Source organism: Streptomyces sp. Y7 (assembly GCF_043195415.1).
GTDB lineage: Bacteria > Actinomycetota > Actinomycetes > Streptomycetales > Streptomycetaceae > Streptomyces.
The window spans coordinates 1190925-1248220 of sequence record NZ_JBIDDQ010000001.1 but is presented as its reverse complement, the minus strand read 5'-3'; the positions used below and the strand labels follow the sequence as shown (position 1 = coordinate 1248220).

General features: G+C 71.7%; 49 protein-coding genes (1 of these 49 only partly in view). 35 read left to right on the top strand and 14 right to left on the bottom strand.

Translation table 11 applies throughout. The annotated features are described in order from the left end of the window. The first annotated feature begins 9 nt into the window (after positions 1 to 9). Positions 10 to 1218: an SGNH/GDSL hydrolase family protein gene (locus tag ACGFW6_RS05420; RefSeq protein ID WP_393504868.1), complete on the top strand. Its 1209-nt coding sequence runs from the start codon at positions 10 to 12 to the stop codon at positions 1216 to 1218. Positions 1219 to 1275: 57 nt separating this feature from the next. Here ACGFW6_RS05420 and ACGFW6_RS05415 read toward each other — a convergent pair whose 3' ends face one another. Beyond that, a complete protein-coding gene (locus ACGFW6_RS05415) occupies positions 1276 to 2619 on the bottom strand; it encodes an amidase (RefSeq protein WP_393504866.1) in 1344 nt (447 codons plus the stop codon). Between the two features lie 250 nt (positions 2620 to 2869). Here ACGFW6_RS05415 and ACGFW6_RS05410 point away from each other — a divergent pair, with 250 nt between their 5' ends. The 3 genes from ACGFW6_RS05410 to ACGFW6_RS05400 are packed head-to-tail and all read left to right on the top strand — an operon-like array spanning position 2870 to position 7447. Beyond that, positions 2870 to 4705: a family 20 glycosylhydrolase gene (locus ACGFW6_RS05410; protein WP_393504864.1), complete on the top strand. Its 1836-nt coding sequence runs from the start codon at positions 2870 to 2872 to the stop codon at positions 4703 to 4705. Positions 4706 to 4753: 48 nt separating this feature from the next. Further along, positions 4754 to 6298: an alpha-L-fucosidase gene (locus tag ACGFW6_RS05405; RefSeq protein ID WP_393504862.1), complete on the top strand. Its 1545-nt coding sequence runs from the start codon at positions 4754 to 4756 to the stop codon at positions 6296 to 6298. A 42-nt stretch (positions 6299 to 6340) separates the two neighbouring features. Then, positions 6341 to 7447, top strand: a complete 1107-nt coding sequence (locus ACGFW6_RS05400) for a serine hydrolase domain-containing protein (RefSeq protein ID WP_393504860.1) — start codon at positions 6341 to 6343, stop codon at positions 7445 to 7447. A 45-nt stretch (positions 7448 to 7492) separates the two neighbouring features. Here the strand turns inward: ACGFW6_RS05400 and ACGFW6_RS05395 are convergent, their stop codons facing one another. Further along, the gene (locus ACGFW6_RS05395) at positions 7493 to 8539 is read right to left on the bottom strand and encodes a LacI family DNA-binding transcriptional regulator (protein ID WP_393504859.1); all 1047 of its coding nucleotides are present in this window, start codon (positions 8537 to 8539) and stop codon (positions 7493 to 7495) included. 209 nt (positions 8540 to 8748) lie between these two features. Between ACGFW6_RS05395 and ACGFW6_RS05390 the strand changes: the two genes are divergently transcribed. The 7 genes from ACGFW6_RS05390 (at position 8749) to ACGFW6_RS05360 (ending at position 19100) form a co-directional block, all read left to right on the top strand. Further along, complete coding sequence (locus ACGFW6_RS05390; protein ID WP_393504857.1) at positions 8749 to 10041, top strand: ABC transporter substrate-binding protein; 1293 nt, start codon at positions 8749 to 8751, stop codon at positions 10039 to 10041. A gap of 6 nt (positions 10042 to 10047) precedes the next feature. Beyond that, positions 10048 to 10941 carry a carbohydrate ABC transporter permease gene (locus tag ACGFW6_RS05385; RefSeq protein WP_393504855.1) on the top strand — a complete coding sequence of 298 codons (894 nt, stop codon included), beginning with the start codon at positions 10048 to 10050 and terminating at the stop codon, positions 10939 to 10941. Next, complete coding sequence (locus tag ACGFW6_RS05380; RefSeq protein WP_393504853.1) at positions 10938 to 11846, top strand: carbohydrate ABC transporter permease; 909 nt, start codon at positions 10938 to 10940, stop codon at positions 11844 to 11846. The genes ACGFW6_RS05385 and ACGFW6_RS05380 overlap by 4 nt, the downstream gene beginning before the upstream one ends. Positions 11847 to 11876: 30 nt before the next feature. Beyond that, positions 11877 to 13133, top strand: a complete 1257-nt coding sequence (locus tag ACGFW6_RS05375) for a glycosyl hydrolase (protein WP_393504851.1) — start codon at positions 11877 to 11879, stop codon at positions 13131 to 13133. Further along, on the top strand, positions 13130 to 15136 hold the full coding sequence (locus ACGFW6_RS05370; protein WP_393504849.1) for an endo-beta-N-acetylglucosaminidase: 2007 nt from the start codon (positions 13130 to 13132) through the stop codon (positions 15134 to 15136). The genes ACGFW6_RS05375 and ACGFW6_RS05370 overlap by 4 nt, the downstream gene beginning before the upstream one ends. 33 nt (positions 15137 to 15169) lie before the next feature. Continuing rightward, positions 15170 to 18184, top strand: coding sequence for an alpha-mannosidase (locus tag ACGFW6_RS05365; protein ID WP_393504847.1), 3015 nt, complete (start codon positions 15170 to 15172; stop codon positions 18182 to 18184). A gap of 100 nt (positions 18185 to 18284) precedes the next feature. Next, positions 18285 to 19100: an N-acetylmuramoyl-L-alanine amidase gene (locus ACGFW6_RS05360; RefSeq protein WP_393504845.1), complete on the top strand. Its 816-nt coding sequence runs from the start codon at positions 18285 to 18287 to the stop codon at positions 19098 to 19100. Positions 19101 to 19117: 17 nt separating this feature from the next. Here the strand turns inward: ACGFW6_RS05360 and ACGFW6_RS05355 are convergent, their stop codons facing one another. Next, a complete protein-coding gene (locus ACGFW6_RS05355) occupies positions 19118 to 19819 on the bottom strand; it encodes a FadR/GntR family transcriptional regulator (RefSeq protein ID WP_393504843.1) in 702 nt (233 codons plus the stop codon). Between the two features lie 163 nt (positions 19820 to 19982). On the opposite strand from ACGFW6_RS05355, the gene ACGFW6_RS05350 reads away from it, so the two are divergent. Genes ACGFW6_RS05350 through ACGFW6_RS05315 form a run of 8 tightly spaced genes read left to right on the top strand, consistent with a single transcriptional unit; the run spans position 19983 to position 27822 of the window. After that, positions 19983 to 21056 carry a sugar ABC transporter substrate-binding protein gene (locus ACGFW6_RS05350; RefSeq protein WP_393504841.1) on the top strand — a complete coding sequence of 358 codons (1074 nt, stop codon included), beginning with the start codon at positions 19983 to 19985 and terminating at the stop codon, positions 21054 to 21056. Continuing rightward, complete coding sequence (locus ACGFW6_RS05345) at positions 21053 to 22555, top strand: sugar ABC transporter ATP-binding protein (protein ID WP_393504839.1); 1503 nt, start codon at positions 21053 to 21055, stop codon at positions 22553 to 22555. Before ACGFW6_RS05350 ends, ACGFW6_RS05345 begins: the two co-directional genes overlap by 4 nt. Then, positions 22548 to 23573, top strand: coding sequence for an ABC transporter permease (locus ACGFW6_RS05340; protein ID WP_393504837.1), 1026 nt, complete (start codon positions 22548 to 22550; stop codon positions 23571 to 23573). Before ACGFW6_RS05345 ends, ACGFW6_RS05340 begins: the two co-directional genes overlap by 8 nt. A gap of 38 nt (positions 23574 to 23611) precedes the next feature. Next, positions 23612 to 24961, top strand: coding sequence for an L-fuconate dehydratase (locus ACGFW6_RS05335; RefSeq protein WP_393504835.1), 1350 nt, complete (start codon positions 23612 to 23614; stop codon positions 24959 to 24961). Then, a complete protein-coding gene (locus tag ACGFW6_RS05330; RefSeq protein ID WP_393504833.1) occupies positions 24958 to 25713 on the top strand; it encodes an SDR family NAD(P)-dependent oxidoreductase in 756 nt (251 codons plus the stop codon). The genes ACGFW6_RS05335 and ACGFW6_RS05330 overlap by 4 nt, the downstream gene beginning before the upstream one ends. Further along, complete coding sequence (locus ACGFW6_RS05325; protein WP_393504831.1) at positions 25710 to 26678, top strand: aldo/keto reductase; 969 nt, start codon at positions 25710 to 25712, stop codon at positions 26676 to 26678. The genes ACGFW6_RS05330 and ACGFW6_RS05325 overlap by 4 nt, the downstream gene beginning before the upstream one ends. Continuing rightward, entirely contained in the window at positions 26678 to 26992 is a 315-nt protein-coding gene (locus ACGFW6_RS05320; RefSeq protein WP_393505105.1) for an L-rhamnose mutarotase, read from the top strand. Before ACGFW6_RS05325 ends, ACGFW6_RS05320 begins: the two co-directional genes overlap by 1 nt. Next, positions 26989 to 27822 (top strand): amidohydrolase family protein, encoded by an 834-nt coding sequence (locus tag ACGFW6_RS05315; RefSeq protein WP_393504829.1) that lies wholly within the window; start codon positions 26989 to 26991, stop codon positions 27820 to 27822. Before ACGFW6_RS05320 ends, ACGFW6_RS05315 begins: the two co-directional genes overlap by 4 nt. On the opposite strand, the gene ACGFW6_RS05310 is transcribed toward ACGFW6_RS05315, so the two are convergent. Then, positions 27810 to 29231 carry a lipase maturation factor family protein gene (locus ACGFW6_RS05310; RefSeq protein WP_393504827.1) on the bottom strand — a complete coding sequence of 474 codons (1422 nt, stop codon included), beginning with the start codon at positions 29229 to 29231 and terminating at the stop codon, positions 27810 to 27812. The two genes, ACGFW6_RS05315 and ACGFW6_RS05310, sit on opposite strands and share 13 nt — an antisense overlap. An 84-nt stretch (positions 29232 to 29315) precedes the next feature. Between ACGFW6_RS05310 and ACGFW6_RS05305 the strand changes: the two genes are divergently transcribed. The 3 genes from ACGFW6_RS05305 to ACGFW6_RS05295 all read left to right on the top strand — a co-directional run bounded on the left by ACGFW6_RS05305 (position 29316) and on the right by ACGFW6_RS05295 (position 33736). Beyond that, positions 29316 to 30656, top strand: coding sequence for a DUF6777 domain-containing protein (locus ACGFW6_RS05305; RefSeq protein ID WP_393504826.1), 1341 nt, complete (start codon positions 29316 to 29318; stop codon positions 30654 to 30656). Between the two features lie 87 nt (positions 30657 to 30743). Further along, positions 30744 to 32819, top strand: coding sequence for a SpoIIE family protein phosphatase (locus tag ACGFW6_RS05300; protein WP_393504824.1), 2076 nt, complete (start codon positions 30744 to 30746; stop codon positions 32817 to 32819). Between the two features lie 53 nt (positions 32820 to 32872). Further along, complete coding sequence (locus tag ACGFW6_RS05295; RefSeq protein ID WP_393504822.1) at positions 32873 to 33736, top strand: Fpg/Nei family DNA glycosylase; 864 nt, start codon at positions 32873 to 32875, stop codon at positions 33734 to 33736. A 103-nt stretch (positions 33737 to 33839) separates the two neighbouring features. On the opposite strand, the gene ACGFW6_RS05290 is transcribed toward ACGFW6_RS05295, so the two are convergent. The 3 genes from ACGFW6_RS05290 to ACGFW6_RS05280 form a co-directional block, all read right to left on the bottom strand. Continuing rightward, positions 33840 to 34493, bottom strand: coding sequence for a zf-HC2 domain-containing protein (locus ACGFW6_RS05290; protein ID WP_393504820.1), 654 nt, complete (start codon positions 34491 to 34493; stop codon positions 33840 to 33842). A 151-nt stretch (positions 34494 to 34644) separates the two neighbouring features. After that, the gene (locus ACGFW6_RS05285; RefSeq protein WP_393504818.1) at positions 34645 to 35160 is read right to left on the bottom strand and encodes a hypothetical protein; all 516 of its coding nucleotides are present in this window, start codon (positions 35158 to 35160) and stop codon (positions 34645 to 34647) included. A gap of 146 nt (positions 35161 to 35306) precedes the next feature. After that, on the bottom strand, positions 35307 to 35852 hold the full coding sequence (locus ACGFW6_RS05280; protein WP_030952315.1) for a sigma-70 family RNA polymerase sigma factor: 546 nt from the start codon (positions 35850 to 35852) through the stop codon (positions 35307 to 35309). A gap of 213 nt (positions 35853 to 36065) precedes the next feature. On the opposite strand from ACGFW6_RS05280, the gene ACGFW6_RS05275 reads away from it, so the two are divergent. Continuing rightward, positions 36066 to 37211 carry a CapA family protein gene (locus ACGFW6_RS05275; protein WP_393504816.1) on the top strand — a complete coding sequence of 382 codons (1146 nt, stop codon included), beginning with the start codon at positions 36066 to 36068 and terminating at the stop codon, positions 37209 to 37211. A gap of 1 nt (position 37212) precedes the next feature. Here the strand turns inward: ACGFW6_RS05275 and ACGFW6_RS05270 are convergent, their stop codons facing one another. After that, positions 37213 to 37686 (bottom strand): MarR family winged helix-turn-helix transcriptional regulator, encoded by a 474-nt coding sequence (locus ACGFW6_RS05270; RefSeq protein WP_393504814.1) that lies wholly within the window; start codon positions 37684 to 37686, stop codon positions 37213 to 37215. Between the two features lie 57 nt (positions 37687 to 37743). Between ACGFW6_RS05270 and ACGFW6_RS05265 the strand changes: the two genes are divergently transcribed. After that, positions 37744 to 38571, top strand: coding sequence for an alpha/beta fold hydrolase (locus ACGFW6_RS05265; protein WP_393504812.1), 828 nt, complete (start codon positions 37744 to 37746; stop codon positions 38569 to 38571). A gap of 28 nt (positions 38572 to 38599) precedes the next feature. Here ACGFW6_RS05265 and ACGFW6_RS05260 read toward each other — a convergent pair whose 3' ends face one another. Next, on the bottom strand, positions 38600 to 39061 hold the full coding sequence (locus tag ACGFW6_RS05260) for a universal stress protein (RefSeq protein ID WP_380845357.1): 462 nt from the start codon (positions 39059 to 39061) through the stop codon (positions 38600 to 38602). An 88-nt stretch (positions 39062 to 39149) separates the two neighbouring features. On the opposite strand from ACGFW6_RS05260, the gene lysX reads away from it, so the two are divergent. Both lysX and ACGFW6_RS05250 read left to right on the top strand, forming a co-directional pair. Continuing rightward, on the top strand, positions 39150 to 42428 hold the full coding sequence (gene lysX / locus ACGFW6_RS05255; RefSeq protein WP_393504810.1) for a bifunctional lysylphosphatidylglycerol synthetase/lysine--tRNA ligase LysX: 3279 nt from the start codon (positions 39150 to 39152) through the stop codon (positions 42426 to 42428). 109 nt (positions 42429 to 42537) lie between these two features. Next, positions 42538 to 43401 carry a polysaccharide deacetylase family protein gene (locus ACGFW6_RS05250; protein WP_393504808.1) on the top strand — a complete coding sequence of 288 codons (864 nt, stop codon included), beginning with the start codon at positions 42538 to 42540 and terminating at the stop codon, positions 43399 to 43401. A gap of 28 nt (positions 43402 to 43429) precedes the next feature. Here ACGFW6_RS05250 and ACGFW6_RS05245 read toward each other — a convergent pair whose 3' ends face one another. After that, positions 43430 to 44092, bottom strand: a complete 663-nt coding sequence (locus ACGFW6_RS05245; RefSeq protein WP_393504806.1) for a class F sortase — start codon at positions 44090 to 44092, stop codon at positions 43430 to 43432. A 332-nt stretch (positions 44093 to 44424) separates the two neighbouring features. Here ACGFW6_RS05245 and ACGFW6_RS05240 point away from each other — a divergent pair, with 332 nt between their 5' ends. Beyond that, positions 44425 to 44925, top strand: a complete 501-nt coding sequence (locus ACGFW6_RS05240; RefSeq protein ID WP_393504804.1) for a hypothetical protein — start codon at positions 44425 to 44427, stop codon at positions 44923 to 44925. Positions 44926 to 45069: 144 nt separating this feature from the next. On the opposite strand, the gene ACGFW6_RS05235 is transcribed toward ACGFW6_RS05240, so the two are convergent. From ACGFW6_RS05235 to ACGFW6_RS05225, 3 genes are all read right to left on the bottom strand, one after another. Then, positions 45070 to 45582: a hypothetical protein gene (locus ACGFW6_RS05235; RefSeq protein WP_393504802.1), complete on the bottom strand. Its 513-nt coding sequence runs from the start codon at positions 45580 to 45582 to the stop codon at positions 45070 to 45072. Positions 45583 to 45809: 227 nt separating this feature from the next. Further along, the gene (locus ACGFW6_RS05230) at positions 45810 to 46574 is read right to left on the bottom strand and encodes a hypothetical protein (protein ID WP_393504800.1); all 765 of its coding nucleotides are present in this window, start codon (positions 46572 to 46574) and stop codon (positions 45810 to 45812) included. Between the two features lie 15 nt (positions 46575 to 46589). Continuing rightward, positions 46590 to 47228, bottom strand: coding sequence for a hypothetical protein (locus tag ACGFW6_RS05225; RefSeq protein WP_393504798.1), 639 nt, complete (start codon positions 47226 to 47228; stop codon positions 46590 to 46592). Between the two features lie 319 nt (positions 47229 to 47547). Here ACGFW6_RS05225 and ACGFW6_RS05220 point away from each other — a divergent pair, with 319 nt between their 5' ends. The 6 genes from ACGFW6_RS05220 (at position 47548) to ACGFW6_RS05195 (ending at position 54964) form a co-directional block, all read left to right on the top strand. Further along, on the top strand, positions 47548 to 48519 hold the full coding sequence (locus ACGFW6_RS05220; protein WP_393504796.1) for an SCO0930 family lipoprotein: 972 nt from the start codon (positions 47548 to 47550) through the stop codon (positions 48517 to 48519). Positions 48520 to 48889: 370 nt separating this feature from the next. Further along, on the top strand, positions 48890 to 49702 hold the full coding sequence (locus ACGFW6_RS05215; protein ID WP_393504795.1) for an SAM-dependent methyltransferase: 813 nt from the start codon (positions 48890 to 48892) through the stop codon (positions 49700 to 49702). Beyond that, positions 49699 to 51834, top strand: coding sequence for a putative bifunctional diguanylate cyclase/phosphodiesterase (locus ACGFW6_RS05210; RefSeq protein WP_393504793.1), 2136 nt, complete (start codon positions 49699 to 49701; stop codon positions 51832 to 51834). The genes ACGFW6_RS05215 and ACGFW6_RS05210 overlap by 4 nt, the downstream gene beginning before the upstream one ends. Before the next feature lie 133 nt (positions 51835 to 51967). Next, the gene (locus tag ACGFW6_RS05205; RefSeq protein WP_393504791.1) at positions 51968 to 52870 is read left to right on the top strand and encodes a LysR family transcriptional regulator; all 903 of its coding nucleotides are present in this window, start codon (positions 51968 to 51970) and stop codon (positions 52868 to 52870) included. Between the two features lie 132 nt (positions 52871 to 53002). Continuing rightward, on the top strand, positions 53003 to 54013 hold the full coding sequence (locus ACGFW6_RS05200) for an alcohol dehydrogenase catalytic domain-containing protein (RefSeq protein WP_393504789.1): 1011 nt from the start codon (positions 53003 to 53005) through the stop codon (positions 54011 to 54013). A 60-nt stretch (positions 54014 to 54073) separates the two neighbouring features. Beyond that, entirely contained in the window at positions 54074 to 54964 is an 891-nt protein-coding gene (locus ACGFW6_RS05195) for an SDR family oxidoreductase (RefSeq protein WP_393504787.1), read from the top strand. A gap of 4 nt (positions 54965 to 54968) precedes the next feature. On the opposite strand, the gene ACGFW6_RS05190 is transcribed toward ACGFW6_RS05195, so the two are convergent. After that, positions 54969 to 55853, bottom strand: a complete 885-nt coding sequence (locus tag ACGFW6_RS05190) for a LysR family transcriptional regulator (RefSeq protein ID WP_393504785.1) — start codon at positions 55851 to 55853, stop codon at positions 54969 to 54971. Between the two features lie 120 nt (positions 55854 to 55973). On the opposite strand from ACGFW6_RS05190, the gene ACGFW6_RS05185 reads away from it, so the two are divergent. Together ACGFW6_RS05185 and ACGFW6_RS05180 are read left to right on the top strand one after the other, a co-directional pair. Further along, entirely contained in the window at positions 55974 to 56645 is a 672-nt protein-coding gene (locus tag ACGFW6_RS05185; RefSeq protein WP_393504783.1) for a succinate dehydrogenase, read from the top strand. Positions 56646 to 56647: 2 nt separating this feature from the next. Continuing rightward, positions 56648 to 57296, top strand: the start of a protein-coding gene (locus tag ACGFW6_RS05180; RefSeq protein ID WP_393504781.1) for a fumarate reductase/succinate dehydrogenase flavoprotein subunit. The gene runs 1298 nt beyond the window's last position; 649 of the gene's 1947 nt are visible here — the first part of the coding sequence; the start codon lies at positions 56648 to 56650; the stop codon falls past the right edge of the window.

Genomic DNA, 57296 nt, shown 5'->3' with positions numbered 1-57296 from the left:
CTGAAGGACATGGACACCGAGCACGACTGGATCACCACGACCGTCACCGCCGACCTGCTGCGCGGCGCCCTCGACGTCGAGCGGACCGAGCACGGCGTACTGCCGCACCGGCTGCCTGCCCGGGCGCGCGCCCAGAACACCGACGGGCAGCTGGCCATGGCCGAGTCCCAGCCCTCCGGTGTCCGCCTCGCCTTCCGCACCCGCGCCACCGCCGTCGAACTGGACACGCTGCCCACCAAGCGCAGCTACGTCGGCGCCCCGCCCCGCCCGGACGGCGTGTACGACCTGATCGTCGACGGCAGCCCCGCCGGGCAGGGCAGCGTGACCGACGGCCACCTCCTGATCATCGACATGACGGCCGGGACCACCGAGCGGCGCCCCGGCCGGCCCGGCACCGTCCGCTTCGCCGGGCTGCCCGCCCGCGAGAAGGACGTCGAGATCTGGCTGCCGCACAACGAGACCACCGAACTGATCGCCCTGCGCACCGACGCCCCCGTCGAGCCGCCCCGCGCCTCGGGCCGCAAGGTGTGGCTGCACCACGGCAGTTCGATCAGCCACGGCTCCGACGCCGCGAGCCCCACCGCGATCTGGCCCGCGCTCGCCGCGTCGCTCGGCGGCGTGGAACTGATCAACCTGGGTCTGGCCGGCAGCGCCCTGCTCGACCCGTTCACCGCCCGCGCCCTGCGGGACACCCCCGCCGACTTCATCAGCGTCAAGATCGGTATCAATCTGGTCAACATGGACCTGATGCGGCTGCGCGCCTTCGGTCCCGCGGTCCACGGCTTCCTCGACACGATCCGGGAAGGTCACCCGACGACCCCGCTGCTCGTCGTGTCGCCCATCCTGTGCCCCATCCACGAGGACACGCCCGGCCCCTGTGCCCCGGACCTCGGCGGCATGCGCGACGGCCGGCTGCGGTTCGTCGCCATGGGCGACCCGGCGGAACGCGCCGGCGGGAAGCTGACGCTCGGCGTCATCCGGGACGAGCTGTCCCGCATCGTGAAACAGCGGGTGGCCGACGACCCCAACCTGCACCACCTCGACGGCCGCGAGCTGTACGGCGAGACCGACTTCGCCGAACTGCCGCTCCCCGACGACCTGCACCCCGCCGCCGCCGCCCACCGCCGCATCGGCGAGCGCTTCGCACGGCTCGCGTTCACCGCCGAAGGGCCGTTCCCGGTACCGGCCCAGGACGGGTCCGGCCGACGCGGGCTGTGAACCCGGCGTCGGCCGTGCCGGGCGCTGGCCCAGTGGCGCCGTCCGCCGTGCCGGGCCCTAGCCCAGTGGCGCCGTCCGCCGCCACGGCCGCAGCTCCTCGATCCGCTCCGCCAGCGCCAGCAGGTCCGCCTCCGATCCGGGACGTCCGACGAGCTGGACGGCGGTGGGGGCACCGGACGGCAGTGTGCCCAGCGGGACCGCCATCGCGGGCCAGCCGGTGAGGTTCCACGGCGGGGTCAGCGGCGAGTAGTTCGTGTTCGCCATGACGTTGCGCAGCCAGCCCCGCTCGTGCCAGGGCTCGGACCTGGGGGAGCGGCGGGCGAGCGCCGGGGTGAGCAGCACGTCGTACTCGGCGAAGAACGGCTCCAGCCTCCGGCGCAGCTGCTCCCGGCTCTCGCCGGCGCGCACCCGGTCGACGAACCGCTTCCCGACCGCGGCGTGGACCCGCGTCCGGCGGGTGAGCCGGCGGGCGTCGAGGCCCCGCGCGTCCACGGACGTGCCCGCGGTCCAGTGCGTGAGGGAGGTGACGCCCAGCGACATCGGGTACGGCGGGTCCGCGCGCCGCACCTGGTGACCGGCCTTCATGAGCAGCGCCGCGGCGTCGCGGGCGGCCGTCGCGTACGGCCTGCTGACGGCGACCCCGGCTATCGGGCTGCGCAGCGAGACCGCTATCCGGTACGTGCCGGGCGTGTCCGTGCGTACGACCTCCGTGCCCGCGAGGACCGACAGCATCAGCCGCGTGTCCTCGACCGTGGTGGCCAGCGGACCGTTCTCCGACATGCCGAACCAGTCGCCGTCGCTGACGCCGGCCGGGACCACGCCGGTGCCGGGCTTGATGGTGACCAGGCCGCAGTTGGCCGCCGGTATGCGCAGCGAGCCCATGCCGTCGTTGCCGAGGGCGATCGGCACCATGCCCGCGGCGACGGCCGCCGCGCTGCCGCCGGACGAACCGCCCGCCGTGCGCGAGGTGTCCCACGGGTTGCGGGCGGTGCCGTGCACGCCCTCCGTGGTGCCGAATACGCACAGCTCCGGCACGTTCGTCAGCCCGACCACGACCGCGCCGGCGGCCCGCAGCCGGGCCACGGTGACATGGTCGTCGTCGGCCGGGGTGTCCGGCGTGGCCGCGGAGCCGATGCGCTTGGACTCGCCGCGTACCGCGAGGTTGTCCTTGACGGCCACCGGCACGCCGGCCAGCGGCAGTTCGGCGAGGTCGCCGCGCGAGGCCACCTCGTCGGCCTCGGCGAGCGCGGCCTCCGCCCGCACCACGCGGAACGCGCCGACGCCGCTGTCGAGGCGCTCGATCCGGGCCAGGTGCTCGGCCACCACCTCCCGGGGAGTGGCCCGCTTCTCGCGTACGGCGGCGGCGATCTCGGCGGCGGTCCGGCCGACCCAGCTGGTCACGGGCGCTCCTCAAGGCTTACTCGCGAGTATGTAGGAGGAACTCTGCCGCTCGGCGGGCCCGGCGTCGAGAGTCCGCCGGCCTTGGATATTCGCGTGGCTGTTGTTGGACTTTTCGCGGCGCCCCGCTTCCGTACCGCAGCGTTGACCTGCGCATCATCCGACGAATGAGTCAACTCGGCTGGTCTCGACTCCCATTGACAGCCCCTGGGGCCCGCTCAATGATCAGACATCCGATGAATGGGGATGTCTTATGAGGAGACGCTGGAGAATCGCCGGGGTCCTCGCGGCACTGACGCTTCTGCTCACGGCGCCGCTGCCCGCGGTCTCCCAGGAGGATCCGCCGGTGCCGGTCACGGTGCCCGCGCTCACCGACTGGGCCCCGGCGACCGGCGGTTACCGCTACGAGCGCTCCACCCGCCTGGTCGCCGACGGCGCGGGCGAACGGCGGGTCGCCGACACCCTCGCCGACGATCTGCGGGACGCGGGACACGGCACGGTCGCGGTGGTGCCCGGTGGCGCGCGGACCGGCGACATCGTCATCGACATCCGGCCCGGCCGGACCTCCCTCGGCGCCGAGGGCTACGAACTGGCCGCCGGAAAGCGGCTGTCGGTGACCGCGGCGACCGAGACCGGCGCCTTCTACGGCACCCGCACCCTGCTCCAGCTCCTCGCCCAGGGCGACCGGGTCCCGGCCGGCCGCACGGTCGACGTGCCGCGTTACGAGGAGCGGGGCGTCGGAGTCTGCGCCTGCTACATCCACGTCTCCCTGCCCTGGCTGGAGAACCTGGTCCGCGAGATGGCGTACCACAAGCTCAACCAGCTGCTGCTCGAACTGAAGGTGAAGAGCGACGCCCATCCCGAGGCCAACACCTGGGGCTACTACACCAAGGACGAGATCCGCGGGCTGGTCGCGCTCGGCAAGCGGTACCACGTCGAGATCATCCCGGAGATCAACTCCCCGGGCCACATGGACCCGTGGATCGAGAACCGCCCCGACCTCCAGCTGACCGACTCCGACGGCAACAAGCAGCCCTCGCGCCTGGACATCACCAAGCCGGAGGCCCTCGCCTACTACACCGGCCTGATCGACGAGTACGCCCAGGTCTTCACCTCCACGTCCTGGCACATGGGAGCCGACGAGTACATGCTCGGCTCCGACTTCGCCAAGTACCCGCAGATCCTGAAGTACGCCCAGGACAGGTACGGCCCCGGTGCCACGCCCCAGGACGCGTTCATCGACTTCGTCAACCGCGTGCACGCGTACGCCGCGGGCAAGGACCGAAAGCTGCGGATCTGGAACGACGGGCTCACCGGCGCCAACACCGTCCCGGTGAGCGCGGGCACCACGGTCGAGCACTGGCTGGACGTGGCGACGAAACCGAGCCGACTGCGGGCCGAGGGCCACCCGTTGATGAACGCGGCCTACGCCCTCTATCTCGTCCGCGGCGGCTTCCACAGCGACACCGAGGGACTGTACGACCAGAGCTGGGACCCGCGCAGCTTCGAGGGCGAGAAGCTGGCCACCTCCGACGGCATCACCGGCGCGAAGATCAGCCTCTGGCCCGACAACGGCCGCGGCGAGACCGAGAACGAGGTCGCCGTCGCCCTGTGGCCCGCACTGCGGCACATCGCCCAGGCCACCTGGGGCGATCCGCACCCCGACAGCACCTACGCCGCCTTCACCGCGCGCGGTGCGGCCGTCGGCCACGCGCCGGGACGGCGGGACCTCACCCGGGTGCCGGTCGCGGACGGCTCGTACACCTTCCGCACCCGGGGCCGCACCTTCGAGGCCGAGGTGGCGCGGACCGCCGACGGCTATGTCACCCTGCGGACCGCGGACGGCTGCCTGGAGATCCGGGGCGGGAAGCTCACGCTCAACGTGCCGCTCCAGCCCGGCGTGGAGGCGGTCCCGCAGGCGTGCGACCCCGCCGGCACCCTGCAGCGCTGGCAGTTGGAGCCGGCCGCGGGAGGCTACCGGCTCGTCAACGCCATCACCCGTATGCCGCTGGGCGTCACGGACGACGGGCGGCTCGCACAGTACCCGCCGGACCGGCGCACCCCCGCCGTATGGCACCTGAGCACCTGAGCACCTGAGCACCTGAGCACCTCAGCACCTGACCCGAGGAGCCTTCCCATGGCCGTTTCCCGACGCGTGTTCCTCGCGACAGCCGCCGTCCTCGCCGCGACCGGCGTGAGCCGACCCGCCCTGGCGGCACCCGCCGGCGCGACGGAGGACCCCCGCTACCGCATCCCCGTCAGCCCCGACGACACCGAGGCCGACCTGGTCCGCAAGGCCGCCCAGGTCCGCCCCACCGCACGGCAGATCGCCTGGCAGCGCCTGGAACGCACCGCGTTCCTGCACTTCGGTGTGAACACCTTCACCGGCCTCGAATGGGGCACCGGCGACGAGGACCCCGACGTCTTCCAGCCGTCCGGCCTCGACACCGACCAGTGGGCCCGCGCCCTGCGGGACGGCGGCTTCAGGCTCGCCATCCTCACCGTCAAGCACCACGACGGCTTCGTGCTCCACCAGTCCCGCTACACCGACCACTCGGTGGCATCGAGCAGTTGGCAGGGCGGCCGGGGAGACGTCCTGCGCTCCTTCGCCGACTCCATGCGCCGCCACGGCATCAAGGTCGGCGTCTACATCTCGCCCGCCGACGAGAACCAGTACCTCCACGGCGTCTACGCCAACGGCAGCGCCCGCACCGACCGCACGATCCCCACCCTCGTACCGGGCGACGACCGCACCCCGCCCCGCTCGTACACCCTCCCGGCCACCGACTACGGCGCCCACATGCTCAACCAGCTCTACGAGGTCCTCACCGAGTACGGCCCGATCGACGAGGTGTGGTTCGACGGCGCGCAGGGCCGCATCCCCCCGGACAAGGTGGAGAAGTACGACTGGGACAGCTGGTACGCCCTCGTCCGTTCCCTCGCGCCCGACGCGGCGATCGCCGTGTCCGGCCCCGACGTGCGCTGGGTCGGCAACGAGGGAGGGCTGGCCCGGGAGGACGAGTGGAGCGTCGTACCGGTCCAGGAGAAGGACTACGGCCGCACCGACTACGCCCTCGCCTACGACGCCCCCGACATGGGCAGCCGCGCCGCTCTGGTCAAGGCCCGGCCGGTGGCCGACCACCTCCAGTGGTGGCCTGCCGAGTGCGATGTGTCCATCCGTGACGGCTGGTTCTACCACGCCGACCAACAACCCAAGACCGTCGAGCAGTTGACGGACATCTACTTCCGGTCGGTGGGCCGCAACTCGGTGCTCCTGCTCAACATCCCGCCCGACACGGACGGCCTGCTGCCCGCCGCCGACGTGGCCCGGCTGCGGGAGTTCCGCGAGCGCGTGGACCGCGAGCTGCCCGAGGACCTGGCCCGCGACGCCCGCACGACCGCCGCGCCCGGCCGTGTGACCGTCGACCTCGGCCGGGAACGGGAGGTGGACCGGATCCGGCTCGCGGAGGACATCCGGCACGGGCAGCAGGTGGAGAGCTTCGTCGTGGAGGCGTGGCAGGGCGGCGCCTGGACGGAGGTGACCGGGGCCGGGACCATCGGCGCGAGCCGGATCGTGCTCCTTGCGGCACCCGTGCGGGCCAGGCGATGGCGGGTGCGGGTCACCGGCTCGCGCGCGGCGGCCCGGCTCGCGGAGTTCGGGCTGTACCGCTCACGGGTCTAATTCGGTTGACCGGGGCCGTGCGGTACGGGCTGGATGGGGTCCATGGCCGACATCCGGGGCACCTACGACCGCCTGTTCATCGCCGTGCCGAACGCGCTGGCCGACCTGCTGGACGCGGGGGACGCCGGCGGCTCCGTCGCGGTCTTCGTGGACGGCGAGCCGGTCGTGGACGTCTGGGGCGGCTTCGCCGACGCGGACCGCACCGTCCCGTGGGAGCGCGACACGATCGTCAACGTCTGGTCCGTGACCAAGACGATGACGGCACTGTGCGCCTTGGTCCTCATCGACCGCGGCGCACTCGATCCGGACGCGCCCGTCGCCCACTACTGGCCCGAGTTCGCGGCGGCGGGCAAGGAGAAGGTGCTCGTACGGCACCTGCTCTCGCACACGGCCGGCCTGCCCGACTGGGACGGGCCGGTCGACGAGCTCTACGACTGGCCGGCCGCCACGTCCCGGCTCGCCGCGCGGGCTCCCCGCTGGGAGCCGGGCACCGCCGCCGGATACCACTCCCTCACCCAGGGATTCCTGGTCGGCGAGGTGGTGCGCCGGGTCACCGGCCGCAGCGTGGGCGACTTCCTCGCCGAGGAGGTGACGGGTCCGCTGGGCGCCGACTTCCACATCGGCCTGGCGCCCGAACACGACCACCGGGTCGGCCTCGCGATCGCGCCGACGGGCCGGGACGAGAACTACGCGGCGAGCGCCCCGGGCAACCCGAAGGGCTCCGAGGCGGGCAACGGTGTCCGCGTCCGCGACGGCAACGGTCTCGCCTGGCGCCGCGCGCAGATCCCGGCGGCCAGCGGCTACGGCAACGCACGCTCGGTCGCGCAGGTGCAGTCGGTCCTGGCCTGCGGGGGAGAGGTGGGCGGGGTGCGGCTGCTGTCCCGGGCGGGCTGCGAACGTGCCTGGGAGGAACAGTTCAACGGCGAGGACCGCGTCCTCGGCATGCCCATGCGCTGGGGCCTGGGCTACGGCCTCTTCGGCACCACCTACGGCTGGGGCGGCTGGGGCGGATCCCTGCTGATGCTGGAACCCGACAGCGGGATGGTCGTGGCCTACGTGACCAACCAGATGCGCGAGCCCGCCGAGGACACCCGGGGGATGGAGATCGTGACGGCGGCCTACGAGGGGCTGCAGGGGCTGCGCCGCTGAGCCGGGCGGCGCTGAGCGACCCGCCTCACGCCGGGGCGGCGGACCTCACACGCCCCGCGCCACCCCCGTGCTCCCCCGCTCGATCAAGGTCGGCACGGGCACCCGCACGGCCCGTGCCGCACCTCCGTCGAGCAGTGCGGTCAGTTCGTGTGCCGCCGTGCGGCCGAACTCCACACTGTCCCGGGACAGGGCCGACAGCCAGGGCTTGACCATGCGGCACAGGGCCGAGTCCTCCCAGGAGACCACCGAGACGTCCGCCGGTACCGAGAAGCCCAGTTCACTCGCGGCGGCGGCGCCGGCCACGGCCATCACGTCGTTGTCGTAGATCAGCGCGGTCGGGGGAGCGGTGTCCTCCAGGACCCGGCGGGTGACCGCCGCACCCTCGGCGTCGGAGTAGTCGGTGGTCACCGACCGCACCTCGGACAGGCCACGGCGTCCGGCCTCGGCGCGCAGGGTGCGGATACGGCGTTCGGTGTGGGCGAGCCCCGGCAGACCGGCGATGTGCACGATCCGCCGGTGGCCGAGCGCGTACAGGCCGTCCACCACGGAGGCCATCGCGCCCGCGTCGTCGGCCCACACGGTCGACAGGCCCGGGTGGCGTTCGTCGGGCGCGCCGCCGATGACCACGGCGGGCAGGCCGAGTTCGTCCAGGAGGTCCGGGCGCGGATCGTCGGTGCGCGGGTCCACGACCAGGACGCCGTCCACCCGGTGCTCGGCCCACCAGCGCCGGTACACCGCGCACTCGTCGGCGATGTCCTCCACCACCTGGAACAGCAGCCCGAGATGGCGCTCCGCCAGCACCTCCTGGATGCCCGAGACGAGCTGGAGGAAGAAGGAGTCCACCCCCAGCTTGTCGGCCGGACGCGCCAGCACGAAGCCGACCGTCGCCGCACCCTCCCCGGACAGTGCGCGCGCCGCCGTGCTCGGCCGCCAGCCGAGCTCCTCGGCGACCTGCCGCACCCGGTCGCGGGTGTCCTCCGAGACGCCGGGCCGGCCGTTCAGCGCGAAGGAGACCGCGCTCTGGGAGACCCCGGCGTGGCGCGCTATGTCCTTCATCGTAGGACGCCGGGCCGGTGACCGCTTGCCTGACATCGTGATCCCCCATTCCGGCGGCACATTCCCTGAGCAGTATGCACTAATGCGGTTCAGTGCCGGGAGGCTAATGCGGTTCAGCTCGGTGATCCTAATGCGCATTAGTCACTAAAGAAATTAGCTGCGCGAGAGCCATTGACGGGCCCCGGGAACGGCGTGCAGGGTCTGCCACGTCGACCAACCCGCCCGTAAAAGGAGGCCGGTTCACGGTGCCCATATCCCGTAGAGCCCTCGCTGCCGCATTCGCCGTCTGTGTCGCGCTGCCGCTCAGCGCCTGCGGTTCGTCAGGCGGTGACAGCGGCAGCACCGACGCTTCCGGCAAGGTCGAGGGCGACATCACCTTCCAGACCTGGAACCTGCGCGCGAACTTCAAGGACTACTTCGAGGGCCTGATCGCCGACTTCGAGAAGAAGTACCCCGGCACGAACGTCAAGTGGATCGACCAGCCCGCCGAGGGCTACGCCGACAAGATCAGCGCCGACGCCGCCGGCGGCACGCTCCCCGACGTCGTCAACGTCTCGCCCGACCTCGTCGCCCCGCTCGCCAAGGCGGGCCTCGCGCTCGACCTCGACAAGGCCGCCGGGAAGTACAAGAAGGAGTACCTGGACGGGGCCTGGGCCAGCCACCAGGTGCCCGGCCTGGAGGGCACGTACGCCTTCCCCTGGTACCTCAACACCGGCCCGCTCTTCTACAACAAGACCCTCTTCAAGGAGGCCGGCCTCGACGCGGAGCAGCCGCCGAAGACGTACGACGAGGTCTTCGACGCCGCGCTGAAGATGGCGAAGGAGACGGACGGCAAGGTCGCCACCCTCGCCAACGTCCCCACCATCGAGGACTTCGGCCGTTACGGCGTCGAGCTCATGAACAAGGAGGGCACCGCCTTCTCCTTCAACGACGCGAAGGGGATCGAGCTCCTCACCAGGTACAAGGAGCTGTACGACGCCAAGGCCCTCGACCCGCAGGCGCTGACCGCCACCCCCGAGTCGTCCGGCAAGAAGTTCCTCACCGGCGCCGTCGCCATGAATCCCGGCAGCGCGCTGGACCTCGGCAACTTCAAGAAGCAGGCGCCCAACCTGTACAAGAACATCGGCATCACCGACCAGATCACCAGCACCGGCCACGTCAACATGTACGTGATGGGCGTGATGGTCAACGCGCAGACCAAGCGGACGCCCGCGGCGGTCGCCTTCGCGCACTACGTCACCGACGCCGAGCACCAGATGTCGTTCGCCAAGCAGGTCGCCATCTTCCCCAGCACCGCCGGCTCGCTCGACGACCCGTACTTCACCAAGGAGGACGGCACCGACGAGACCCGGGTGCGCGTTGCCGCCGCCAAGTCGTTGAAGAGCGCGGTCAACTACACACCCGTGCTGTTCAGCGAGCAGATGAAGACCGAGCTGCGCAACGAGGTCGCCAAGGCGTTGCAGGGCAAGGAGAGCCCGAAGCAAGCTCTCGACAACGCTGTCAAGGCGTGCGACACGCTGCTCCAGCAGCAGGGGTAGTACGTGATGGCTCTCTCCACCGTCTCCCGGGTGCGGCGCCAGCTGCCCACCAGCCCCTGGCTGTTCGCCGCCCCCGGGCTGCTGATCACCGGCGCCTTCATCCTCTATCCGTTCCTCTCCACGCTGGTCAACGCCTTCACCGACCGCCGCACCCTGATCCCCGGCGAGTTCGTCGGCCTCGCCAACTTCCGCGAGCTGCTCGGCGACGACATGTTCTGGATCGGCCTGCGCAACAGCACGCTGTACGTCCTCGGCGTCGTCCCCGCCCTCGTCGTACTGCCCCTGCTGCTCGCGCTCCTGGTGCAGAAGAACATCCCCGGCATCACCTTCTTCCGGTCCGCCTTCTACACCCCGGTCGTCGCCTCGATCGTGGTGGTCGGGCTGATCTGGGTGTGGCTGCTCGACGAGCGCGGTCTGGTGAACTCCCTGCTGGAGACGATCGGCGTCGGCCGGGTCGGCTTCCTGAGCGACCAGTGGCTGCTCCTGCTGAGCGCCATGGCCGTGACGGTCTGGAAGGGCCTCGGCTACTACATGATCATTTATCTGGCCGCGCTCGCCAACGTGCCCCGCGAACTGCACGAGGCGGCTGCCGTGGACGGCGCCGGCGCGATCCGCCGCTTCCTCACGGTCACCGTGCCCGCCGTGCGTTCCACCATGGTCCTGGTCGGCGCGCTCTCCTCGGTCGCCGCCTTCAAGGTGTTCTCCGAGGTGTACCTGATGGCGGGCCCCAGCGGCGGCCCGGCGGGCGAGGACACCACCCTCGTGATGCTCGTCCAGCGCACCGGCACCGGCCTGACCGGCCGTGTCGGCTACGCCTCGGCCATCTCCGTGGTCGTCTTCGTCGTGACCGTCGCCCTCATGCTGCTCGTGCTGCGCGCCGACCGGAGGGAGGAGTCATGAGCGTCACGGAGAAGGTACGGCCCGCCCCCGCCGAGCGGGCCGCCCCGCGCGAGGCCCGCGTCACCGACGAACACGGCCGCCGCGTCCGCGTCTGGGAACTCGCCCTGCGCTATCTGCTGCTGCTGGCCGTCCTCGCCCTCACCGTCGGCCCGTTCCTCTGGCAGCTGTCGACCTCGCTCAAGGGCCCGACCGAGGACATCTTCAGCTCCCCGCCGAAGTTCCTGCCGGGCGACCCGACGCTGCACAACTACGAGCGGGTCTCCGAGACCATCCCCGTCTGGGACTACGCCCTGAACTCGCTGAAGGTCGCCACCGCCAACGTCGTCACCAACTGCGTCGGCGCGGCACTCGCGGGCTACGCCCTCGCCCGGCTGCGCTACCGGGGCCGCAAGGTTGCCACGCTCGTCTTCATCCTGGCGATGCTCGTGCCCGTGGAGGGCATCATCATCGCCCAGTTCACGACCATGCGGGAGCTCGGCCTCAACAACACCCTCATCGGTGTCGTCCTGCCCGGCTGCATCAGCGCCCTGAACGTCCTGCTGATGCGCAACGCCTTCCTCAACCTGCCGTACGAGATCGAGGAGGCGGCCTACGTCGACGGTGCCAACGTCTGGCAGCGGTTCCTGCGGATCGCGGTGCCGTCGGTGAAGGGCACCCTCGCGGTCGTCGCGATCTTCGCCTTCATGGGCGCCTGGGACGACTTCCTGTGGCCCCTGATCGTGCTGAGCGACCCGTCCAAGTTCACGCTGACCATCGGCCTCAACTATCTGCACGGCACCTTCGCCAACGACGAACGCCTGGTCGCCGCCGGCACGATCATCGCCGTCGCCCCGCTGATCGCCCTTTTCGCCTGTCTCCAGCGGTACTTCTTCCGCGGCGTCGGCGAGGGCGCGGTGAAGGGCTGAACCCCCCAACTCGCCCAGCAAGGACACCGCATGCCTCCTGCCGTGCGCTTCGGCGTCAACTACACGCCCAGCGAAGGGTGGTTCCACCACTGGCTCGACTTCGACCTCGACTCCGTACGCGCCGATCTCGACTCCATCGCGGCGCTGGGCCTCGACCACGTCCGGGTCTTCCCGCTGTGGCCGTACTTCCAGCCCAACCGCACCCTGGTCCGGGGCCGGGCCGTCGAGCAGCTGGTCCAGCTCGTCGACGCCGCCGCCGAACGCGGCCTCGACGTCAACGTGGACGGCCTGCAGGGCCACTTGAGCAGCTTCGACTTCCTCCCGGCCTGGACCCGGACCTGGCACCGCCGCAACCTCTTCACCGACCCCGACGTCGTCGACGGCCAGGCCGCCTACCTGCGCACCCTCGCCGCCGCCCTCGCCGGCCGGCCGAACTTCCTCGGCATGACCCTCGGCAACGAGGTCAACCAGTTCTCGGCGGGCCCGCACCCCGACCCCGACCGCGCCACCGAGGACGAGATCGACCGCTGGCTCACCCGTATGCTCGACGCCTGCGAGGAGGGCGCCCCCGGGCGGCTGCATCTGCACGCGGAGTACGACGCCACCTGGTACCAGGACGACCAGCCGTTCACGCCGGCCCAGGCGGCGCGGCACGGGGCCCTGACGGCCGTGCACTCGTGGGTCTTCAACGGCACCGCCCAGCGCCACGGCCGCACCTCCGTCCCGGCCGAGCACCACGCCGCCTACCTCGTCGAGCTGAGCAAGGCGTGGGCCGACGACCCGCGCCGGCCCGTCTGGCTGCAGGAGGTCGGCGCGCCCGCGCCGCTGGTCCCGCCCGAGCACGCCGCCGCCTTCACCGCGGCGACGGTCGCGAACGCCCTGGACTGCCCCGACCTGTGGGGCATCACCTGGTGGTGCTCCCACGACGTCTCCCGAGAGCTGGCCGACTTCCCCGCACTCGAGTACGGGCTGGGCCTGCTGACCAACGACCGCAAGCCGAAGGACACCGCCCGGGTGCTGGAGCGGGCGGCCCAGCAGGCGCCACGGACACCCGAGCCGCGTACGACGGCGCTGGTGGTTCCCTCCGATCCGGGTGCCCGCTCGCTCTGCGCACCCGGCGGCCCGGTATTCGACGCCTACTTCCGGCTGGTCGCCGACGGCGCCCGCCCCACCACCGTCCTCGACGTACGTGCCGCCGACCAGGAACACCTCGCGGCGCGCGGCATCACCGAGGTCGTCGCTCCCGATCAGGTACTCCCCACCCCACAAGGAGGCACCCGCTCGTGAAACCCACCAGACGCACCGTCCTCATCGCCGCCGCCACGGCCGCGATGCTCCCCTCGGCACCGGCGGTCGCCGCACCGAGGCGCGAGGCCGCGGCCCTCCAGCCGTACGCCTCGTACTGGTACCCGGACTCGCTGCCCTCCGGCAGCCCGGGCGCCGGTATCACCTGGCGCAGCCTGAAGTCCTGGCGCCCGGCCGACGATCCGGACCTCGCCTTCAACGCCTCTTCCGTGCCGCTCGCGTCGCGCTTCACCCCGGCCCCGGTCAACACGACCGCCCGCGCGGGCCAGGCCCGCATCCAGTCCCTGGTGTCCTTCGGACCGACCGCGAGCAACCCCTCCCAGGGCTCGGCCACCGCCGACTACTACGCCCTCACGCACTGGGCGTACATCGACGAGCTGGTGTTCTGGGGCGGCTCCTCGGGCGAGGGGCTGATCCTGGCGCCGAACGCGCCGATCGTGGACGCCGCGCACCGGCACGGCGTGCCCGTCCTCGGCAACATCTTCCTGCCGCCCGTCGCCTACGGCGGGCAGCTGCAGTGGACCCGCGACCTGGTGCAGAAGGACGCGGCCGGGCGGTTCCCGCTCGCCGACCGGCTGGTCGCGGTCGCGGCGGTGTACGGCTTCGACGGGTGGTTCGTCAACGCCGAGACCAGCGGCGGGAACACCGCCCTGGGCACCGACATGCTCGGCTTCCTGCGCGAGCTGAAGACGCTCGCGCAGGCCAAGGGCCAGCGGGTGACCTGGTACGACTCGATGACCGTGAACGGCGGTGTGAGTTGGCAGGGCGCGCTCAACTCGCAGAACGAGCCGTTCTTCCAGGCCGCCGACGACATGTTCGTCGACTTCCGCTGGACCGCCGCGAAACTGACCTCGTCCGGTCAGCGGGCCGGTCAACTGGGCCGCAGCCGCTACGAGTTGTGGGCAGGTGTGGACGTCGAGTCCAACGGCTGGAACTCGTCCGTGAACTGGGACGCCATGGTGCCCCGCGACAAGCCGCACGTCGTGTCGGTCGGCTTCTACCGGCCCGAGTGGACCCGCAACCACCTGCCGGCCGACGGCCGCACGCCGGGCGACTTCCACGCCGCCGACGACCACTTCTGGACCGGGCGCTCACTGGACCCCTCGCGGCCCGACACCACGGACAGCTGGCGGGCACCGGCCGTGTCCGTCGCCGACCGGTCGACGGTCACCTCGATGCCGTTCGCGAGCGTCTTCAACACCGGGCACGGGCTGCGCTGGTACGAGGACGGGCAGGTGACGTCCGACGCGCCCTGGAACCATCTGGGCCTGCAGGACCGGCTGCCGTCCCGCCGCTGGGTCGTGCACACCGACGGGCAGCGACCCGCCGTGACCTTCGACTTCGCGGCCGCCTGGCGCGGCGGCAGCAGTGTGCTCGTCGACGGGGCACTGGACCGGCCCGCGGTGCTCGACGTGTACGCGACCCGGTTGCCGGTCAGCGCCGACACGGTCGTCGAACTGACCCACCGGGCCGACGCGGGCGCGGTGAAGGTCGAGCTCGCCGTCGCCACCGCCGAGCCCATCACGCCCGGCGCCCCACCCCCGTACACCTACTTCCCCGTGACCTCGGGCAGCGGCTGGCAGACCGCGACCGTACGGCTCACCGGCCTGACCGGCAGCGTCCGCGCGATCGGCGTCCGGCTGACCTCGGCCGACGGGGGCGCGGTGCGGTGGCGGCTCGGCGGCCTGGCCGTCCGCAACGCCCCGCAGACCCCCGGGGCGCCCTCCGGGTTCCGCGTCACCGCGGCCTCGGGTGGCGACCTTCGCCTCGCCTGGATCCCGGCACCCGGCGACGCACGCCACCACACCCTGCACCGCCTCCTGCCCGACGGCACCCGGCGCTTCCTCGGGGGTACCTGCCAGAGCGCGTACTTCCTCGGCGGCCTGCAGCCCGAACAGGGCGAGCAGGAGGCGCGGTTCGAACTGCGTGCCGTAGGGGAGCTGTACACCACGTCGGCCCCCGTGACCGTCACCCACCGCTGGTAACCACCCGCCCGGACGACCTACGGAGCACCCCGCATGCATGACGACCGCAATCTGGTCGAAGCCCGCCTCAAGCGCGTCCTCGACGAGCGCGTCCGCCCCGCCGTGTACCCGGAGTCCGTGCCGCTGGACGTGGCGGTGTGGCACGCGCCCGGCGAGCCGGTGCCGGTGGCCGAGGGGCTCGCGGCCGAACCCGAGCCGATCGAGGTGGGCGCCCGCTGGGGTGCTCCGTGGGGCACCAGCTGGTTCCGGGTCACCGGGACCGTGCCCGAGGCGTGGGCCGGCAGGACCGTCGAGGCCCTGCTGGACCTCGGCTTCGACGAGAACATGCCCGGCTTCCAGTGCGAGGGCCTGGTCTACCGGCCCGACGGCACCCCGGTGAAGGGCCTCAACCCCCGCAACCAGTGGGTGCGCATCGGCGCCCCGGTGGCGGGCGGCGAGGAGGTGCGGCTGCACGTCGAGGCGGCCTCCAACCCCGTCATCCTCGACTACCACCCCTTCCTGCCCACGCAGTTGGGCGACAAGGAGACCGCCGGCAGCGAACCCCAGTACACGCTGACCCGGATGGATCTCGCCGTCCTGGACGAGAACGTCTGGCAGCTCGTCATCGACCTGGAGGTGCTCGGCGAGCTGATGGCCGAGCTGCCGGTGGACTCGGCACGGCGCTGGGACATCCTGCGCGCGGTGGAACGCTCGCTCGACGCGATCGACCTCCAGGACGTGAACGGCACCGCGGCCCGGGCCCGGGAGCAGCTCGCCGGAGTGCTGGCCGTGCCCGCCGTGCCGTCCGCCCACCGCATCAGCGCCGTCGGACACGCGCACATCGACTCGGCCTGGCTGTGGCCGCTGCGCGAGACGGTGCGCAAGGTGGCCCGTACGACGTCGAACATGACGGCCTTGATCGAGGACGAGCCCGACTTCGTCTTCGCCATGTCCCAGGCCCAGCAGTGGGCGTGGGTGAAGGAGCACCGGCCCGAGGTGTGGGCGCGGGTGAAGAAGGCGGTCGCCGACGGCCGGTTCGTGCCGGCGGGCGGCATGTGGGTGGAGTCGGACACCAACATGCCGGGCTCGGAGGCGATGGCCCGGCAGTTCGTGCACGGCAAGCGGTTCTTCCTCGACGAGTTCGGCGTCGAGAACGACGAGGCGTGGCTGCCCGACACCTTCGGCTTTGCCGCGGGACTGCCGCAGATCATCAAGGCGGCGGGCTCCAAGTGGCTGCTGACGCAGAAGATCTCCTGGAGCCAGACCAACAAGTTCCCGCACCACACCTTCCACTGGGAGGGCATCGACGGCACCCGGATCTTCACGCACTTCCCGCCCGTCGACACCTACAACTGCTCCATGAAGGGCAGCGAGATCGCCCACGCGGCCCGTAACTTCAAGGACAAGGGCAGGGCCCGGCACTCCCTGGCGCCCACGGGCTGGGGCGACGGAGGCGGCGGTACCACCCGCGAGATGATCGCCAAGTCGGCCCGGCTGCGTGACCTGGAGGGCTCTGCCACCGTCGTCTGGGAGACCCCGGACGCCTTCTTCCGCAAGGCCGAGGCCGAATACCCCGACGCGCCCGTCTGGGTCGGCGAGCTCTACCTCGAACTGCACCGCGCCACCCTCACCAGCCAGGCCAGGACCAAGCAGGGCAACCGCCGCAGCGAACACCTCCTGCGCGAGGCCGAACTGTGGGCCGCGACCGCCGCCGTACGCACCGGATTCCCCTACCCCTACGAGGAGCTGGACCGGATCTGGAAGACGGTGCTGCTGCACCAGTTCCACGACATCCTGCCCGGCTCGTCCATCGCGTGGGTGCACCGGGAGGCCCGCGCCACCTACGAGCGCCTCGCGGGCGAGCTGGACGCGATCATCGACTCTGCCCAGCGCGCCCTGGCGGGCGAGGGCACGAGGGAACTCGTCTTCAACTCCGCCCCGCACCCGCGCGAAGGCGTTCCGGCGGGCGGGGCGCGAACCCCGGTGACCGAGGGCCGGACCTCCCTCGCCCCGCGCCCCGACGGCGGCTTCGTCCTCGACAACGGCCGGCTGCGCGTCGGGATCGACGCCCGGGGCCTGATCGTGTCGGCGTACGACATCGAGGGCGACCGGGAGACGATCGCGCCCGGTGCCGCCGCCGGCCTGCTCCAGCTGCACCCCGACTTCCCCAACATGTGGGACGCCTGGGACGTCGACGCGTTCTACCGGCACACGGTCACCGACCTGACCGGCGTGGACGAGCTGGTCCCCGGCGACGACGGGGCGTCGGTGCGGATCTCCCGGAGCTTCGGCGCCTCCCGCGTCACCCAGCGACTGTCCCTCGCACCGGGGGAGAAGCGGCTGCTGCTCGACACGGAGGTCGACTGGCACGAGACGGAGAAGTTCCTGAAGCTGGCCTTCCCGCTCGACGTCCACGCGGAACGGTACGCCTCGGAGACCCAGTTCGGGCACTTCCACCGCCCCACCCACACCAACACCAGCTGGGAGGCCGCCAAGTTCGAGGCCTGCAACCACCGCTTCGTCCACGTCGAGGAGCCCGGCTGGGGCGCCGCCGTCGTCAACGACTCGACGTACGGCCATGACGTCACCCGCGCGGTCCGAACCGACGGCGACCGGGGGACGACCACCACGGTCCGTGTCTCCCTCCTGCGCGCGCCGCGCTTCCCGGACCCCGAGACCGACCAGGGCGTCCACCGCTTCCGGCACGCCCTGGTGCCCGGCGCGGGCATCGCGGACGCGGTGCGCGAGGGCTGGCGGATCAACCTGCCGGAGCGGCGGATCACCGGCGAGGCAGAGGTGTCCCCGCTGGTGACGGTGGACCGGGACGCCGTCGTGATCACGGCGGTGAAGCTCGCCGACGACGGCAGCGGGGACGTCGTGGTGCGCCTCCACGAGGCGCACGGCGGCCGGGCACGGGCCACGCTGACGGCGGACTTCGAGGTCGCGGACGTCGCGGCGACGGATCTGCTGGAACGTCCGTTGCCGGAGCCGCCGTCGCGTGACGGCGCGCGCGTCGCGCTGCGGTTGCGCCCCTTCGAGCTGGTCACGCTGCGGTTGCGCAGGTCGTAGGGGCGCGAACGGGGGTGCGGCGGCGAGTCGGCATGAGGTGATGGGTAACTCTCCCCCCACACAAGGGGGGTGACTTCACTCTCACGCCCTGGAGGCACATGTGAAGCTTGTCACGCGAGCCCAGCTCGGCTGGCCGGCGTCCGCCGCACCCACCCAGACGTCGACGAAGGGTGTGAAGGTCCACTACGAAGGCGCACCGGTCAGCGTCGAGCTGCTCGACGACCACGACCGGTGCCTTGCCAAGTGGAAGAAGATCCGCGTCGACCACCTGGCGAACAAGAAGGAGAACTACTCGGACATCGCCTACAACTACGGCGCCTGCCCGCACGGCTTCCTCCTGGAGGGCCGCGGCCTCGGCAGGCGCACCGGAGCGAACGGCAACCAGAACCTCAACCGCGGCCACTACGCGATCATGGGCCTGGTCGGTTCGGAAGGGCTGACCAAGCCGACGGACGCCATGCTCGGGGCGATCCGCGACGGCATCGAACTGCTGCGCCGGCACGGCGCCGGCGACGAGATCAAGGGACACCGGGACGGCCTCGCCACGCTGTGCCCGGGCGAGCATCTGTACGCCTGGGTGAAGAAGGGCGCCCCGCGCCCCGGCGGTGCGCCGCCCGAGCCCGGCCCGCGACCGGTGATCGACGTGTCGAAGGTGGTCGCCGCGGCCCTGCACGACCCGGCGCAGGCGGGGACGCCCGTGTCCTACCCGGGCGTCAGGACCGTGGAGAAGGCCCTCGTCGCTCAGGGCCTCCTCGCGGCGAACCTCGCCGACGGCCACTTCGGCACGGCGACCGTCGTGGCGTACGCCGCCTGGCAGCGCCGCTGCGGGTTCACGGGCGACGACGCCAACGGCATCCCCGGCTTCACGTCACTGCAGAAGCTCGGACACGAGCACGGCTTCGACGTGACGCCGTAGTCCGGGCGGGACGGCACTTACCCGCCGAGCTGCGCCCGCAGCCACTCCTCCACCTCGCCCACGTGCGCGGCCGCCGCGGCGCGGGCCGCCTCCGGATCGCGGGCCACCAGGGCCCGGTGGATCGCGGCGTGCTCGCGGCGGGTGCGCTCGAAGGCGCCCTCCTCCTGGTAGCCGCGCCAGACCCGGGCCCGGAAGGTGCGCGAGGACAGACCCTCCAGGATGGCCGCCATGGTGTCGTTGCCGGCGGCCGCCGCGATCTCCCGGTGGAACGCCAGGTCGTGGGCGAGGATCTCCTCCGGGTCGTCTGTGGCGTTCATCGCGGTCAGATGCTTCTCGACCTCCGCCAGCTGGTCCGGCGTGATCCGCGCGGCCGCCAGGGCCGTCGCCGTCGACTCCAGGACGCGGCGCACCTCCAGCAGTTCCACCAGCCGCGGGCCCCGGGACAGATCGGCGACCACGCCGAACGTCTCCAGCAGATCGCCGGCCTCCAGCTGGGTGACGTAGATGCCGGAGCCGTGCCGGGCCTCCAGTACGCCCAGCACCGTCAGCGCGCGGATCGCCTCGCGCATCGAGCTGCGGGAGATGCCGAGCTGCACCGCCAGATCGCGTTCGGTCGGCAGCCGCTGGCCGGGCTCCAGCCGGCCCTCCGCGATCATCGCCTTGATCTGCTCGATGGCGCGTTGCGGCACGGTGCCCTTCTGCGGGGCTGTCTCGTCCACGCCATTCCTCCTGTCGCCGGATGCGCCGCAGTCTAATCACCGAGGTGGTCGGACCACTACGGCCGAAAACCGTGAATATCTGGTGCCGGAGGGTGTTGCGCGGGGGAAGTGGTCTGATAAATATGCGGCACCTGCTCGAACACGCTCAATGAGGAGCCGTCAGATGCCCGGCAGTGCAGTGCGCAAGCAGAACAGGTCACGGATCGTCGGCGCGATGGCTGCGGTCATCGGCGCCTCGCTCGTGCTCGCCGGATGCGGCAGCACCAAGGACACCGGCTCCTCCAGCGCCGGAGGCGGTGGCGGCAGCGGCAAGGTCGGGGTGATCCTGCCCCTGCTGACCTCGCCGTTCTGGCAGTCGTACAACGACTACGTGCCGAAGATGGCCGACTCCGAGGGCGTCGACGCGCTCAAGACGGTCAACTCCAACAGCGACCCGTCCCAGCAGATCACCGACATCAACAACCAGCTGAACCAGAGCGTCAAGGGCCTGGTCGTCGCCCCGCTCGACAGCGCGGCCATCGAGGCCGGCCTCGACCAGGCCGAGCGCAAGGGCGTGCCGGTCGTCGCCGTCGACGTGGCGCCCGACAAGGGCAAGGTCGCGATGGTGGTGCGCGCCGACAACGTGGCGTACGGCGAGAAGGCCTGCCAGTACCTCGGCGAGCAGATCCCCTCCGGCAAGGTCGTGCAGATCATGGGCGACCTCGCCTCGGTCAACGGCCGCGACCGCTCCGAGGCGTTCCGGGCCTGCGTGAAGAAGAACTTCCCCAAGCTGAAGGTCCTGGAGATACCGGCCAAGTGGGAGTCCGACACCGCGGCCTCCAAGCTGGACACCCTCCTGAACGCCAACCCCGACATCAAGGGCATCTACATGCAGGCCGGCGGCGTCTACCTCGCCCCGACCCTGCAGACCCTGAAGTCCAAGGGGATGCTGAAGAAGGCCGGGCAGGACGGGCACATCACGATCGTCTCCAACGACGGCATCCCGCAGGAGTACGACGCCATCCGCAAGGGCGAGATCGACGCGACCGTCTCCCAGCCCGCCGACCTGTACGCCAAGTACGGCATGTACTACATCAAGGCGGCGATGGAGGGGAAGACGTTCCAGCCCGGCCCGACGGACCACGACTCGACCATCGTGAAGCTGCCCAGCGGCATCCTGGAGGACCAGCTGCCCGCCCCGCTGGTCACCAAGGACAACGTCGACGACCCCAAGCTCTGGGGCAACACGGTCAAATGACGACGCCACTTGTTGAGGCACGGGACGTCGTCAAGCGCTACGGCCCCACCACCGCCCTCGCCGACGGACGCCTCACCGTCCTGCCCGGCGAGTCGCACGCCCTCGTCGGCCGCAACGGCGCCGGGAAGTCGACCCTGGTCCAGATCCTCACCGGACTCCAGGCCGCCGACGAGGGCGAGGTTCGCTTCGACGGCGAGCTTGCGCCCCCGCTCGCCGACCGTGACGCCTGGCGCCGCAAGGTGGCCTGCGTCTACCAGAAGCCCACCGTCGTCCCGGAGCTGACGGTCGCCGAGAACCTGTACATCAACCGGCAGCCGCTCCACCGCGGCTTCATCAGCTGGCGCAAGCTCCGCGCGGAGGCCGCCGAACTCCTGGCCACCTGGGACGTCCACGTCGACCCCGAGGCCCGCACCGCCGACCTCAAGGTCGAGGACCGTCAAATGGTGGAGATCGCACGGGCGTTGAGCTTCGGCGCCCGCTTCATCATCCTCGACGAGCCCACCGCGCAGCTCGACAACCGCGAGATCGAGCGGCTGTTCACACGGATGCGGGCGCTCCAGGACTCCGGCGTCACCTTCCTGTTCATCTCGCACCACCTCCAGGAGGTGTACGAGGTCTGCCAGGCCGTCACCGTGCTGCGCGACGCCCGCTGGATCACCACCGCCCCGGTTGCCGAACTCCCGCGCCGGGCCCTGGTGGAGGCCATGGCGGGGGAGTCCCTGGAGGCCCTCGCCGAACAGGCCATGGCCCCCGGGGACGTCGACCACGACGCCCCCGTCCTCCTCGAAGCCCGCGGTCTCACCTCACCGGCGTACGAGGACATCGACCTCACCGTCCGCCGCGGCGAGGTCGTCGGGCTCGCCGGGATCAGCGGCAGCGGCAAGGTGGAACTCGCCGAGTCCTTCGCCGGACTGCACACCCCGACCGGCGGGACGGCGCAACTCGGCGGGGAGCGGCTGCCGTTCGGCGATGTACGGGCCGCACTCGGGGCGGGCGTCGCCTGTGTGCCGCGCGACCGGCACGACCAGGGGCTCGTCGCCGGGATGACCATCGGCGACAACGCCACCATGAGCGTCCTGGAGCGGCTCGGCCGTCTCGGGTTCGTGGGGACCGACCGCAAGCGGGGCCTGGCCACCGCCCTCATCGAACGCCTCGACATCCACACCGAGGGCCCCGACCAGCCCGTCTCCGACCTGTCCGGCGGCAACGCGCAGAAGGTCGTCATGGCCCGGGCGCTGGCCTCCGACCCCCGGCTGCTCGTGCTGATCAACCCCACCGCGGGTGTCGACGTGAAGTCCAAGGAGTCCCTGCTGGCACGGGTGGACAGCGCCCGTGAGGACGGCATCGCCGTGCTCGTCGTCTCCGACGAACTCGACGACCTGCGCCGCTGCGACCGCGTCCTCGTCCTCTTCCACGGCCGTGTCGCCGCCGAGCACCCGGCGGGCTGGCGCGACCACGAGCTGATCGCCTCCATCGAAGGAGTGGACCACCATGGCTGACACCAAGGCCCCACCGGCCCTGCCCGTGAAGGTGCCGGACGCCCGTGCCGCCAGGACCGTCCTGCTCCGGCGCGCCCGCGAACTCGCCCTGGTTCCGGCCCTGTTGCTGCTCCTGGTGCTCGGCGCGGTGGTCAACGACTCGTTCCTCACCGAGCGGAACCTGATCTCGATCCTCGGCGCGTCCGCCGCGCTCGCCATGGTCGTGCTCGCCGAGTCACTGGTCCTGATCACCGGCAAGTTCGACCTGTCCCTCGAATCGGTCGTCGGTATCGCGCCCGCCGTCGGCGCGCTCCTCGTGCTGCCCGTCGCGCAGTCCGGCTGGGGCACCGAACTCCCCGCCGCGCTCTCCCTGCTGGCGATCCTCCTGGTGGGCGCGGCCGTCGGCGCCTTCAACGGCGTCCTGGTCGTGAAGTTCAAGCTCAACGCGTTCATCGTGACGCTCGCGATGCTGATCGTCCTGCGCGGACTGCTGGTCGGCGCGACCAAGGGCAAGACGCTGTTCGGGATGCCCGAGAGCTTCTACTCCCTGGCCACCACCACCTTCATCGGCATCCCGATGTCGGTGTGGCTCGCGGCGGCCGCCTTCGCGGTCGCCGGGTTCGTCCTCAAGTACCACCGCATCGGACGCGCGCTGTACGCCATCGGCGGGAACGCGGACGCCGCCCGCGCGGCCGGCATCCGGGTCGAGCGGGTGATGCTCGGCGTGTTCGTCGTCGCGGGCACCCTCGCGGCCGCCGGCGGGATCATCCAGACCGGCTACGTCGGGGCGATCAGCGCCAACCAGGGCAACAACATGATCTTCACCGTGTTCGCGGCCGCGGTGATCGGCGGTATCAGCCTGGACGGCGGCAAGGGCACCATGTTCGGCGCCCTGACCGGCGTACTCCTGCTGGGTGTGGTGCAGAACCTGCTCACCCTCGCCCAGGTCCCGTCGTTCTGGATCCAGGCCATCTACGGCGGAATCATCCTGATCGCCCTCATGATCGCCCGTGTCACCACGGGCCGGGCCCAGGACTGACCACGGCTGCCCACCGCCCCTCGACGGAAAGGACTTCAGTGTCCCAGGCCCCCGGCACCCCCACCCGCGTCACCGCGGTCGACACCTATGACATCCGCTTCCCCACCTCGCGCGAGCTCGACGGCTCCGACGCGATGAACCCGGACCCCGACTACTCGGCCGCGTACGTCGTGCTGCGCACCGACGCGGCGGACGGCCACGAGGGGCACGGATTCACCTTCACCATCGGGCGGGGCAACGAGATCCAGGTGGCCGCGATCGAGGCGCTGCGCGGCCACGTCGTGGGCCGGCCCGTCGACGAGCTGTGCGCCGACCCGGGGAGTCTCAACCGCGACCTGATCGGCGACAGCCAGCTGCGCTGGCTCGGCCCCGAGAAGGGCGTGATGCACATGGCGATCGGCGCCGTCATGAACGCCGTGTGGGACCTCGCCGCCAAGCGCGCGGGCAAGCCCGTGTGGCGGTTCCTCGCCGACGCCGAACCGGAGTGGATCGTCCGGCAGATCGACTTCCGGTACATCACCGACGCGCTCACACCCGAGGAGGCCCTCGCCCTGCTGCGCCGCGGCCGCGAGGGCGCGCCGGAACGCACGGCCCGGCTGCTGGAGCAGGGCTACCCCGCCTACACCACCTCCGCCGGCTGGCTCGGCTACGACGACGACAAGCTCGGCCGGCTCGCCGCCGAGGCCGTCGCCGACGGCTTTCGCCAGATCAAGCTGAAGGTCGGCGCGGACCTGGAGGACGACGTACGGCGCTGCCGCGTCGCCCGCGAGGTCGTCGGACCCGGCATCCGCATGGCGATCGACGCCAACCAGCGCTGGGACGTGGCCGAGGCGATCCGCTGGACCAAGGCGCTCGCCGAGTTCGACCCGTACTGGATCGAGGAGCCCACCAGCCCCGACGACGTCCTCGGCCACGCGGCCATCCGCGAGGCCGTCGCCCCCGTGAAGGTCGCCACCGGCGAGCATGTGCAGAACCGGGTCGTCTTCAAGCAGCTCCTGCAGGCCGGCGCCCTCGACGTGCTCCAGATCGACGCGGCCCGCGTCGGCGGCGTCAACGAGAACCTCGCCATCCTGCTGCTCGCCGCCAAGTTCGGGGTACCGGTCTGCCCGCACGCGGGCGGTGTCGGGCTGTGCGAACTCGTCCAGCACCTGTCGATGTTCGACTACGTGGCGGTCACCGGCACCACCGAGGACCGGGTCATCGAGTACGTCGACCATCTGCACGACCACTTCCTCGACCCGGTGGTGATCAGGGAAGGTCACTACACGGCACCCACCGCGCCGGGCTTCTCGGCCGCCATGCGGCCCGACTCGATGGCGCGGTACACGTTCCCGGACGGCGCCTTCTGGGCCGCCGACCGCGCTGAGAAGAAGGGGCACGCGGCATGAGCGACTTCGACGGTCTCAAGGCGCTGGTGACGGGAGGCGCCTCCGGCATCGGCCGGGCCACGGCCGAACTCCTCGCCGCGCGCGGCGCCCGGGTCGCCGTCCTCGACCTCGACCCGTCCTCCGTCGACAAGCCCCTGCTCGCCTTCCGCGCCGACGTCACCGACGACGCCTCCGTGCGCGAGGCCGTGGCGGCCGCCGTGGCCGGGCTCGGCGGACTGGACGTGCTGGTCAACAACGCCGGGATCGGCGCCCAGGGGACCGTCGAGGACAACGACGACGCCGAGTGGCACCGGGTCATGGACGTCAACGTCATCGGCATGGTGCGGGTGGCCCGCGCCGCGCTGCCGCATCTGCGCCGGTCGGCGCACGCCGCCGTCGTCAACACCTGCTCCATCGCGGCCACGGCGGGACTGCCGCAGCGGGCGCTCTACAGCGCGACCAAGGGCGCCGTGTACTCGCTGACCCTCGCCATGGCCGCCGACCACGTCCGCGAGGGCATCCGGGTCAACTGCGTCAACCCCGGCACGGTGGACACCCCCTGGGTCGGACGACTGCTGTCGAGCGCTCCCGACCCGGCCGCCGAACGCGCCGCGCTGGAGGCCCGCCAGCCCACCGGCCGCCTCGTGTCCGCCGACGAGGTCGCCGGAGCCGTCGTCTACCTCGCGAGCCCGCTCTCCGGCGCCACCACCGGCACCGCCCTCGCCGTCGACGGCGGCATGCAGGGGCTGCGCCTTCGGCCGGTGGGCCGGTGAACCGGCTCGGCCGCACCGACGTCGAGGTCAGCCCGCTGGCCTTCGGCGGCGCCGCCATCGGCAACCTGTACACCGAGGTCGGCGAGGAACAGGCGCATCAGGCCGTGGCCGCCGCCTGGGACGCGGGCATCCGCTACTTCGACACGGCCCCGCACTACGGCCTCGGCCTGTCCGAACGGCGCCTCGGCGCCGCGCTGCGGGAGCACCCGCGCGAGACCTACACCGTCTCGACCAAGGTCGGCCGCCGGCTGGAGCCGGTCGCGGACGCCACGGGCGACGACCTGGCCAACGGCTTCGCCGTCCCCGCCGACCTGCGCCGCGTCTGGGACTTCAGCGCGGACGGCGTACGACGCACCCTCGACGCCAGTCTGGACCGGCTGGGCCTGGACCGCGTCGACGTCGTCTACCTCCACGACCCCGACGACCATGCCGAACAGGCCTTCCGCGAGGGCTATCCGGCGCTGGAGAAGCTGCGCTCCGAGGGTGTGGTCGGCGCGATCGGCGTCGGGATGAACCAGGCCGGGATGCTCACGCGCTTCGTCACCGACACCGACGTCGACGTGGTGCTGTGCGCCGGCCGCTACACGCTGCTGGACCAGAGCGCGCTCGACGACCTGCTGCCCGTGGCTGTCGAGTGCCACACGTCGGTCGTCGTCGGCGGTGCCTTCAACTCCGGTCTGCTGGCCGACCCGCGACCGGACGCGACCTACGACTACACCCGAGCGCCCGAGAAGCTGCTGGACCGCGCGCTGCGCATGAAGTCCCTCGCCGACCGCCACGGCATCACCCTGCGGGCCGCCGCCCTCGCCTTCTGCGCCGCCCATCCGGCCGTCGCGAGCGTCCTCGTGGGCGTCCGTTCGGCCGCCGAAGTCCGCGACTGCGCCGAGCAGTTCGGGACCGACGTGCCGATGGCGTTCTGGCAGGAACTGCTGGAGTCCGGCCTGCTCTCCGACAAGGAGACATGATGAGAGTCGCCCTGCACACCAAGGTCCGCGCGGACCGCATCGCCGACTACGAGGCAGCCCATCGCGAGGTCCCCGAGGAGCTGACCGACGCGATCCGGGCCGCCGGCGCCACCTCCTGGACGATCTGGCGCAGCGGCACCGACCTCTTCCACGTCCTCGACTGCGAGGACTACGCCCGGCTCCTCGCCGAACTGGAGCAGCTCCCGGTCAACGTGGCCTGGCAGGCCCGCATGGTCGAGCTGCTCGACGTGGTGCACGACTACTCCGACGAGGGCGCGGACGCCGGACTGCCCGTCGTGTGGGAGCTGCCGTGACCGTCGTCGACGCCCACCATCACGTGTGGGACCTGTCGGTGCGGGACCAGGACTGGATCACCGGACCCGAACTGCGGCCGCTCAGGAGGAACTTCACCGTCGGCGACCTGGCCCCCGAGGCACGGGCCGCCGGAGTCGGCCGGACCGTCCTGGTCCAGACGATCACCGTGCCCGAGGAGACCCCGGAGTTCCTGGCGCTCGCCGCCGAGCACGAGCTGATCGCAGGCGTCGTCGGCTGGACCGACCTCACCCGCCCCGACGTCGCCGAGGAGCTGGCCCGGCTGCGGGAGCTGCCCGGCGGCCGGTATCTCAAGGGCATCCGCCACCAGGTCCAGGGCGAGGCGGACCCTCGGTGGCTGCTGCGCGCGGACGTACGGCGCGGACTGTCGGCCGTGGCGGAAGCGGGCCTGGTCTACGACCTCGTCGTGCTGCCCCACCAGCTCCCCGCCTGCGCCGAGGCCGCCGCGGACCTCCCCGGACTCACCTTCGTCCTGGACCACCTGGGCAAGCCGCCGATCGCCTCCGGCGCCCTCGAACCCTGGACCCGTGACGTCCGCGCCCTCGCCGCACTCCCCAACACCGTCTGCAAACTCTCCGGCATGGTCACCGAGGCCGACATCGCCGCCTGGACCGTGGCGGACCTGCGCCCGTACGCCGACACGGTGCTGGACGCCTTCGGCCCGGCGCGCCTGATGTTCGGCTCGGACTGGCCGGTGTGCACCCTGGCGGCGTCGTACGGTCAGGTCCTCGCCACGACCCTGGAGCTGATCGCGGAGGGCGAGCGCGAGCAGATCCTCCAGGCGACCGCCACCCGGGTCTACGGCCTCTGAGTCACCCCGGCCAGCCTGGTCGGCGGGAGATACTCCCGCACATAGGTGCGCTCCCAGCACGCGCCGGTCTCCCGCAGTTCCCGCCAGGTCGTGTACCGGTAGCGGAAGAGGCGGGCGCGGACGTGGCGGGGTGGGGCGTCGGGTGGGAACGGCGAGCGCCGCAGCAGTTTCAGGGTGTCGCGGTCGTTCTCCAGGAGCCGCTCCACCAGGGCGCCGAACCACTGGCCGGCATAAGCGGGCGACAGCGCGGCGAACCACATCAGCCAGTCCAGCCGCAGATGGTACGGCGCGAACTGCCGGGGCCAGCGGCGGGGATCGCCCGGCTTGCCCTTGAACTCGTACTCCCGCCACTCCGATTCCTCACGCGGCACGTCGTCGGCGGTGCCCTCGATGACGACCTCGTAGCGGATCCGGCTGACGCTGCCGAACGCGCCGTAGGTGTTGACCAGGTGGAGGGGGTCGAAGGAGCGGTTCATGATCTGGCGCCGGGAGATCATGTTCGCGACCGGGTGGTAGCTCAGGAACAGCAGCAGCGCGGCGACCGCCAGCACGACGACCTCGTACCACAGCGGCGCGTCCGGCACGGACGGCGGATCACTCGGGAGGCCGAGCGCCGACAGGGCCAGCACGATCGTGATCCAGTTCAGCCAGGAGAAGTTCCCCGACAGGACCAGCCACAGCTGGGTGAGGATCATCAAGGCGGCGGCGGCCGTCGCGATCGGCTGCGGGGTGAAGAGGAGCACGGGCACGACGAGTTGGGTGAAGTGGTTGGCGGCCACCTCGACACGGTGCACGGGCTTCGGCAGACGGTGGAAGAACCAGCTCAGCGGTCCCGGCATCGGCTGCGTCTCGTGATGGTGGTCCAGGCAGGTCAGCTTCCGCCAGCACGCGTCGCCGCGCATCTTGATCAGGCCCGCGCCGAACTCGACGCGGAACAGGATCCACCGCAGCAGGAACAGCACCACGACCGGCGGCGCCACCTCGTCGTTGCCGAGCAGCACGGCGAGGAAGCCGACCTCCAGCAACAGGGACTCCCAGCCGAACGAGTACCAGGTCTGGCCGACGTTGACGATCGACAGGTACAGCGCCCACGGGACGAGCCACAGCAGCATGGCGGCCCACAGGGGCACCAGCGAGTCCAGCCCGGCCAGCAGCGCCGCCGACACCGCGCAGCCCGCCCAGGCACAGCCGGCGAAGAACCGGTCCGAGTAGTGGAGTTGGAACAGGCTCGGGGCCGCCCGAAAACGCACCTGCGCGACGAAGCGCGGCACGGGCAGCATCCCCCGCTCGCCCATCAGCGCCCGGAACTGGAGGGCCGCCGTCAGGAACGCGACGAGGTACACGCCGGCCAGGGCCCGCTGGAAGACCAGCCGGCTCGTCCAGTAGTCCGGCGCGACGAACCAGTCCACGGCCGTTCGCCTCCTCTCCTCATTGTCACCCCACCCCGACTCAGGTGACTCTCCGTATACCACTTCTCCGCTTGCGTAACCCATGTGAGTGAAGCAGACAATGGTGACGAATTTCCCGACGACCGGCGGGAGGACGTGGTGCGGACACCCACCCGAACCATCGTCACGGCCTGCGCGCTCTCGGCGGCACTCCTCGCCGCCGGCTGCGGCGGCCGCAGCGACACGAGCACGCCATCGAGCGGGGAACTCTTCCTGCAGCCCGCGGCGGACCGGGGCCCCGACCCCTTCACGGACTCCTCGGCCACCGCCGAGGCCGCCGCGTCGCCGCTCACCCGGACGTCGCAGCCGGCGCCGTCGGCGCGCACCGGGCCCCGGTCCCTGTCCGGCGAGACGCCCGGTTTGTACGGCGGCACCCGCGGAGCCGGGAGCTGCGACGTGCAGCGGCAGCTCGACGCCCTGGCCGCGGACCGGGCCAGGGCCCGCGTCTTCGCCCAGGCCGCCGGTGTCTCCCGGGCGTCGATACCCGGCTATCTGCGCGGCCTGACCTCGGTCGTGCTGCGGGCGGACACCCGGGTCACCAACCACGGATTCCGCGACGGGACCGGCACCGGCTACCAGTCCGTCCTCCAGGCGGGCACCGCCGTCCTCGTGGACGACCACGGAGTGCCCCGCGTGCGCTGCGCCTGCGGCAACCCGCTCGCCCCGCCCGTCGGGACCGGCGGCGAGAGCCGTGTCGGCGGCCGGGGCTGGTCCGGGTACCGGCCCGGCCGGGTGGTCGTGGTGGCACCCGCGACCCAGGTGATCACCGACATCACGATCATCGACGTCACCGAGAACACCTGGATCGAGCGGCCGGTCGGCCACCGGGGCCACGACCACGACCACGTCGTACCGCCGGCGAAGCCGAGACCGCCGCACCAGGACACGCACCCGCATGACCGTCCCGGACGGGACAGTGCCGTGCCCCCGCACGAGAGCGCGCCCCCGTCCCGCGGCACCACCTCGCCCTCGGACGGCGCCACCTCGGTGCCCGGTGAGACCGCCTCCCCGCGAGCGACGCCCGACGACTGTGTGGCCCCGGACCGCACCGCCGGCCCCGGAGCCACGGACGACATCCGGGCCAGGGCCCCCTCGGACCCGGGCCGCCGCCCCGCAGGCTGTCCCACCGGCACGGCCACCCCCACGGCCACCCCCACGGTCCCGCCCTCGCCGGCCGAGCCGGGCGGCCCGCGCAGCGCGCCCGCCGAGCCCAGCGCCCCCGCCTCCCGCACCGAGCCGGAGACCTCCCCCGGCTCCTCGGAGGAGGTCGGCCCCGAGGCCGTCCCGGACGGTCCGGACACCCCGGACGGCGGCGGGCTGATCCCCGACGATCCCGGCGCGACCGACAGCATCTTCGGCAGCCCCACGGACGTCTTCGACGGCTGACCGGCACCCGGCACGGACCACGCGCAGCGCGAGGCCCGTTCCGTCGCCCCAGTCGAAGAATCGGACAAACCCTGGCAAGGTGGCCCCATGGTTGATCGGGGAGCGAGCGCCCTGTCACTCCCGGACGACTGGCCCGCCCACCCGGACCCGATCCTGGCGCTCAATCGCATGGGCACCTTCGACTGGGACCTGGACAACGCTGTGTTCCACATGGACGCCCAGGCCCACGAAGTCTTCGACCTGCGCCCCGACGAATACGACGGCAACCCCGCGACCCTGGCGGTCCGGGTGCCGCCGCCGGAGGGCTACCGGCTGGACCGTCTGGTCTCCCAGGCCATGAAGGACGGCAGCGAGAACTACGGCACCTACTTCCGCATCCGCTGCCGCGACGGCAGCATGCGCTGGACCCACACCCAGGGCTACATCCGCCGCGACGAGACGGGCCGTCCCCGCCGCATCGTCGGCATCGTGCGGGTGGCCACCGACGAACTCGCCGAGATCGAGCAGCGGCACGAGGAGGCGGCCGAGGACGAGGCGCGGCGCCAGCAGACCAGCGTCGTCCAGCTCACCACGGCCGCCCTCGCCCACGCGCGCACCATCCAGGACGTCATCGACGTCCTCAAGGACACCCACGGGCTCACCCACCTCGGCGCCACCAGCCTCGTCATGGGCCTGGTCGAGGCCGGCCGGATCCGGCTGGTCGCCGAGGGCCCCTCCGGCAGCTTCGTGCCCGGCACCCTGGTCACCCGAATAGACGAGCAGTACCCGATGAGCGAGGTCGTACGGACCCTCAGTCCGCGGTTCATCGAGTCGCCGGAGGAGTTCGCGGAAAGCTATCCCATCCTCTGGCCGCACATCACCGACCTGCACATCACGTCCGCCGCCTACATGCCGCTGATCGCCCAGGCCAGGCCCATCGGCGCGATCGGCCTGCTCTACAACGACCGGCGGGGCTTCTCCGCCGAGGACCGCAACGTGCTCGTCGCGCTCGGCAGCAGCATCGCGCAGAGCCTCCAGCGGGCCATGTTCTACGAGCAGGAGAAGGATCTCGCCACGGGCCTCCAGCAGGCCATGCTGCCGCGCACCATCCCCAGCGTGCCCGGCGCCGACGTCGCCGTGCGCTACCGCTCCGCCTCCCTGGGCCGGGACATCGGCGGCGACTGGTACGACCTGATCCCGCTGCCCGGCGGCCGGGTCGGCGCCGTCATCGGCGACGTCCAGGGCCATGACACCCACGCCGCTGCCGTGATGGGCCAGCTGCGCATCGTCCTGCGCGCCTACGCCGCCGAGGGGCACACCCCGGCCACCGTGATGGCGCGCGCCTCGGTGTTCCTGCACGAGCTGGACACCGACCGCTTCGCGACCTGCCTGTACGCGGAGGCCGACCTGTCCACGGGTGTCGTGCAGGTGGTGCGGGCCGGCCACATCGACCCGCTGGTCCGCGAACCCGGCGGAGGCTGCCGGCGGTTCTCCGTCGAGGGCGGGCTGCCGCTCGGCCTGTCCGCGGAGTTCGGGCAGCTCGAATACCCCGTCGGCACGATCGAGCTGGACTCCGACCACACCCTGCTGCTGTGCACCGACGGCCTGGTCGAGCAGCCCGGCACCGACCTGGACGACGGCATGCAGACGCTCACCGCGCTCATCGCCAACGGCCCGAAAGACGTGCGTGATCTCGCGGACCACCTGATCGACGTGGCCGAGGAGCGCGGGGGCGACGACGACGTGGCCCTGCTCCTGCTGCGCCGCCGGGTGCTGGACGCCCCGCAGGCCGGCGGCCGGCTCCAGCAGCACGTGGCCCCCGGCGACCCCGAGGCCCTCACCGCCGCCCGGCACATGATCCGCGCCGCCGTGCGCGCCTGGGGCGCCGCCGACCGGGCGGACGAGATCGAGCTGGTCGCCGACGAGCTGATCACCAACGCCCTGATGCACACCGAGGGATCGGCCGTGGTGACCCTGCGGGTCCTCGCCGGCTCCGACCGCCGCCTGCGCGTCGAGGTCGAGGACTCCTCCAGCGCCCTGCCGCGCCGCCGCGAGGCGGGGGAGTCGGGTGTCTCCGGCCGCGGGCTGCTCCTGGTCGACCTGCTCACGGACGTGTGGGGCGTGGAGGCCCGGGGCGGCGGCAAGGCGGTCTGGTGCGAGTTCGTGGTGCCGGAGCGGCCCTGAGGCACCTGCGGGAACCACCTGGCGCGGTCGGCGCCGGATGGCACTCTGGACGTATGCCGGAACTCCCCGAGGTCGAAGCGCTCAAGGACTTCCTGACCGAGAACCTGGTCGGACACGAGATCGTGCGCGTGCTGCCCGTCGCGATCAGCGTCCTGAAGACGTACGACCCGCCCGTCACCTCGGTCCAGGGCCACGAGGTCACCGCCGTGCGCCGGTACGGCAAGTTCCTCGACCTCGAGACCGCCGACGGCCCGCATCTGGTGACCCACCTCGCCCGCGCGGGCTGGCTCCAGTGGAAGGACCGGCTCCCGAGCGGAATGCCCCGTCCCGGCAAGGGCCCGCTCGCGCTGCGCGTCGCCCTGGAGACCGGTGCCGGCTTCGACCTGACGGAGGCGGGCACCCAGAAGCGCCTCGCCGTGTACGTCGTGCGGGACCCGCAGGAGGTCCCGGGCGTGGCCCGCCTCGGCCCCGACCCCCTGGCCGACGACTTCGACGAGGCACGGTTCGCGGCCCTGCTGAAGGACGAGCGCCGCCAGATCAAGGGCGCCCTGCGCGACCAGAGCCTCATCGCCGGGGTCGGGAACGCCTACAGCGACGAGATCCTGCACGCGGCGAAGATGTCCCCGTTCAAGCTGGCGGCGACACTGACCCCGCAGGAGACGACACGGCTGTACGAGGCCCTGCGGACGACCCTCATCGAAGCGGTCGAGCGTTCGCGGGGGTTGGCGGCCGGCCGGCTCAAGGCGGAGAAGAAGAGCGGCCTGCGCGTCCACGGCCGCACCGGCGAGCCCTGCCCGGTCTGCGGCGACACCATCCGCGAGGTCTCCTTCAGCGACTCCTCGCTCCAGTACTGCCCCACCTGCCAGACGGGCGGGAAGCCACTCGCGGACCGCAGGATGTCGCGGCTGCTCAAGTGACCACGGTCCGGCAGCGCCGCCAGGGGGCGCGGGGAACCGCGCGACCGGCCACGACGGGGCCGCAGGCGGCCGACGGGCGATCACGGCTCATCCGGCGGAGCGCCTAGCGGGGGCGCAGCGTCACCAGATGCTCGCCGTCGGCCGTGCGCACCTCGTAGCGGGCGATCTCGTCGCTGTGCATCGCCGACGAGCCCATCATGGTGTTCTCGCGGGCGTCATGGTGGGCCGCGGACCAGCTCGTCACGGTCTCCTGCGAGCCGTCCCGGCCGATGGCGATCAGATGGCAGGGGCGCGGCCCCGCGCCGTCCTTCACCTTCAGCTCCACCTGGCTGCCGTACATCTCGTTCTCGGTCGTGACCTGCGCCCACACCCCTGACCGCTCGTCGGTCGCCGCGACGACCTGGACGGATCTGTCGTCACCGCCCGCCATGACCGCGACGCCGGGGGCGGCGAGGGCGATCACGACCGAGGCGGCCACGGCGTACAGGGTGCGCCGACGCCGGGCGCGGTGGCGGACCGCCACCGCTTCGAGCAGCCGGTTCAGCATCTGCGGGCCCGGCTTGGTCATAGGGCTCACGAATGGGGGCGTGGACCGCCGGTACAACATCAACTGGCGGGTGACGGGCCCGAACTCGGTCACGTGTGCCGCACAGCGGGGGCACTCCATGAGGTGGTCCTCGAAGCGGAACGCCTCCGCCTCGTTCAGCACGCCGAGCGCGTACGCGGCGACGTCGCGATGCCTCTCCAGGGACCTCATGCCGAATCCTCGTGCCGTTGGGTGTGGGGTGTGTTACTCCTTGCGCCCACTGGTACGCACCAGACAGTCGAATCACTCAAGCCACTTGGAGAATCGCAACCAAGGGATTCGGAGCGGTCGGCGTCGAGGATTGGTCCGCGGAGAGAAGTTCTCAAAAAAGATGGATGGCGAGGTGCCCGAGCGGCAGCCCGAGCTGCCACGCCGGGGTCCACACCTTCGGCCCCTCGTCCTCTCCGACCGGCCCACCGCCGCCCGGCACGGCGTTGAGATCGGGCGCGAGCAGCTCGGTCTCCTGGAGCCAGCGCCAGGCCGCCTCGGCGAGTTCCAGGTCGGGCGCGGGCCCGCCGGAATCGGCCGCCTCGGCCGCGAGACCCGCCATGCGCTCGCGCACCCACTCCTGCCACGGCTGGTCGTAGGCGGTCAGCGACAGCCAGGTCTCCAGCTGGGTGACCACCCGGATGCCGGACAGCTCGCCGTCGGTGTCGGACAGGAAGATGGTCAGCGCCAGGGCGTCACGCCCGGCGCGGAACTCGAAGGACGTCGGCGGCATCAGATCGCCGGTCCGCAGCAGCTCGTCGGCGATGTACTCGGCGTACAACCACGCCATGGGGACGGTGAGTTCACCGCCACCGGTGCCGTCCGTGCTCTCCTGACCTCTGTGCAGCATCCCTTCCTGCCTTCCTCCGGTGAGTGCGTCGCCCTACCCCGGGGCCCTGGGCCCTTGCCCAATCCGGAACACGGATGAGGACAGCCGATTACTCAACCGGGGTGTTCAGCAAGGCGCTTTACGGAGGTTTGACTAAGCCTTCGGTTTCACCGCAGGTCGGCCGCGTATCCGGGAAGCACCCGACGCAGTGCGCGCAGTGCGTAGTACGCGCGGGACTTCACCGTACCGGGCGGAATACCGAGGGTTTCCGCGGCCTCCGCAACACTCGCCCCTTGGAAGTACACGAGCACCAGGACTTCACGGTGCTCGGGAGTGAGTGTCTTCACAGCCTCGCGGACGTCGAGCATCTCGGCGGCCCGTTCGGCGTGGTCGGAGATCACACGCGCGTTCTCCAGGATCGCGTCGCCGACCTCCGGCGGACGTGCCTGCCGCGCCCGCCGCGCGTCGATCGCCAGGCGTCGCCCGACGGTCAGCAGCCAGGGCCGCACCGAGTCGAAGTCGTCGGCGCGCAGGGCCTCGGGATGCTGCCAGGCGCGCACCAGCGTCTCCTGCACGAGATCCTCGGCGCGCTGCCGGTCGCCGTCGCAGAGCCGGAGCAGGAGCGCGAAGAGGGGCCGGCCGTGCTCCCGCTGCAGTGCGGCGAGCTCGTGCTCGGCGGTCGTCCCGTTCGTGAGGGTGGTTCCGGCCGTCATGGCCGTATGGCATCGCAGGCGGCAGTGCGGGGACAGGGCGCTCACACGGATCTGCGGCGGACGGTCGATCGCGTCGGCGAACGGTTCGGTGAACGGTCCCTTCCGCAAGCCGGGGCGGTCCGGACGGGCTAACGGAAGCGGTCGGATTGTTTGCGAGCGTGCTCTATTTCGTACCTATTTTGGTGCGTATATACGACCGCAAGGGGTGAGCTGATGATCGCACGCAGTCGGCTTGTGGCCATCGCCGCCACGGCCGTGCTTGTCGCAGGTGCCGCCTGTCAGGCCCACAACCGCGAGGTCGCAGGACGCCCGGCCCCCTCCGCCGGCACCCGCGGCTTCACCCTCGTCGCCTCCGGCGACGTCCTCCCGCACACCCCGATCATCGATCGCGCCCGCTTCGACGCGGGCGGCAAGGGGTACGACTTCCGCCCGATGTTCGCCGGCGTACGACCCGTGGTCTCCCGCGCCGACCTGGCGCTGTGTCACATGGAGACCGTCTACGGCGAGGACGGCCAGTACACCGGCTACCCCCTCTTCAAGTCCCCGCCGGAGGTGGCCCGGGGTATCGCGTTCGCCGGCTACGACGGCTGTTCGACGGCCTCCAACCACAGCCTCGACGACGGCGCCGCCGGCATCCTGCGCACGCTGAACGCCCTCGATCAGGCGAAGGTGAGGCACGCGGGCACGGCCCGCACCGCGGGCGAGGCGCGCAGCGTGTCCGTCATGCGCGCGGGCCGCGCCAAGGTCGCTCACCTGGCCTACACCTACGGCGTCAACGACTTCCCGCTGCCGCCGGGGCAGCCCTGGGCGGTCAACCTGATCGACCGGCAGAAGATCGTCGAGGACGCCCGCGCCGCCCGCAGGGGAGGCGCCGACGTGGTGGTCGTGTCGATGCACTGGGGCACCGAATGGCAGGACGCGCCCGACGAGGACCAGCTGAACCTGGCCCGTGAGCTCACCGCGTCCCGCTCCGGCGACCGCCCCGACATCGACCTGATCCTCGGCACCCACGCGCATGTCCCGCAGGCGTACGAGAAGGTGAACGGCACCTGGGTGGTCTACGGCATGGGCGACCAGGTCGCCGGCCCGATGTACAACTCGCAGGGCGTGCAGGACCCGCGCGGCAACCAGTCCACCCTCGCCCGCTTCCGCTTCGAGCCGCCCGGCCGGGCCGGTGAGCGCTGGGAGGTGTCGAAGGCGGAGTTCGTTCCGCAGCTGTTCGACATCGACGCCGGCCGGGTGCTCAACCTCAACGAGGCCATCGCCAAGGGTGCCGAACTGACCGGCGTGCGGGACCGGATCCGCGAGGTGGTGCTGAGCCGGGGCGCCGCGGACGACGGGCTGGCGATGGGGGAGTAGGTCAGTCCGCGTCGACGTGGTCGAAGGTCTTCAGCATCTCCTTCAGCACGCGCACGCACGCCTGGAGCTCGGCCTCGGTCAGCTCGCCGCCGACCTGCCGGTTCAGGGCGTGCTCGCGCGCGAGGATCGCGGTGATGACGGCCTCGCCCTCGTCCGTGATCCGGATCAGCGAGGACCGCTGGTGCGCGGGGTTGGGGGTGGTCTCGGCCCAGCCCCTGGTCAACGCGTCGTTGACCATGCGCTGCACGAACTGCCGGGTCAGCGTCATGACGCGGCCCATCTGAGGGACGGTCATGGGTCCGTACCGGTGCAGCAGTACCAGCACGGAGCGGACGCCGACGGACACCCCCTCGACCTCCTCGCCCTGTTCGAGCTTGCGCAGGCCGCGCCGGTAGAGCGCGCCGATCAGGTCGAACACCTCGCTGACCCGGTGGCCGAGGTCGTCGGGGGAGAGGGGCTTGGCGGAGTCGTTCACCCGGCCATCATGACACCTCGGTTGCCAAATCTCTCGGATAATGACACCTTGGTTGTCATGACGACAGCGACGAAAGCTTCGGACCTGCGCACCTTTCCCTCCGACGACGGCGACCTCGCCTACCTCGACACCGGCTCGGGGGACCTCGTGGTCCTCCTCCACTCCGGATACGTCGACCACCGGGTCTGGCACGCCCAGATACCGGCCCTCGCCGCCGCCGGACACCGCGTGATCGCCCCGGACGTGCGCGGTCACGGCTCCTCCGCCAACGCGAGCAAGCCGTTCCGCTGGGCAGACGACACGGCCGCCCTGCTGCGCCACCTCGACGCCGGTCCCGCGGCCCTCGTCGGCCTGTCCATGGGCGGGCTGATCGCCACCAACACCGTGCTGGAGCACCCGGACCTCGTCCGCGCCGTCGTCACCTGCGGTGCCGCGACCGGGGAGTTCCAGTACACGGACGACTGGACCCGTGCACTGCAGGCCGAGATGGCCCGCGCGCTGGAGGCCGGGGACGTCGACGCCTGGCTCGACGCCTTCGTGCGGGTGCTGCCCGGTCCGGCGCGGACCACCGCCGACGTCGACCGGGAAAGCCTGCGTCTGATCCGGGACATGGCCGGCGGCACCCTCGCCAAGCACACACCCGGCGAGAAGGACTGGTTCGTGCCCGTCCCGGACACCTTCGCGCGCGCTGCGGAGATCACCGTCCCGCTGCTCACCCTCAACGGCGGCCTGGAACCCGAGGACATGCTCGCCGCGGCCGAGCGCCTCGCCGGCACCGTCCACGACGGCCGCGCGGAAGTCGTCGACGGCGTCGGCCACTACCCCAACCTGGAGAAGCCGGAGGTCTTCAACAAGATCGTGCTCGACTTCCTGCGGACCCTCTGAAGCACGGCGCCGGCCGGGGGCCCAGGCCCTATGGCACCACCGTCACCGGCCAGCGCCCCGCCTTCACCAGCCGGATCGCGACGGAACCCACGATCCGGTGCCCCGCCTGCTCCGAGGCGCCGACGACCACGGCGTCCGCCTTGAGGTCGTCCGCCGCCTTCACCAACCCGTTGTAGGGGTCGCCCTGGAAGGTGTGGAACTCCCAGCGGACGTCGAATATCCCCTTGAGCCGCTCCGTGGCCTCCCGGATGTAGGAGATCAGGGACTCGGCGATCTCGTTGGTCGTCTCCGCGACCGGCGCCCCGAGCGCCGCGCCCGCCGTCATCACCGGCTGCACGTACACGACGGCGAGCAGAGCGTTCTGCCGTCGGGCCAGGCCACCGGCGTACGCCGCCGCACGCAGCGACGAGTCGGAGCCGTCCACCCCGACCACGATGACCTTGGGCCCGTCCGTGCCCCGCTCGAACTGGTGCGAGTGCTGTTCCGTCACGGGCAGGAGGCTATCGGAAGCCCCAGGTCCCGCCGCCGCCCGGGACGCTCGACGGGCGAGGAGGCCCGGGGCTTCCTACAGTCGGAACATGAGTGCCACCGTGGAGGCCGCGCGGGACAAGGACGTCACGGGGCCGGCGCGGCCGCCCGGACACGGCCTGATGAGCAGGGTGCCGCAAGGTTTCGCGACCTTCTTCGGCGCCCTCGGACTGCTCTGCGTCCTGCTCGCCCTCATCCCGCCGTTGCGGGTCGCGCTGCGCCCCGTCGTGCGCGCCCTCGACCAGATCATCGTCCCCGTCAGCGCCAACCTGGCCTACGCCGTCTTCCTGTTCCTGCTCGCCGCCGCGACGGCCGCACGCAAGAAGATCGCCTGGTGGCTGGTGGTCGTCTATCTGGGCCTGCTCGTCCTGACGGACATCCTGGGCACGGTCGTCGGCGACTACTCGGACTCCGTCCCCTCCCTCATCGTGTGCGGCCTCGCCCTCGCCCTGCTGATCGTCGCGCGCCGGGAGTTCTACGCCGCCTCCCGAAGAGCGGCCGTACGAAGAGCCCTCGGAGTCCTGCTCGCCGGGCTCGTCATCGGCATCCTGGTCGGCTGGGGGCTCGTCGAACTGTTCCCCGGCACCCTGCCGCAGAGCCAGCGGCTGGCGTGGGCGGCCGACCGGGTCTGCGGCGGCCTGGTCTCCGGCACCACCTACGACGGACGGCCGCCGCGCCCCCTGTACTTCCTGCTCGGCCTGTTCGGAGCCCTCGCCCTCCTCAACGCCGCCGCGACGCTGTTCCGCTCGCAGCGTATGGAGGCCGCCCTGCACGACGACGAGGAGGCCCGCATCCGCGCCCTCCTCAAGGCCTACGGCGACCAGGACTCCCTCGGCTACTTCGCCACCCGGCGCGACAAGGCCGTCGTCTTCTCGCCCAGCGGCAAGGCCGCCGTCACCTACCGCGTCGAGGCCGGCGTGTGCCTCGCCAGCGGGGACCCGGTCGGCGACCGCGAGGCCTGGCCGCACGCCATCGCAGCCTGGCTGGCCGCGGCCCGCCGGCACGCCTGGACGCCCGCCGCGATGGGCGCCTCCGAGGACGGTGCCACCGCCTACGCCCGTGCCGGACTCGGCGCCCTCCAACTGGGCGACGAGGCGGTCCTGCGGCCCCAGGACTTCGACCTCGACGGCCGCGACATGCGGGTGACCCGGCAGGCCGTCCACCGCGTCCGCCGCACCGGCGCCCACTGCCGGATCCGCCGCCACTCCACCCTCACCGAGGCGGAGATGGAGGAGCTGATCCGCAAGGCCGACGCCTGGCGCGACACCGAGACCGAGCGCGGTTTCTCCATGGCCCTGGACCGGCTCGGCGACCCCGCGGACGGCGACTGCCTTCTCCTGGAGGCCCTCGGCGAGAACGGCGAGCTGCTCGCCGTGCTGTCCTTCGTGCCCTGGGGGCGCGAGGGCGTCTCCCTGGACCTGATGCGCCGTGACCGCGGCGCCCCCAACGGCGTCATGGAGTTCATGGTCGCCGAACTGTGCGACGCGGCGCCCAAACTCGGCATCCGCAGGATCTCCCTGAACTTCGCCGTCTTCCGCTCGGTCTTCGAGGAGGGCGCCCGCATCGGCGCCGGGCCGGTGCTGCGGCTGTGGCGGCGCCTGCTGCTGTTCTTCTCCAAGTGGTGGCAGCTGGAGGCCCTCTACCGCTCCAACGCCAAGTACAACCCGCAGTGGTTCCCCCGCTTCATCTGCTACGGCGAGGCCGCATCCCTCGCCCGCATCGGCATGGCGTCCGGCATCGCCGAAGGCTTCGTCTCCGTACCGTCGCTGCACAAGCTCCGCAGAAAGGGGCACCCGAGGAACGAGCCCCGCCCCGCGACCACCGAAGGACTCCCCTCGCTGGCGGCGCTCGGCCTCGAAGGAGGGGACGAGGCCGGGGCGGCCGGGCCGGATGCGGGCCTGCCCGAACAGGTCCGCATCCGGCACCACACCCTGGACCGGCTGCGTGCCGAGGGCGTCGATCCCTACCCGGTCGGCATCCCGGCCCGCACCCATGCCCTCGCCGAGGTCCGCGCCGGCGAACAGGTCACCGTCGCCGGCCGGGTCATGCTGGTCCGCGACTTCGGCGGCCTCGTCTTCGCCGTGCTGCGCGACTGGTCGGGCGACCACCAACTCGCCCTCACCCGCAAGGACTCCGGGGCCGCCCTGGACCGCTTCACCGCCGACACCGACATCGGCGACCTCATCAGCGCCACCGGCGTGGCCGGCGTCAGCGACAAGGGCGAACCCACCGTCTTCGTCTCCTCCTGGCAGCTCATCGGCAAGTGCCTGCGCCCGCTGCCCGACAAGCGCCGCGGCCTCGCCGACCCCGAGGCCAAGGTCCGCATGCGCTACCTGGACCTGGTCTCCAGCCCGGCCGCCCGCGACACGGTCCGCGCCCGCTCCACCGCCGTCCAGGCCCTGCGCCAGGGCCTGCTGGAGCGCGGCTACCTGGAGGTCGAGACCCCGGTCCTCCAGCAGATCCACGGCGGTGCCAACGCCCGCCCCTTCACCACCCACATCAACGCCTACGATCTCGACCTCTACCTGCGCATCGCCCCCGAGCTGTATCTCAAGCGGCTGTGCGTCGGCGGCGTGGAGAAGGTCTTCGAGATGGGCCGCACCTTCCGCAACGAGGGAGTCGACTACAAGCACAACCCCGAGTTCACGATCCTGGAGGCCTACCAGGCGTACGCCGACTACGACGTGATGCTCGACCTCGTGCGGGAACTGATCCAGGGCTGCGCGACCGCCGCCTTCGGATCGCCGATCGCCCACCAGGACGGCAAGGAGTACGACATCTCCGGCCAGTGGCCCGTCAAGACGGTGTACGGCGCGATCTCCGAGGTGCTGGGGGAGGAGATCGACCCCGACACCGAGCTGCTCCGGCTGCACCGCCACTGCGACCGCGTGGGCGTGCCCTACGTCGCCGACGACGGTCACGGCGACGTGGTCCTGGAGATGTACGAGCGGCTCGTCGAGGAGAAGACCCAGCTGCCCACCTTCTACAAGGACTTCCCCACCGACGTCTCCCCGCTCACCCGCCAGCACCGCGGGGACCCCCGGCTCGCCGAGCGCTGGGACCTCGTCGCCTTCGGCACCGAGCTCGGCACCGCCTACTCCGAGCTCACCGACCCCGTCGAACAGCGCCGCCGCCTCACCGCGCAGTCCCTGCTCGCCGCCGGCGGGGACCCCGAGGCCATGGAACTCGACGAGGAGTTCCTCGACGCCCTCGAATACGCCATGCCGCCCACCGGCGGACTCGGCATCGGCGTCGACCGGCTGGTCATGTTCCTCACCGGTCTGACGATCCGGGAGACCCTGCCGTTCCCGCTGGTGCGCCGCCGCTGAGCGGTGTGCCCCGGGCGGCCCCGCGCAAACAGGTCCGTGCGGGTGTTTTCGTGCGGCCGTACCGGTGTCGTACTGGTGCGTCGGCCTCTCACCGGGCGACCCATGAGTCATGACGAAGGATCAGCTGCCACCGCGTCTGCTCACCCGACGCCGCGCGCTGCTCGCCGGTGCCGCCGCCGTCGGAGCCGCCGGCACCGCCGGTCTGCTCACGACGTTCGCGGGCGACGAGCCGGTCCGGCGCGCCGCCGCCCCGACCCCGACCCCGGCCGCGGGTCCGCAGGCGCGCTCGGGCCTCAAGCCCTCCTCGTACCGTCTCCAGCCGCTCACGGGCTACGGCCCGCCCAAGGCGGCACCCCGGCGCACCCTCGTACGCCGCGCGCCCATGCTCCACGTGTCGGGACGCGGCCGCCGGATGGTGCTGACCTTCGACGACGGCCCCGACGCCCGCTACACCCCGCACATCCTGGACACCCTGCGCGAGTACGACATCCGCGCGATGTTCTTCGTGTGCGGCGAGATGGTCGCCGAGAATCCGGACCTGGTCGCCAGGATGGCCGACGAGGGCCATGTCGTCGGCAACCACACCTGGTCCCACCCGCTGCTCACCCAGCTCGGCCGCCGTGCGATCCGCAGGGAGATGGAGCGCACCAGCGACGTCATCGAGAAGTCGTACGGCGAGCGCCCCGCCTGGTTCCGCGCCCCCTACGGCGCCTGGAACCGCACCGCGTTCCAACTCGGCGCCGAACTGGGCATGGACCCGCTGGCCTGGACCGTGGACACCCTCGACTGGACCACCCCCGGCACCCGCGCGATCGTGAACCGGGTCGAGAGCGGCGCCGCCCCCGGCGTCGTGGTGCTCTCGCACGACGCCGGGGGCGACCGCTCCCAGAGCGTGACCGCGCTGCGCTTCTATCTGCCGCGGCTGCTGGACGCCGGGTATCACCTCACCGTCCCGGAACGGCACTACGCGTGACGGCTTTCGCCGCCCGGTCGGGGAACGCTCAGCGGACCTCGACCAGGCTGGCGAAAACGACGACGTTCCCGTCATAACCGGTCTGCTTGGAGAAACCGCCGCCACAGGTGATGACGCGCAATTCGGCGGTTCCCTTGGAGGCGTAGACCCGGTCTCCGGGAAAGTTGTCCTTCTGGAACACCTCGACGCCGTAGATCTCGAACACGGCCGTCTTTCCGTCCTTGCGGAGGATCTCGACGCGCTTTCCCTTGGCCAGTGACCCGAGGCCGTAGAACACGGCGGGCCCCTGCAGGTTGTCGACGTGGCCGACGACTACCGCGGTGCCCTTCTCGCCGGGCGAGACGGAACCGGTGAACCAGCCCGCCAGGTTGGGGTCCTCCGGCGGGGGCGCGCCGACCCAGCCGTCCAGGTCCAGGCCGACCGGGATCGCCGGCGCGTCGACGTTGATCGCGGGGATCCGCACCCGGTCCGGCAGGGCGAACGACAGCGGCTGAGCGGCCCGGGCCAGCACCCTGTCGGGCAGCTGCCGGTCCGCCGCGGCCGCCGAGGCGGGCTGCGGCGGGCCCACGTCGAACTCGCCGGAGCCGTTGCGGACGAGCGCGAGACCGGTCAGCAGCACCAGCGCTATCACGCCCCAGGGAGCTCGCTTCCGCCGCTGCTCCTCCTCTTCGGCCACCTCGAAACCGGACATTAGACTTCCCCTCTCGACGCGGCCGTCGCCACGTCATTCGCGCATACGAAAACGCTAAGTCGCGCACGCGAAACCGGCGACGGGGCAGATACGAACGGGTGGTGCGAACTCCTTCGGTGCGCCATCCGAGTTGCCAGGGGCCGGAAAATTCTGACGGTCCGTGACCTGCGGCAATTCCGATTGTGGGGTTGTCCTCCGGCGTGTCCTCTCACCAGGACGGACCATTGCCGAAATGCGGCCTCGGGCACGGCAACTGAGGGTCTTTCTGGGAGGCGTTTTCTCGCCGATCGACACCGGGGACGGTTCCCGGGGCGTCTTCCGCGGAGGATCACATGCGAAGCACTCGTACCCTGGCGGCCACCGCCACCGCGGTCGCCGCCCTCGGCCTGGCCGCCCCGGTGGCCGCGGCACGCGACGGCATGCCGCCCGTCGGCCCGAGCAACATCGTCGCCCTGCCCAGCGTCATCGCCCGCGGCGGGCAGCTGACCATCACCGTCGACGGCTGCCCGCGCGGCGGCACCGCCACCTCGGACGCGTTCCGGCCCACGTCGCTCACCCCGGTCGGCGGCAACACCTCCAAGGGCACCGCGACGATCGACAACAACGCGCGACCGGGTTCGCACAGCATCACGGTGCAGTGCACCGGCGCCGGCCGGCCCCTGACCCACCCCAACGCCTTCTCCGTCATCGGCGGCGTCCGCGGCGGTCTCGGCGGCAGCACCTCCACGGGCGCGACGCCGACCGACATGGCCATCGGCGGTGGGCTGATCGCCGTGGCCGTCGTCGGCGGCGCGGTGTTCTGGATGCGGCGCCGCGCGGAGAAGCGGATCTGATCCGCTGTCCGTCGACAACGGTCGAGGCCGGCCGTCCGCCGGAGACGGCCCGCAACAGCAGACAGGTCGCACGCGCACGGACCTTCGCCCCGGCCCCCTCAGGGGGATCCGGGGCGAAGGTCCGTGCGCGTGCGGGTACCGGTGTCAGGCGCCGTCCTCGTCGGTGCGCCGCCGGGAGAGGTGGTACGCGGTGCCGAGCGCGGCGGTGATGAGCGCGGCGCCCAGGCCGATCTCCTTCAGATCGAGTCCGGCGAGGGTGCCGCCCTCGCCCGCGCGTACGCCGTGCTCCGGATGGCCGGGCCCCTCGGGGCGGTCCGGACGGCCCCCGGCGATGGTGAGGTCGACGCTCTGCCAGAACGTGCCGCAGTAGAACGACACTTCGTAGACGGCTCCCGGTCCGGCGTCCCGGTCGACCCTCGCCCAGGCCGTCGTCCGCCCCCGGGGGATGGTGACCGTGTCGAAGACCCCCGAGAAGACGGTCACGCTCTGCTCGCAGCCCGTCGCCCGCAGCCGGACGTGCTCGCCGGGTACGACGGTGGTGGGCCGGACACTGGCCCAGAAACCGGAGTTGTCGCCCTGCGCCTGAGCGGCGGGGGCGGTCATGGCGAGCGCGCTGACCCCGAGCAGCGCGGCAGAAACGACGCGTATCGCACGCATGGTGTCCTCCGGTCCCCGAGGAACAGTCGCGGACCTTTTCCGCTCCGACAGAAATGCACCTCGGTGACCGAAACGCTAGGAACGTCCACACGGGCGCGCGATCGGTGTCGTACGAATGGGGCAGGCGTGTGGGCCGCTCGGGGGAACGCGCCGGCGTGAGCGGGTGACGGCGGCGGCGTGGCTGCTTCGCATCGAGCATCGTCGCCGGCCGTCACCCGACGGGCGGGTCAGCCCATGGCGTTCGGGAACAGCGCGAGGAACGGATCCGCCGACGCCGTCACCCCGCGGCTGTAGGGATCGTCGAAGTCCCAGATGAGGAAGAGCAGAAAGGCGATGAGCGCGGAGAACAGCCCGGCGAGGACCAGCTCCCGGGCCGTGCGCCGGATCTGGAGGGCGAACACCATTCCGATGGTGACGACACCACCGGCCAGCAGCCCGAACCAGACCACGCCCGGCATGGTGTCGCCGGTGGAGTTCGCGCGGGCGTTGCGCGCCTGGTCCGCCGCGGTCACCTGGTCCAGGAGCGGCTGATAGGCCTGCGCCTCGAAGTCCGACCCCGGTTCGTAGTCGGTGACGTCCTCACGGACGCGCTGGAGGAGCTCGGTGCCGCGCTCGGTGACGTCACCGTGCTCCGTCATGTGCTTCCACTCCTTGGTGACGACGTGTCCGACATAGGCGTTGACATCGTCCCGAATGCGGTCGCGCACATCGGCGGGATACACCCGGACCCGCTCGGAGACCTCGTGCAGCGCCACGGCCTCCGCCTGCACATGGTCCTGGGCTGCGCTGCGGGCCTCCCACACCCCGGCGATCGCCAGACCCAGCACGATGGCGTACACCACGCCGATCCACATCGTCATGTACTCGATGACGTCCGGGGTCTCGGAGGGATCCTCGTCCTCGGGGGCGGTGCGGTGGCGAACGAGGGTGATGACGACCACCACGGAGCAGGCGGCCAGCATCGCGAGGGTGAGAACAAGCCATTCCGGCAAGAGGGGCCTCCAGGGTCAGCGCGGTCGGAGCGCGGCGACGGCCGCGATGGCGGGCACCGCGATGAGCAGGACGAAGGTGAGGGGCGACTGGGCGCCGCCGCGCGCGGCCCGCTTGTGCGGGGTGGCGTGGTACGGCGGGTAGTGCACCGGCGTCGCGGACGGGCTGGGGGTCGGTTCGACCGACGGCTTCGGCGTCGGGGTGGGCGCGGGAGCGGGGGTCGGCCGCGCACGGGGCGGGGCGGGCCGGGGCGCCGGCTCGGCCGGTGGCGGTGGCGGCTCCGGCTCCGGGGTGGGGGTGGGTTTGGGCGGCGGGGTCGGTTCCGGCGCCGGCGGCGTCGTCTTCGGTGGCGGTGGCGGTGGCGGTGGCGGTGGCGTCGGTGTCGGCGTCGGTGTGGGGCTGGGCGTGGGGGTCGGTGTCGGGCACTGCGGGGGAGTCGGCCAGGTGTCGGGGCCCACCACCGCGACCGCCCGTGCGCCGTCCGGCCCGGTGTCGGCGAGCGCGACCACCGGCGAGCCGTCCGGCCCCGTGCCGACGTACGCGCAGGACGTGGCCACGGCCGCCCCGGACGGTGCCGACACCAGGAGCCAGGTCAGCGTGACCACCGTCAACACCCGTGCCGTCAGGGTGGATTGGGTCGGTTCGAGTGCATGCACGACGAAGATCTTGAGGCCATCGCGCCCACCGACGTGCCGGAGAACGGGGGGAATGCCCCGAACGGGCGACGTGTGCCGCTCGAAAGGTTTGATCAGGGGGCGTGCGCGTGACCGTCGGGGCGCACGCGCGTGCGACGGCAGGCGCACGGAGTCGCGGCATCGATGCGGTCGTTCACCGTCGTCGCGCGGGTGCCGTCACAGGCTCCGGAAAGAAATTTGTGCGCCGGTTGAACACGGGCGTGGCTCTCGTGCGTACCTCTTGCCGTGCGGCGGCGCAGCAGGGCGCTGCAACACCCAGGTGATGATCGGGGAGTTGACGATGAAGACCTCGTGGCGGAGCGCCTCGCTCGTGGTGAGCGCCGTGGCGGTGGCGGCGCTGACGACGGCATGCGGCTCGGAAACGGCCCCGCCGGCGAGCAGCCAGAACGTGGGTGCCACGGCCGCGGCCGGTGACTACGGAAGCGGTACCGGCCTCGGATCCGGCTATGACACGGGCGCGGCGGGCCAGGAGAGCGCAGCCACCCAGGCCGCCTCCGCCGGTGAACTGACCGTCGCCACCAACGCCGAACTCGGTGAGGTGCTGACCGACAGCGACGGAATGAGCCTCTACCGCTTCGACAAGGACGTCGCCGAGCCGCCCAAGTCGAACTGTGACGGTGACTGCGCCACGAAGTGGCCGCCGGTCCCCGCCAACGACGCCACGGCCGGCGTGGGCATCGACAAGAACCTGCTCGGCTCGGTCACCCGGACCGACGGCACCAAGCAGCTCACCATCGACGGCTGGCCGGCGTACCGCTACGCCAAGGACACCAAGGCCGGAGACGTCAACGGTCAGGGTGTGGGCGGGACTTGGTACGCGCTCGCCCCCACCGGCAAGAAGGCGCAGGGCGAGGGCGCGGAGGATCTGCCCGGCCTGTCCACCCGCAAGGACTCCGAGCTCGGTGAGATCGTGATCGACAAGAACGGTCACACGGTCTACCGCTTCATGAAGGACTCGCCCTGGCCGATGAAGACGGCCTGCACCGGCGAGTGCCTGGACAAGTGGCCGGTCATCGCGCCGGTCGCCGCCGAGGACACCGAGGGCATCGACCTGAAGGGCTCCGGCCCCCGGGGTCAGGGCTACGTGGTCTTCGACCGGCCCGACGGCATCAAGCAGCAGACCATCGACTGTGTACCGATCTACACCTTCGCCGGTGACAAGAAGCCCGGCGACACCAACGGTCAGGGCGTCGGCGGCACCTGGTTCGCCATCCGCCCGGACGGCAAGCCGGTCGGCGCGCCGGAACAGTAAGGATCACACCTCCCCAGGGTTGATCGCCTCACCCGGTCGAGAAGGTCCATGGAAGGGAGTCACGAGGACGCGAGAGTGCCGGACGAACGGCCGGCGCGCCGACTCACCGGTCCGCCCCCTGAGCTCCACGCGCAGGGGGCGGACCGGTTTGCCTGCATTCACCACGCTTCTTCGTCTTCTTTCACCACGGTTCGGAACTCTGTGGAATGCTTCGGATACTTTTCGTAGAGGGTGCGAGGGGCATCAATTCGGCACGTGCCACTGGCAGTGACCGGGAACGGATGGTCAATTTCCGTTTCCGCTCGCTCCTTTGGCGGGCGATCAGTAGCCTCAGCTCGAACACCGGATCGCCTAAGCCTTGGAGAGATAGATGGAGCGTCCCGCCTGGGCCCCCCGGAGCATCGACATCTCGGTGCCCAGCGTCTCGCGGATCTACGACTACTACCTGGGCGGTTCGCACAACTTCGAGGTCGACCGGGAAGCGGCCCGCAAGGCCATGGACTTCATGCCGGGCCTCCCCAAGATCATGCAGGCCAACCGGGCGTTCATGCGCCGCGCGGTGCGCCTCGCGCTCGACGAGGGCATCACCCAGTTCCTGGACATCGGCTCCGGCATCCCCACCTTCGGCAACGTCCACGAGGTGGCCCAGGCCCAACGTCCCGGCGCACGCGTGGTGTACGTCGACCACGACCCGGTCGCCGTCGCGCACAGCCAGGCGGTCCTGGCGGGCAACGACGACGCGGACGTCGTCGCCGCGGATCTGCGCAAGCCCCAGGAGATCCTGACCAGTTCCGAGGTCGAGCGCCTGATCGACCTGAACCGGCCGGTGGCGCTGCTCCTCGTTGCCATACTGCACTTCGTGGAGGACGAGGACGATCCGTACGAGGCGGTGGCCCAGCTGCGCGACGCGCTCGCGCCCGGCAGCATGCTGGTGCTCACGCATGCCTCGTACGAGGGAATCCCGCTGCCCGAGGAGCGGGCCAAGGGCACGGTCGACGTATACAAGGACATTCGCAACCCGCTGATCATGCGTTCGCGCGACGAGATCGCGCGGTTCTTCAAGGGGTACGACATGGTGGAACCCGGACTGGTGCCGATGCCGCACTGGCGGCCCGACACCACACCGGAGGACGAGGATCCGTGGGCCTTCTCCGGGTTCGCCGGCGTGGGGCGTACCGCGTGAGCGCGGGGCCGGACGAGCCGGAGGACAGACTGCGCCGGTTCGCGACGATCTGGAGCCGGGCGGTCTTCCCGGTCACCTCGACGTCGTCGACCCGTCCGGAGTTCGAGGCGCAACTGCTGCCGCTCGCCCGGCGGTTGAGCGAGGCACTCAGAGCCAGGGCGTTCGAAGCGGACGAGGGCAGGGCGGTCGGCGCGGCGCTGGTCGCCTCGCACTGCACCGACCCCGAGGCGCTCAGCCGCTCGCTGGACTGCGTCGACGCCTACCTCGTGCTGTACTGCGGCGACGGCGGTGACCAGGAGACCCTGCGGGCGCGCTCCGGTCGGCTCCAGCACGCCATGGCCGCCGGGTTCGCCCAGGCGCTGCGCGAGCGGACGCTGGCCGAGCAGGAGGCGATCTCCGCGGCCGCGCTGAAGGCGCAGGGCGTGGTCGCCCAGGCCCTGCACGACACCGAGGCCCGCTTCCGCGCGGTGTTCGAGGGCGCGGCCATAGGAATCGGCATCGCCGACCTGGCGGGCAACATACTGCAGGTGAACGGCGCCCTGCTGCGCATGTTCGGCGTCTCCGAGCAGGCCATCCGCAGCCGCAACGTCCAGGAGTGGACCCACCCCGAGGACGCGCCGCAGACCTGGAAGCTCTACGACGAACTCGTCCGCGGCGAGCGCGAGCACTACCACGTCGAAAAAGCCTTCTACCGCCCCGACGGCACGGTCCTGTGGACCAACCTCACGGTCTCCCTGCTGCGCGACGCCGACGGTGAACCCCAGTACCAGCTCGCCCTGATGGAGGACACCACCGAGCGCCGGCTGCTCAACCTCCGGCTGCGTTACGAGGCCACCCACGACGCGCTCACCGGCCTGCCCAACCGCACCTTCTTCTTCGAGCGCCTGGAGAAGGCACTGGGCGCCGGGGAAGGCCAGCGGTTCGGGCTGTGCTACCTCGACCTGGACGGCTTCAAGACCGTCAACGACAGCCTCGGCCACGCGGCCGGCGACCGGCTGCTCGTCGAGGTCGCCGACCGCCTCCAGTCCTGCGCCACCGCGCCCGGCGAGATGGTCGCGCGGCTCGGCGGCGACGAGTTCGTGGCGCTGACCACCGGACCCGACACCGAGCGCGAGGTCGACGAGCTCGCCGCCCGGATCATGAACGTCCTCATCGCCCCGATCAGCGTCGACGGCCGGGAGCTGACCGTGCGCGGCAGCATCGGCATCGTCGAGGGCCCGGCCGGCGAACGCAGCCCGGCTGAGGTGCTGCGCAGCGCCGACATCACGATGTACCGGGCCAAGTCCGCGGGCGGCAACCGCTTCGAGCTGGCCGACGAGGAGGCCGACGCCCGCGCCATCACCCGGCACGGACTGACCACCGCGCTGCCGACGGCCCTGGACCGGGGCGAGTTCTTCATCGAGTACCAGCCGCTGGTCCATCTCGGCGACGGCAGCGTGCGCGGTGCCGAGGCCCTGGTGCGCTGGCTGCACCCGCAGCACGGCGTCCTCGGTCCGGACCGGTTCATCCCGCTCGCCGAGCACACGGGGCTCATCGTGCCGCTCGGCCGCTGGGTCCTGGAGCAGTCGGTGCGCCAGGCCCGCGCGTGGCGGGAGCGTCACGACGACGCCGGGCGCTTCCGGATCAACGTCAACCTCTCGCCGTGCCAGCTCACCCACCCCGGACTCGTGCAGGACACGGTCGACATCCTGGAGCGCGCGGGCATGGCACCCGACGCCCTCTGCCTCGAGGTCACCGAGTCGGCCCTCATCGGCGCCGACGACACCCTGCTCAAGCCCCTGCGACGGCTGGCCGACATGGGCGTCGACATCGCCCTGGACGACTTCGGCACCGGCTACTCCAACCTCGCCAACCTGCGCCGGCTGCCGGTCAGCATCCTCAAGCTGGACCGCTCCTTCACCCAGAGCATGCAGCGCTTCCCGGCCGACCCCGTCGACCTCAAGATCGTCGAGGGCATCGTCTCGCTGGCGCACAGCCTGAACCTCGCGGTGACGGTGGAGGGCGTGGAGACCGGCGCCCAGGCCGAGCAGCTGCGGATACTGGGCTGCGACACCGCCCAGGGCTGGTACTACGCCCGTCCGGGCCCGCCGGAGCGCCTGCACGAACTGGCGCTGGTGGACGCGACGGGCTGAGCCGCCGGCAGCCGTACGGGACGCGGAGTGGCCGGCTCCCCGTCCCGTACGGCTGCCCGCCGGTCGTATAGCGTGAGAGACATCGACGGCGGTACGGCACGCCCGGTCGGTGAGCGGAAAGGCAGGGCCCGCCATGCCCGACAGGCCGATCGATCTCGATCTGCGCAAACTGCGCTACTTCGTGGCCGTGGCCGAGCGCCGGCACTTCGGTCAGGCGGCCGTCGCCCTGCATGTCACCCAGCCCGCGCTGTCCCGGCAGGTGCGGCAGCTGGAGCACGAGCTGCGGGTCGAACTGTTCACCCGCTCCACCCGCGACGTCGCGCTCACCCCGGCCGGTGAACAGTTCCTGCGCGACGCCAAGGCGCTGCTCGCCGCCTCGGAGGCCGCCCAGGAGCGGGCCCGGCGCATCGGCGCCGGCGACCACGCGCTGATCGTCGGGTTCATGCTCGGCACGGACGTCGGTCTCGCGCTGAACGCGTTCTCGGCACGCTTCCCCCGGGTGTCCATCGAGCTGGTCCGGCTGCGCTGGTGGAGCCAGGCGAGGGCCCTGCTGGACGGCAGTGTCGACGTGGGGTTCGTCCGGCCGCCCCTGGAGACCGAGGGCGTGGACCTCCTGCCGCTCTACCCCGAGCACATCGCCGCCGTCCTGCCCGTCGGCCATCCGCGGGCCCACGACGCCAAGGTCGCCCTCGCCGCCCTCACCGACGAACCCGTCCTGGAGTACGCGGAGGCCACCGAGGCATGGTCCGCGGTCTGGAACGCCGATCCGCGCCCCGACGGCACCCGGCCCGGGCACGGCCCCGCCTTCCACGACATGGAGGAGCTGCTGGGCTACGTCCGCGGCGGGCGCGGCATCGCCTTCGTGCCGAGCTCCGTGGCCGCCGCGTTCCCCCGGTCCGACATCGCCTACGTCCCGGTCGCCGACGTGGTGCCCGGGCAGGTGTCCCTGGCCTGGAACCCCGCGCGCCCCTCCCACCTCGTCACCGCCTTCGTCGAGACGGTGCACGCCGCCGCACGGGCCCGGTCGACCGCGTAGACCTGCGTCGATGCCGTCCGGGCATCAATCGGGCCGCAACCGGCATTGGACGCGACCGGAGCGGGCTCACAGACTCGGAAGCACCGGGAACCCACCGGAGCACTTCCCCCCGATCCCCCTTTGGAGCCCGCGATGCGTGCTGCTGTCGCCACCGGCCCGAACCTCCCGCTGGCCCTCGACACCCTCGACGTCCCCCAGCCCGGCGCCGGCGAGGTCCTCGTCAAGGTCACCGCCTGCGGAGTCTGCTTCTCCGACCTGAACCTGCTGCGCGGCCACTACCCCTTCGCCCGTTACCCGGTCGTCCCCGGGCACGAGGTCACCGGCGTGGTGACCGCGGTCGGTGAGGGCGTGACCTTCCCGGAGGTCGGCACGGTGGTGGGCGCCCAGTTCCTGTACGACTCCTGCGGGCACTGCGACCACTGCGTGCGCGGCGACCAGATCCTGTGCCCCCGCAAGCGGATCACCGGCATCGTCGCCGACGGCGGCTACGCCGAGTACGCCCTGTTCAAGGCCGGCTTCGTCACCCCGCTGCCGGACGGACTCGACCCGGTGGCCGCGGCACCGCTGATGTGCGCCGGCCTCACCGCCTTCAACGGGCTGCGGCAGGCCGGCGCGACCGCCGGCTCCCGCGTCGCCGTCGTCGGACTGGGCGGAGTCGGAGCCCTGGCCGCGCGCTACGCCGTCGCCATGGGCGCCCGTCTCGCCGTGGTGGGCCGCTCCCGGCGCGGCGAGGACCAGGCCAAGGCCCTGGGCGCGGAGCTGTTCGTCGCCACCGACGCATCCGACCCGGCCGACGCCCTGAAGGGCTGGGACGGCGGCGCGGACGTGGTCCTGAACGCCGCCCCGTCCACCGCGGCGGCCGCCGCCACCCTGGGCGGCCTCGCCCCCGACGGCACCTTGCTGCTCCTCGGCTACGGCAACGAGCCGCTCACCCTGCCCACCCCGCCCATGATCCTCAACCGGCTGCACGTGGTCGCCTCGCCGTCCGGTTCCCCGCACGACCTGCGCGACACCCTCGCCTTCTCGGCGGCCCACGGGATCCTGCCCGAGGTCACCCCGATCACCCTGGAGCAGGCACCGGCCGCGCTCGACGCGATGGCCGACGGATCCGCCCACGGCCGCAGCGTGATCACCTTCGGCTGACCGACCCGATCACCGGGCCGCGTCCCCTCGTACGCCCCCACACCCAGCAAGGAGTCCGCCATGCCCTCCGTCGTCCTCGTCACGGGTGCCTCCAGCGGTTTCGGCGCCCTGACCGCCCGAGCCCTCGCCGACGCCGGCCACACCGTCTACGGCGGCATACGACAGACCACCGGCCGCAACGCCCCCGCCGTCGCCGACGCGGGGTCCTACGCCGACGAGCACGGTGTCGCCCTGCGCACCGTCGAACTCGACGTCTCCAGCCAGGAATCCGTGGACGCCGGGGTCGCCCGGGTCCTGGCCGAGGCGGGCCGTATCGACGTCGTCGTGCACAACGCCGGGCACATGGTGCTCGGCCCGACCGAGTCCTTCACACCGGAGCAGATCGCCCAGATCTACGACACCAACGTGCTGTCCACGCAGCGCGTCAACCGCGCGGTCCTGCCCGGGATGCGCGAGCGGCGCGACGGCCTGCTGCTGTGGGTGGGCTCCTCCAGCACCTACGGCGGCACCCCGCCCTACCTCGGCCCGTACTTCGGCGCCAAGGCCGCGATGGACCACCTGGCCAAGAGCTACGCCGTCGAGCTGAGCCGCTTCGGCATCGACACGGCCATCGTGATCCCGGGCTCCTTCACCTCCGGCACCAACCACTTCGCCCACGCGATGCACCCCGCCGACACGGCCACGGCAGAGGCGTACGACGCCTTCTACGCCGGTCTGATGGACGAGGTGGGCAAGGCGCTGGCCGCCCTGTCGCCGGCCGACGCCGACGTCCGGGAGGTCGCCCGCGCCATCGTCCGTATCGTCGACACCCCGAAGGGGGAGCGCCCGTTCCGCACCACCATCGACCCGGCGGACGACGGCTCGGAGCGGGTCAGCGACGTCGCCGACACCGTCCGCGCCGAGTTCTACGAGCGCATCGGCATGCCGGACCTCCTGGCCCCGCGCTCCTGACGGCTCACCGCTCCAGCAGCATCCGCTGCAACTCCCGCGCGGCCCGCGGCGGCGCCACATCGCTGCGGTGGGCCAGCGCGATCGTCCGGTTCAGACCGGGCCGGGCCAGCGGGGTGACCCGCAGCCCCCGGCCCGACCGCGCCGCCACCATGCGCGGTACGACGGCCACCCCGAGGCCGGCCCGGACGAACCCCAGCACCGCGTCCATCTCCCCGCCCTCCACCGCGAAGTCCGGCTCGAAGCCCTCGGCACGGCACGCGGCCACGGTCAGTTCCCGCAGGTCGTAGCCGTGCCGGAACATCACCAGACGCTCGCCCTCCAGATCGGCGACGCGCACCGTGCGCCGGCCGCCGCCGGGGCGGGGAGCGTCGGGGGAGGAGACGACCACGAGGTCCTCGCGCAGCAGCTCCACCGTGGTCAGCGCCGGGGACGGCGACGGCAGCGGCAGCACGACCAGCGCCAGGTCGAGCGCGCCGCGGGCGAGCTGCCGTACGAGATCGTGCGAGCCGCCCTCCTCGATCAGGAGCTGGATGCCGGGATAGCGGTCGTGGAAGGCGCGCAGCACGTCCGGGAGCAGGCCCGTGCACAGGCTCGGCGTCGCCCCGAGACGGACCCGGCCCCGGCGCAGCTGCACCAGCTCCTGCACCTCGTGGCGGGCGGTGTCCGCGTCGGCCAGGATGCGCCGGGCCAGCGGGAGCAGGGCCTCTCCGGCGTCGGTGAGGGAGATGTTGCCGCGCGCCCGCAGGAACAGGTCCGCGCCCAACTCCCTTTCCAGCGCCTTGATCTGCTGCGACAGCGAGGGCTGCGCGACATGCACCAGGTCGGCGGCCCGGGTGAAGTGCCGGGTCTCGGCGACCGCCACGAAGTACTGGAGCTGCTGGAACTGCATCCAGCCATCATAGGTCCAGGCTATGGAAACGAGCCGGACCATGTCTTGGACCGATGGGGCCGTTCGGCCCTAGCGTCGTGTTCCATGGCTCTGGCAACGCGGACGGATCGACGGCCGTCCATGGCACGCACGGTGTGGGACTCCACCGTCGGCAAGAAGACCGTGATGGCGGTCAGCGGGCTGATCATGCTGCTGTACCTGGTCGTCCACATGATCGGAAACCTGAAGATCTTCTTCGGGGCGGGCGAGTTCAACCACTACGCGCACTGGCTGCGCACCGTCGGTGAGCCGTTCATGCACTACGAGTGGACGCTCTGGCTCGTCCGGATCGTGCTGGTCGTCGCCGTCGTCGCGCACGCCACCTCGGCGTACCAGCTCAGCCGCCGCGACATCAGGGCCCGCCCCGCCAAGTACGTGCACAAGAAGCCGCGGGCGAGCTACGCCACGCGCACCATGCGCTGGGGCGGCATCATCCTCGGCCTGTTCATCGTCTGGCACATCCTGGACCTGACGACCGGCACCGTGCACTCCGGCGGCTTCCAGAAGGGCCACCCGTACCAGAACGTCGTGGACACCTTCTCCACCTGGTACGGCAACGTCATCTACATCGTCGCGATGCTCGCGCTCGGCCTGCACATCCGGCACGGCTTCTGGAGCGCCGCCCAGACCCTCGGCGCCGGCAGCCGCACCCGCGACCGCGTCCTGAAGACCACGGCCAACGTCCTCGCGCTGCTGCTCACGGTCGGGTTCATCGCCGTACCCGTGGGCGTCATGACCGGAGTGGTGAGCTGAAGATGACCTACACCGACTACTCGACCGGCGAATCCGTCGCCGACACCAAAGCCCCGTCCGGTCCCGTCAACGAGCGCTGGGACACGCGCCGCTTCGAGGCCAAGCTGGTCAACCCCGCCAACCGGCGCAAGCACACGGTGATCGTGGTCGGGACGGGCCTGGCCGGCGGTTCCGCCGGTGCCACCCTCGCCGAACAGGGCTACCACGTCGTCCAGTTCTGCTACCAGGACTCCCCGCGCCGCGCCCACTCCATCGCCGCCCAGGGCGGCATCAACGCGGCGAAGAACTACCGCAACGACGGCGACTCCGTCCACCGGCTCTTCTACGACACCGTCAAGGGCGGCGACTTCCGCGCCCGCGAGTCCAACGTCCACCGCCTCGCGCAGATCTCGGTCGAGATCATCGACCAGTGCGTGGCGCAGGGCGTGCCGTTCGCCCGCGAGTACGGCGGCCTGCTCGACACCCGCTCCTTCGGCGGCGTCCAGGTCTCCCGCACCTTCTACGCCCGCGGCCAGACGGGCCAGCAGCTCCTCCTGGGCGCCTACCAGGCCCTCAGCCGGCAGATCGCCGCCGGCAACATCGAGATGCACCCGCGCACCGAGATGCTCGACCTGATCGTCATCGACGGGAAGGCGCGCGGCATCGTGGCGC

Excerpts from the sequence above, each read along its gene's own strand:
- ACGFW6_RS05420 (WP_393504868.1), top strand. The coding sequence starts at position 10 with ATGGACACCGAGCACGACTGGATCACCACGACCGTCACCGCCGACCTG.
- ACGFW6_RS05250 (WP_393504808.1), top strand. The coding sequence starts at position 42,538 with ATGACGAAGGATCAGCTGCCACCGCGTCTGCTCACCCGACGCCGCGCG.
- ACGFW6_RS05340 (WP_393504837.1), top strand. The coding sequence starts at position 22,548 with ATGGCTGACACCAAGGCCCCACCGGCCCTGCCCGTGAAGGTGCCGGAC.
- ACGFW6_RS05285 (WP_393504818.1), bottom strand. The coding sequence starts at position 35,160 with ATGCTGCACAGAGGTCAGGAGAGCACGGACGGCACCGGTGGCGGTGAA.
- lysX (WP_393504810.1), top strand. The coding sequence starts at position 39,150 with ATGAGTGCCACCGTGGAGGCCGCGCGGGACAAGGACGTCACGGGGCCG.
- ACGFW6_RS05265 (WP_393504812.1), top strand. The coding sequence starts at position 37,744 with ATGACGACAGCGACGAAAGCTTCGGACCTGCGCACCTTTCCCTCCGAC.
- ACGFW6_RS05220 (WP_393504796.1), top strand. The coding sequence starts at position 47,548 with ATGAAGACCTCGTGGCGGAGCGCCTCGCTCGTGGTGAGCGCCGTGGCG.
- ACGFW6_RS05300 (WP_393504824.1), top strand. The coding sequence starts at position 30,744 with ATGGTTGATCGGGGAGCGAGCGCCCTGTCACTCCCGGACGACTGGCCC.
- ACGFW6_RS05235 (WP_393504802.1), bottom strand. The coding sequence starts at position 45,582 with ATGCGTGCGATACGCGTCGTTTCTGCCGCGCTGCTCGGGGTCAGCGCG.
- ACGFW6_RS05380 (WP_393504853.1), top strand. The coding sequence starts at position 10,938 with ATGAGCGTCACGGAGAAGGTACGGCCCGCCCCCGCCGAGCGGGCCGCC.
- ACGFW6_RS05330 (WP_393504833.1), top strand. The coding sequence starts at position 24,958 with ATGAGCGACTTCGACGGTCTCAAGGCGCTGGTGACGGGAGGCGCCTCC.
- ACGFW6_RS05320 (WP_393505105.1), top strand. The coding sequence starts at position 26,678 with ATGAGAGTCGCCCTGCACACCAAGGTCCGCGCGGACCGCATCGCCGAC.
- ACGFW6_RS05405 (WP_393504862.1), top strand. The coding sequence starts at position 4,754 with ATGGCCGTTTCCCGACGCGTGTTCCTCGCGACAGCCGCCGTCCTCGCC.
- ACGFW6_RS05410 (WP_393504864.1), top strand. The coding sequence starts at position 2,870 with ATGAGGAGACGCTGGAGAATCGCCGGGGTCCTCGCGGCACTGACGCTT.
- ACGFW6_RS05365 (WP_393504847.1), top strand. The coding sequence starts at position 15,170 with ATGCATGACGACCGCAATCTGGTCGAAGCCCGCCTCAAGCGCGTCCTC.
- ACGFW6_RS05280 (WP_030952315.1), bottom strand. The coding sequence starts at position 35,852 with ATGACGGCCGGAACCACCCTCACGAACGGGACGACCGCCGAGCACGAG.
- ACGFW6_RS05185 (WP_393504783.1), top strand. The coding sequence starts at position 55,974 with ATGGCACGCACGGTGTGGGACTCCACCGTCGGCAAGAAGACCGTGATG.
- ACGFW6_RS05395 (WP_393504859.1), bottom strand. The coding sequence starts at position 8,539 with ATGTCAGGCAAGCGGTCACCGGCCCGGCGTCCTACGATGAAGGACATA.
- ACGFW6_RS05385 (WP_393504855.1), top strand. The coding sequence starts at position 10,048 with ATGGCTCTCTCCACCGTCTCCCGGGTGCGGCGCCAGCTGCCCACCAGC.
- ACGFW6_RS05240 (WP_393504804.1), top strand. The coding sequence starts at position 44,425 with ATGCGAAGCACTCGTACCCTGGCGGCCACCGCCACCGCGGTCGCCGCC.
- ACGFW6_RS05215 (WP_393504795.1), top strand. The coding sequence starts at position 48,890 with ATGGAGCGTCCCGCCTGGGCCCCCCGGAGCATCGACATCTCGGTGCCC.
- ACGFW6_RS05295 (WP_393504822.1), top strand. The coding sequence starts at position 32,873 with ATGCCGGAACTCCCCGAGGTCGAAGCGCTCAAGGACTTCCTGACCGAG.
- ACGFW6_RS05205 (WP_393504791.1), top strand. The coding sequence starts at position 51,968 with ATGCCCGACAGGCCGATCGATCTCGATCTGCGCAAACTGCGCTACTTC.
- ACGFW6_RS05275 (WP_393504816.1), top strand. The coding sequence starts at position 36,066 with ATGATCGCACGCAGTCGGCTTGTGGCCATCGCCGCCACGGCCGTGCTT.
- ACGFW6_RS05200 (WP_393504789.1), top strand. The coding sequence starts at position 53,003 with ATGCGTGCTGCTGTCGCCACCGGCCCGAACCTCCCGCTGGCCCTCGAC.
- ACGFW6_RS05190 (WP_393504785.1), bottom strand. The coding sequence starts at position 55,853 with ATGCAGTTCCAGCAGCTCCAGTACTTCGTGGCGGTCGCCGAGACCCGG.
- ACGFW6_RS05375 (WP_393504851.1), top strand. The coding sequence starts at position 11,877 with ATGCCTCCTGCCGTGCGCTTCGGCGTCAACTACACGCCCAGCGAAGGG.
- ACGFW6_RS05350 (WP_393504841.1), top strand. The coding sequence starts at position 19,983 with ATGCCCGGCAGTGCAGTGCGCAAGCAGAACAGGTCACGGATCGTCGGC.
- ACGFW6_RS05345 (WP_393504839.1), top strand. The coding sequence starts at position 21,053 with ATGACGACGCCACTTGTTGAGGCACGGGACGTCGTCAAGCGCTACGGC.
- ACGFW6_RS05400 (WP_393504860.1), top strand. The coding sequence starts at position 6,341 with ATGGCCGACATCCGGGGCACCTACGACCGCCTGTTCATCGCCGTGCCG.
- ACGFW6_RS05195 (WP_393504787.1), top strand. The coding sequence starts at position 54,074 with ATGCCCTCCGTCGTCCTCGTCACGGGTGCCTCCAGCGGTTTCGGCGCC.
- ACGFW6_RS05290 (WP_393504820.1), bottom strand. The coding sequence starts at position 34,493 with ATGAGGTCCCTGGAGAGGCATCGCGACGTCGCCGCGTACGCGCTCGGC.
- ACGFW6_RS05245 (WP_393504806.1), bottom strand. The coding sequence starts at position 44,092 with ATGTCCGGTTTCGAGGTGGCCGAAGAGGAGGAGCAGCGGCGGAAGCGA.